At 64.6% G+C, this 57,223-nt stretch carries 52 protein-coding genes and 1 pseudogene (1 of these 53 cut by a window edge); 21 read left to right on the top strand and 32 right to left on the bottom strand.

Annotated elements, in window-relative coordinates; translation table 11 throughout:
* A pseudogene (locus ACOOHP_RS21340) lies at positions 1-291 on the top strand (putative toxin-antitoxin system toxin component, PIN family) (it extends 122 nt beyond the left edge of the window).
* 253 nt (positions 292-544) lie between these two features.
* On the opposite strand, the gene ACOOHP_RS21335 reads toward ACOOHP_RS21340, so the two are convergent.
* Entirely contained in the window at positions 545-1,621 is a 1,077-nt protein-coding gene (locus ACOOHP_RS21335; RefSeq protein WP_420468482.1) for a glycosyltransferase family 61 protein, read from the bottom strand.
* 144 nt (positions 1,622-1,765) lie between these two features.
* On the opposite strand from ACOOHP_RS21335, the gene ACOOHP_RS21330 reads away from it, so the two are divergent.
* Entirely contained in the window at positions 1,766-2,665 is a 900-nt protein-coding gene (locus ACOOHP_RS21330) for a beta-1,6-N-acetylglucosaminyltransferase (protein WP_420468481.1), read from the top strand.
* On the opposite strand, the gene ACOOHP_RS21325 is transcribed toward ACOOHP_RS21330, so the two are convergent.
* On the bottom strand, positions 2,621-4,834 hold the full coding sequence (locus tag ACOOHP_RS21325) for a glycosyltransferase (protein ID WP_420468480.1): 2,214 nt from the start codon (positions 4,832-4,834) through the stop codon (positions 2,621-2,623). The genes ACOOHP_RS21330 and ACOOHP_RS21325 overlap by 45 nt on opposite strands.
* A gap of 220 nt (positions 4,835-5,054) precedes the next feature.
* A complete protein-coding gene (locus ACOOHP_RS21320; RefSeq protein WP_420468479.1) occupies positions 5,055-6,521 on the bottom strand; it encodes a glycosyltransferase family 2 protein in 1,467 nt (488 codons plus the stop codon).
* Positions 6,522-6,822: 301 nt separating this feature from the next.
* On the opposite strand from ACOOHP_RS21320, the gene ACOOHP_RS21315 reads away from it, so the two are divergent.
* Positions 6,823-8,553, top strand: coding sequence for a hypothetical protein (locus tag ACOOHP_RS21315; RefSeq protein WP_420468478.1), 1,731 nt, complete (start codon positions 6,823-6,825; stop codon positions 8,551-8,553).
* Positions 8,554-8,864: 311 nt separating this feature from the next.
* Positions 8,865-11,594 (top strand): bifunctional [glutamate--ammonia ligase]-adenylyl-L-tyrosine phosphorylase/[glutamate--ammonia-ligase] adenylyltransferase, encoded by a 2,730-nt coding sequence (gene glnE / locus ACOOHP_RS21310; protein WP_420468477.1) that lies wholly within the window; start codon positions 8,865-8,867, stop codon positions 11,592-11,594.
* Between the two features lie 72 nt (positions 11,595-11,666).
* On the opposite strand, the gene ACOOHP_RS21305 is transcribed toward glnE, so the two are convergent.
* The 8 genes from ACOOHP_RS21305 to ACOOHP_RS21270 all read right to left on the bottom strand — a co-directional run bounded on the left by ACOOHP_RS21305 (position 11,667) and on the right by ACOOHP_RS21270 (position 19,839).
* A complete protein-coding gene (locus ACOOHP_RS21305) occupies positions 11,667-12,878 on the bottom strand; it encodes an outer membrane beta-barrel protein (RefSeq protein WP_420468476.1) in 1,212 nt (403 codons plus the stop codon).
* Between the two features lie 88 nt (positions 12,879-12,966).
* Complete coding sequence (locus ACOOHP_RS21300; RefSeq protein WP_420468475.1) at positions 12,967-14,355, bottom strand: undecaprenyl-phosphate glucose phosphotransferase; 1,389 nt, start codon at positions 14,353-14,355, stop codon at positions 12,967-12,969.
* A gap of 269 nt (positions 14,356-14,624) precedes the next feature.
* Positions 14,625-15,230 (bottom strand): peptide-methionine (S)-S-oxide reductase MsrA, encoded by a 606-nt coding sequence (msrA, locus tag ACOOHP_RS21295; RefSeq protein WP_420468474.1) that lies wholly within the window; start codon positions 15,228-15,230, stop codon positions 14,625-14,627.
* Positions 15,227-15,727 (bottom strand): peptide-methionine (R)-S-oxide reductase MsrB, encoded by a 501-nt coding sequence (msrB, locus tag ACOOHP_RS21290; RefSeq protein ID WP_420468768.1) that lies wholly within the window; start codon positions 15,725-15,727, stop codon positions 15,227-15,229. The genes msrA and msrB overlap by 4 nt, the downstream gene beginning before the upstream one ends.
* 57 nt (positions 15,728-15,784) lie before the next feature.
* Positions 15,785-17,674, bottom strand: a complete 1,890-nt coding sequence (locus tag ACOOHP_RS21285) for an ATP-binding cassette domain-containing protein (RefSeq protein ID WP_420468473.1) — start codon at positions 17,672-17,674, stop codon at positions 15,785-15,787.
* A 4-nt stretch (positions 17,675-17,678) separates the two neighbouring features.
* Entirely contained in the window at positions 17,679-18,059 is a 381-nt protein-coding gene (locus tag ACOOHP_RS21280) for an OsmC family protein (RefSeq protein WP_420468472.1), read from the bottom strand.
* Between the two features lie 149 nt (positions 18,060-18,208).
* Positions 18,209-18,886 carry an N-acetylmuramate alpha-1-phosphate uridylyltransferase MurU gene (gene murU / locus ACOOHP_RS21275; RefSeq protein ID WP_420468471.1) on the bottom strand — a complete coding sequence of 226 codons (678 nt, stop codon included), beginning with the start codon at positions 18,884-18,886 and terminating at the stop codon, positions 18,209-18,211.
* The gene (locus ACOOHP_RS21270; protein WP_420468470.1) at positions 18,883-19,839 is read right to left on the bottom strand and encodes an aminoglycoside phosphotransferase family protein; all 957 of its coding nucleotides are present in this window, start codon (positions 19,837-19,839) and stop codon (positions 18,883-18,885) included. Before ACOOHP_RS21270 ends, murU begins: the two co-directional genes overlap by 4 nt.
* Before the next feature lie 277 nt (positions 19,840-20,116).
* Between ACOOHP_RS21270 and ACOOHP_RS21265 the strand changes: the two genes are divergently transcribed.
* The 4 genes from ACOOHP_RS21265 to rsmA all read left to right on the top strand — a co-directional run bounded on the left by ACOOHP_RS21265 (position 20,117) and on the right by rsmA (position 25,507).
* Positions 20,117-22,258 carry an LPS-assembly protein LptD gene (locus tag ACOOHP_RS21265; protein WP_420468469.1) on the top strand — a complete coding sequence of 714 codons (2,142 nt, stop codon included), beginning with the start codon at positions 20,117-20,119 and terminating at the stop codon, positions 22,256-22,258.
* Positions 22,259-22,357: 99 nt separating this feature from the next.
* Positions 22,358-23,701: a peptidylprolyl isomerase gene (locus tag ACOOHP_RS21260; protein ID WP_420468468.1), complete on the top strand. Its 1,344-nt coding sequence runs from the start codon at positions 22,358-22,360 to the stop codon at positions 23,699-23,701.
* 10 nt (positions 23,702-23,711) lie between these two features.
* Positions 23,712-24,698 (top strand): 4-hydroxythreonine-4-phosphate dehydrogenase PdxA, encoded by a 987-nt coding sequence (pdxA, locus tag ACOOHP_RS21255; RefSeq protein ID WP_420468467.1) that lies wholly within the window; start codon positions 23,712-23,714, stop codon positions 24,696-24,698.
* Positions 24,695-25,507 (top strand): 16S rRNA (adenine(1518)-N(6)/adenine(1519)-N(6))-dimethyltransferase RsmA, encoded by an 813-nt coding sequence (gene rsmA / locus ACOOHP_RS21250; protein WP_420468466.1) that lies wholly within the window; start codon positions 24,695-24,697, stop codon positions 25,505-25,507. The genes pdxA and rsmA overlap by 4 nt, the downstream gene beginning before the upstream one ends.
* A 158-nt stretch (positions 25,508-25,665) precedes the next feature.
* On the opposite strand, the gene ACOOHP_RS21245 is transcribed toward rsmA, so the two are convergent.
* From ACOOHP_RS21245 to mobA, 7 genes are all read right to left on the bottom strand, one after another.
* Positions 25,666-26,586 carry a DMT family transporter gene (locus ACOOHP_RS21245; protein ID WP_420468465.1) on the bottom strand — a complete coding sequence of 307 codons (921 nt, stop codon included), beginning with the start codon at positions 26,584-26,586 and terminating at the stop codon, positions 25,666-25,668.
* 20 nt (positions 26,587-26,606) lie between these two features.
* Positions 26,607-27,818: a molybdopterin molybdotransferase MoeA gene (locus tag ACOOHP_RS21240; protein ID WP_420468464.1), complete on the bottom strand. Its 1,212-nt coding sequence runs from the start codon at positions 27,816-27,818 to the stop codon at positions 26,607-26,609.
* A complete protein-coding gene (gene moaCB, locus ACOOHP_RS21235) occupies positions 27,815-28,741 on the bottom strand; it encodes a bifunctional molybdenum cofactor biosynthesis protein MoaC/MoaB (protein ID WP_420468463.1) in 927 nt (308 codons plus the stop codon). Before moaCB ends, ACOOHP_RS21240 begins: the two co-directional genes overlap by 4 nt.
* Positions 28,734-29,219 carry a molybdenum cofactor biosynthesis protein MoaE gene (locus ACOOHP_RS21230; RefSeq protein WP_420468462.1) on the bottom strand — a complete coding sequence of 162 codons (486 nt, stop codon included), beginning with the start codon at positions 29,217-29,219 and terminating at the stop codon, positions 28,734-28,736. Before ACOOHP_RS21230 ends, moaCB begins: the two co-directional genes overlap by 8 nt.
* 12 nt (positions 29,220-29,231) lie before the next feature.
* Complete coding sequence (locus ACOOHP_RS21225; RefSeq protein ID WP_420468461.1) at positions 29,232-29,462, bottom strand: MoaD/ThiS family protein; 231 nt, start codon at positions 29,460-29,462, stop codon at positions 29,232-29,234.
* A gap of 272 nt (positions 29,463-29,734) precedes the next feature.
* A complete protein-coding gene (moaA, locus tag ACOOHP_RS21220) occupies positions 29,735-30,739 on the bottom strand; it encodes a GTP 3',8-cyclase MoaA (RefSeq protein ID WP_420468460.1) in 1,005 nt (334 codons plus the stop codon).
* A gap of 10 nt (positions 30,740-30,749) precedes the next feature.
* A complete protein-coding gene (gene mobA / locus ACOOHP_RS21215) occupies positions 30,750-31,343 on the bottom strand; it encodes a molybdenum cofactor guanylyltransferase MobA (RefSeq protein WP_420468459.1) in 594 nt (197 codons plus the stop codon).
* A gap of 134 nt (positions 31,344-31,477) precedes the next feature.
* Between mobA and opgC the strand changes: the two genes are divergently transcribed.
* Positions 31,478-32,581 carry an OpgC domain-containing protein gene (gene opgC / locus ACOOHP_RS21210; RefSeq protein WP_420468458.1) on the top strand — a complete coding sequence of 368 codons (1,104 nt, stop codon included), beginning with the start codon at positions 31,478-31,480 and terminating at the stop codon, positions 32,579-32,581.
* A 259-nt stretch (positions 32,582-32,840) separates the two neighbouring features.
* On the opposite strand, the gene ACOOHP_RS21205 is transcribed toward opgC, so the two are convergent.
* Positions 32,841-33,305, bottom strand: a complete 465-nt coding sequence (locus ACOOHP_RS21205) for an HIT family protein (protein ID WP_420468457.1) — start codon at positions 33,303-33,305, stop codon at positions 32,841-32,843.
* A gap of 176 nt (positions 33,306-33,481) precedes the next feature.
* Here ACOOHP_RS21205 and ACOOHP_RS21200 point away from each other — a divergent pair, with 176 nt between their 5' ends.
* Positions 33,482-34,762, top strand: a complete 1,281-nt coding sequence (locus ACOOHP_RS21200) for a Yip1 family protein (protein WP_420468456.1) — start codon at positions 33,482-33,484, stop codon at positions 34,760-34,762.
* 10 nt (positions 34,763-34,772) lie between these two features.
* On the opposite strand, the gene ACOOHP_RS21195 is transcribed toward ACOOHP_RS21200, so the two are convergent.
* The gene (locus ACOOHP_RS21195) at positions 34,773-35,708 is read right to left on the bottom strand and encodes an oxidoreductase (RefSeq protein WP_420468455.1); all 936 of its coding nucleotides are present in this window, start codon (positions 35,706-35,708) and stop codon (positions 34,773-34,775) included.
* A gap of 156 nt (positions 35,709-35,864) precedes the next feature.
* Here ACOOHP_RS21195 and ACOOHP_RS21190 point away from each other — a divergent pair, with 156 nt between their 5' ends.
* The 6 genes from ACOOHP_RS21190 to ACOOHP_RS21165 all read left to right on the top strand — a co-directional run bounded on the left by ACOOHP_RS21190 (position 35,865) and on the right by ACOOHP_RS21165 (position 41,601).
* Positions 35,865-36,764: an SMP-30/gluconolactonase/LRE family protein gene (locus tag ACOOHP_RS21190; RefSeq protein WP_420468767.1), complete on the top strand. Its 900-nt coding sequence runs from the start codon at positions 35,865-35,867 to the stop codon at positions 36,762-36,764.
* Between the two features lie 88 nt (positions 36,765-36,852).
* Complete coding sequence (hmgA, locus tag ACOOHP_RS21185) at positions 36,853-38,151, top strand: homogentisate 1,2-dioxygenase (RefSeq protein WP_420468454.1); 1,299 nt, start codon at positions 36,853-36,855, stop codon at positions 38,149-38,151.
* Positions 38,152-39,477 carry a fumarylacetoacetase gene (fahA, locus tag ACOOHP_RS21180; RefSeq protein WP_420468453.1) on the top strand — a complete coding sequence of 442 codons (1,326 nt, stop codon included), beginning with the start codon at positions 38,152-38,154 and terminating at the stop codon, positions 39,475-39,477. It abuts the gene before it with no gap.
* Entirely contained in the window at positions 39,474-40,817 is a 1,344-nt protein-coding gene (locus tag ACOOHP_RS21175) for a cytochrome P450 (protein ID WP_420468452.1), read from the top strand. The genes fahA and ACOOHP_RS21175 overlap by 4 nt, the downstream gene beginning before the upstream one ends.
* A 52-nt stretch (positions 40,818-40,869) precedes the next feature.
* Positions 40,870-40,992: a hypothetical protein gene (locus ACOOHP_RS21170; protein ID WP_420468451.1), complete on the top strand. Its 123-nt coding sequence runs from the start codon at positions 40,870-40,872 to the stop codon at positions 40,990-40,992.
* Positions 40,993-41,601, top strand: coding sequence for an alpha/beta fold hydrolase (locus ACOOHP_RS21165; RefSeq protein ID WP_420468450.1), 609 nt, complete (start codon positions 40,993-40,995; stop codon positions 41,599-41,601).
* Between the two features lie 54 nt (positions 41,602-41,655).
* Here ACOOHP_RS21165 and ACOOHP_RS21160 read toward each other — a convergent pair whose 3' ends face one another.
* The 7 genes from ACOOHP_RS21160 to ACOOHP_RS21130 form a co-directional block, all read right to left on the bottom strand.
* Positions 41,656-42,198, bottom strand: a complete 543-nt coding sequence (locus tag ACOOHP_RS21160; RefSeq protein ID WP_420468449.1) for a hypothetical protein — start codon at positions 42,196-42,198, stop codon at positions 41,656-41,658.
* Between the two features lie 195 nt (positions 42,199-42,393).
* Positions 42,394-42,864 (bottom strand): DUF805 domain-containing protein, encoded by a 471-nt coding sequence (locus ACOOHP_RS21155; protein ID WP_420468448.1) that lies wholly within the window; start codon positions 42,862-42,864, stop codon positions 42,394-42,396.
* A 30-nt stretch (positions 42,865-42,894) separates the two neighbouring features.
* The gene (locus ACOOHP_RS21150) at positions 42,895-43,281 is read right to left on the bottom strand and encodes a lysozyme inhibitor LprI family protein (RefSeq protein WP_420468447.1); all 387 of its coding nucleotides are present in this window, start codon (positions 43,279-43,281) and stop codon (positions 42,895-42,897) included.
* 272 nt (positions 43,282-43,553) lie between these two features.
* A complete protein-coding gene (locus ACOOHP_RS21145) occupies positions 43,554-45,272 on the bottom strand; it encodes an N-acyl-D-amino-acid deacylase family protein (protein WP_420468446.1) in 1,719 nt (572 codons plus the stop codon).
* Positions 45,273-45,421: 149 nt separating this feature from the next.
* Positions 45,422-46,474: a class I SAM-dependent methyltransferase gene (locus tag ACOOHP_RS21140; protein WP_420468445.1), complete on the bottom strand. Its 1,053-nt coding sequence runs from the start codon at positions 46,472-46,474 to the stop codon at positions 45,422-45,424.
* Between the two features lie 162 nt (positions 46,475-46,636).
* Positions 46,637-47,329, bottom strand: coding sequence for an SET domain-containing protein (locus tag ACOOHP_RS21135; protein ID WP_420468444.1), 693 nt, complete (start codon positions 47,327-47,329; stop codon positions 46,637-46,639).
* A 130-nt stretch (positions 47,330-47,459) separates the two neighbouring features.
* Complete coding sequence (locus ACOOHP_RS21130; RefSeq protein WP_420468443.1) at positions 47,460-48,548, bottom strand: TPM domain-containing protein; 1,089 nt, start codon at positions 48,546-48,548, stop codon at positions 47,460-47,462.
* A 263-nt stretch (positions 48,549-48,811) separates the two neighbouring features.
* Between ACOOHP_RS21130 and ACOOHP_RS21125 the strand changes: the two genes are divergently transcribed.
* Positions 48,812-49,195, top strand: a complete 384-nt coding sequence (locus ACOOHP_RS21125) for a limonene-1,2-epoxide hydrolase family protein (RefSeq protein WP_420468442.1) — start codon at positions 48,812-48,814, stop codon at positions 49,193-49,195.
* Between the two features lie 67 nt (positions 49,196-49,262).
* On the opposite strand, the gene ACOOHP_RS21120 is transcribed toward ACOOHP_RS21125, so the two are convergent.
* From ACOOHP_RS21120 to ACOOHP_RS21110, 3 genes are read right to left on the bottom strand one after another with little or no spacing between them, the layout of a single operon-like run.
* Positions 49,263-49,784: a hypothetical protein gene (locus tag ACOOHP_RS21120; protein ID WP_420468441.1), complete on the bottom strand. Its 522-nt coding sequence runs from the start codon at positions 49,782-49,784 to the stop codon at positions 49,263-49,265.
* Positions 49,785-49,795: 11 nt separating this feature from the next.
* The gene (locus ACOOHP_RS21115; RefSeq protein ID WP_420468440.1) at positions 49,796-50,143 is read right to left on the bottom strand and encodes a hypothetical protein; all 348 of its coding nucleotides are present in this window, start codon (positions 50,141-50,143) and stop codon (positions 49,796-49,798) included.
* A gap of 45 nt (positions 50,144-50,188) precedes the next feature.
* A complete protein-coding gene (locus ACOOHP_RS21110; RefSeq protein WP_420468439.1) occupies positions 50,189-51,205 on the bottom strand; it encodes a helix-turn-helix domain-containing protein in 1,017 nt (338 codons plus the stop codon).
* Positions 51,206-51,313: 108 nt separating this feature from the next.
* Here ACOOHP_RS21110 and ACOOHP_RS21105 point away from each other — a divergent pair, with 108 nt between their 5' ends.
* On the top strand, positions 51,314-52,558 hold the full coding sequence (locus ACOOHP_RS21105; protein WP_420468438.1) for an acyl-CoA dehydrogenase family protein: 1,245 nt from the start codon (positions 51,314-51,316) through the stop codon (positions 52,556-52,558).
* A gap of 81 nt (positions 52,559-52,639) precedes the next feature.
* The gene (locus tag ACOOHP_RS21100) at positions 52,640-53,353 is read left to right on the top strand and encodes an SDR family NAD(P)-dependent oxidoreductase (RefSeq protein ID WP_420468437.1); all 714 of its coding nucleotides are present in this window, start codon (positions 52,640-52,642) and stop codon (positions 53,351-53,353) included.
* A gap of 522 nt (positions 53,354-53,875) precedes the next feature.
* Here the strand turns inward: ACOOHP_RS21100 and ACOOHP_RS21095 are convergent.
* Positions 53,876-54,736 (bottom strand): bile acid:sodium symporter family protein, encoded by an 861-nt coding sequence (locus tag ACOOHP_RS21095; protein WP_420468436.1) that lies wholly within the window; start codon positions 54,734-54,736, stop codon positions 53,876-53,878.
* Positions 54,737-54,951: 215 nt separating this feature from the next.
* Between ACOOHP_RS21095 and ACOOHP_RS21090 the strand changes: the two genes are divergently transcribed.
* Complete coding sequence (locus ACOOHP_RS21090; RefSeq protein ID WP_420468435.1) at positions 54,952-55,314, top strand: hypothetical protein; 363 nt, start codon at positions 54,952-54,954, stop codon at positions 55,312-55,314.
* Positions 55,311-56,138: a 3'(2'),5'-bisphosphate nucleotidase CysQ gene (gene cysQ, locus ACOOHP_RS21085; protein ID WP_420468434.1), complete on the top strand. Its 828-nt coding sequence runs from the start codon at positions 55,311-55,313 to the stop codon at positions 56,136-56,138. Before ACOOHP_RS21090 ends, cysQ begins: the two co-directional genes overlap by 4 nt.
* On the opposite strand, the gene ACOOHP_RS21080 is transcribed toward cysQ, so the two are convergent.
* Positions 56,135-57,049 (bottom strand): helix-turn-helix domain-containing protein, encoded by a 915-nt coding sequence (locus ACOOHP_RS21080; RefSeq protein WP_420468433.1) that lies wholly within the window; start codon positions 57,047-57,049, stop codon positions 56,135-56,137. The genes cysQ and ACOOHP_RS21080 overlap by 4 nt on opposite strands.
* Positions 57,050-57,223 lie beyond the last annotated feature (174 nt).

Below are 57,223 nucleotides of genomic sequence, written 5' to 3'. Positions count from 1 at the left end.
CGCTTCATCCCCGACGAGATGGTCAGGGTGCTGCCACGCTTGCCGCAGATACAGATGACCTCTGCAGAAATCCGCGACCTGGCCGACAGCTTCCTGTTCCTGTCCGAGGTCATCGAGCCACGGGGAGCGCCAGACGCGGACCTTCGCGACCCGGCCGACCAGCCCGTACTGCTCACGTTGACCGCCGCAAAGGCCGATTACCTGATCACTGGCGACAAGGACCTGCTAGCGCTTGCGAAGCGGTTTCGCATCGTCACCCCGGTCCAGTTCTGGACGCGGCATGGGGGCTGACGGGGAAGCTCCCCTCGGGTCCCTTGGCCTGGCAGCGTGGAGTCAGGATTCGGCCGGGTTACGCAATCAGCAGCGCGAAGCGCAGACGGCGCTGGCGACAAGAAGAAGATCGAGGCGCGCATCACCGAGACCCGCACCCAGGCGGCATGATTGCCGACGACCGCAGCATGATCGTGGCGCCTACGGGCGCCCTGATTTTTGATAGGTCAACGCTTGGAAACGCGCATACATCCGAATCACAAGTTCCAGCCGATCACATTAGCTGGTCGAGGCACCTCATCGCCTCGTTCACCGGGGCAATCCATTCCGCGTGCTGATTTCTGGTTTTCACCTGATCTCCAATCAGTAGCACATGCGGAAGCTCGAGTGAGTTCATCAAATTGGAATGAGCAAAAATCCATGTCTTGCTGGCCTCGATATCCAGGACCAGTTTCGCATTCAGCGCGAAAACGAGATTGAAAAGACCCGACCCACCTGGGCAGACGATAACCTCCGCATCCCGTATTACCCGGATACGATCAGTTAGAGTCAGTGCCTCTGGCTGGATGATATCGAAACCCTTCGACCGCAGCCCGCCTTCTAGATCAGCCTCGTTTAACATCGGCCTTATCTTCTGGGCTCTCCGGGACAGGTAGACCCGCCTCATGTCGGATTTTCGCGGCACGGACTCGGCATGGCGGCGGTAGAAAGCACGTGTCTGATCATCGAGTAGCACACCTCGATTACGCATCGTTGGGATAAGCGCATCAGAAAGGCTGTAATTGAATCTCGGATACTGACCGAGGAACCGACGCCTTGGCGCAAAATAGTCAAGGAGCTCTCTCTGCCACCGCGAATGGGCATAGAGAAACAGCGCACGATCATCAACGAGCACGGATGCCAACTTGGGAATAATCCTGTAAATCCATGATCCGTAATTCGACGGTTCGGCCGAACATAGGGAAAGAACCGGCTCAGTAATCCTCTTGTTTACGACCAGATCGGGCAACTCCACTTTTTCGCCCGACCATCTGGCATCGAAATCCTCGAATCGGTCGCGGGCCGCAAATCGCGTGGCAAATGAAGCCCTACTCCACCCTGGATCATTCGTTTCGTCAAGAAAGAATTGATTCTGTTCGTTGGTGTACGCTCGAAACCCACGCAGATCTACCGGACCGGGGGCTAGAATTGAAAAATACGTAGTCCGCCTCCTCGCGCCGCCGGCGATCTGTCCTAGACAACTTGGAACATTCAGCACAATCTGCGCGGAATCGGCATTCCGCCGCGTGTACGTGCAAGGTTCCACAAATAACGACTGAATATTATTTGCGATCAGGTATTGTCTAAACATGACGACATCATCACTGTTATTTGTTCAACTTTATATTTTCGAACTTTGATCCAATCCAAACAGGCATACACCACGCGATAATCAGTCAACCTACGCCGTCCCTGATCGAAGGGGCTGATACTACGGGGATACTGCAACGTTCTTATGCAACCTGCCCATAAAAAACTCGCACTCCTAATTCTGGCACACGAACATCCCAGCCAGTTCGGAAAATTGCTGGAAGCGATAGCGCCCCTCAACGGGCACTGCTTTGTTCACGTTGACGCCAAGGTCGACATCACGCCGTTCCGCCAATTGTCGAAGCGCATTCCCAACGTCCTTCTGTGCGAACACAGGGTTTCAATAAATTGGGCCGGATACAGTATGGTTCAGGCCACGCTTAATCTGATAAATGAAGCGCGCACCTCAGGAGTTTTCGACCGCTATGTCCTGCTTTCTGGAACATGCCTTCCGTGCCAATCAATGCAGCGAATTCGCGAAACACTGGACACGGACCTCGAATACATCGATGCCCGGCTGATCGATCCTAAGGATCACAGCATCTATTTTCGAATAAATCGATACCACCTCATTGATCATACGATCTTGAACCCGAAAACCGATCCGCAGGTGGCGGGTACCTTGGGGGCGAGTTTACGAAGCTATCTGGCGAACTTTCGGTCCGCGATTCCTGCGCCGAACCCATTCCCGCTCCGGTACTACTATGGAAGTCAGTTCTGGGCACTGACGGCAAGAGCCATAGATGCCATACTCGATTACTCTGGAAACCCCGATAATCGCTTCGTCATTGATCGCTTCCGCTTTTCGTTTTGCCCGGACGAAGCGTTCTTTCAGACCATTCTACTCAACAGCATGCCGCACCTATCACGCCGAAACGGATTGCACTATGTGGATTGGAGTGACGATAGCAAAGCCCGGGGGAAGTTCCTGCGAATGGAACACCTGCCGGCCATTCTGTCGAGCGGCAAGCTCTTCGCCCGAAAATTCCACCCGGTGGACTCACGGGAACTCCAAGGCTTGCTTCACGACCACGTCACCGGATGAGTTGAACTGGTCGTAGCCCCACCGGGCCAATTCGTTCGCGTACTTTTTGAACAGGTTCCTGTCCTCGTCCTCAGCGTCCTCGCACCATCTTCCTACGCTTGCAGTGGCCGACGCTGAGGTGGAATGGTCTGCCGTATCGGCATCCACCTCCTGCGACTGCGTCCAGATTGCGGAAACCAACTCGTCGCCGAAAGGAACTCCAAGCCAGGATAGAAGCCTGGCCAGCGCCGCCTCGCTTCGGATGAGGTCTTCGTAGCGCACGATGTGAACCCGGTCCGTGTGGCAACGCTGCAGCTTCTCGGAGAGCTTGATAAACGTGACCAGACTCCGAAACAGCGCATCGTCACCGGAATCGGCACCGAACCCTTTCGAGTACGACGCCTTCTTGTTGAACGCCCGTATCGAGCAGAACACATCTCTCGGATCCCTCAGCAAGACGATTGCCCGCGCGCCGTGATCCGCGGCGAGTATCTCGTCGGTCATCTGCAAACCCACCGCCTTCTCCACGATCCATTCGACCGCCCGCTTGCCCTGCTCATCGGCTACCGCTTCGTAGTAGGCGCGTGCAAGGCCGTAATAATCCAGCAAATCTGCATTATCACGGGACTTCTCTGCCCAGGCCTTGGCGATGCGGTCTGCCGCCATGGGAATGGCGTAGCGCACGCCACGGAATGATTCGAGTTCATTTTCCAGCGCCGGGCGTTCATTGAACTTCGCCGCGAGCAGATACTGGATAATCCGCGTTTCGTAGGGATATTGATCGCGCATCACGATGCTTTTGTGCGCGTTGAGACATTTCGCCAGCAGCGTGCTACCTGCTCGGCCAGTGGAGCATATGAACGCGAAATTCGATAACGGAGCCTTGCTCACAGACACGGCGTCCTTCTCGACCGATGGAGCGTCCGCACTGCTCAGCAGAGAATGGTAGAGTCGGACAAACGGGCCTGCCTCAGCTTGCCCTTGATACTTCGACACCAAGCGCTGAGCCATATCTACGCCGAGCGCCGGATTTGCAATCACGCGCTCAAACGCGTGCATGAGGCTGGTGGAGCTTCCTGCTCGATAATGAACACCGTCAAGACCGTCCGTTACCTTTTCCGCCATCCCGCCAATATCTCCGCATATAACGGGCCGGCCAGCCGAAAATGCCTCTTGTATCGTCAGCGGTGAATTTTCCCACCACCTGGACGGAACGACGACCCAATCCACCGCACGCATCAATTCCGAAACGTTGGACGGTTCGTACGGTCCACAAAACTGGATTCGGTGGTCCGCACGCCCAGATAGCTCGACGATTTTCTGTCGGAAGTCGTCGCCGAATCGCTCGTGTCCACCTCCGTGTATTTCGAGTTCGGCGTACTGCCTGATTTCCTGCGGCAAGCGATTGAAGGCATCCACCAGGATCTCCACACCCTTGTAGGGAGTGATCTGGCCGAAATACCCAAAACGAACACGCCTGGCCTGACTAGATCCGGGCGCGTCGCGCGCGGCTTTGGACGCCCGCGCTCTGGCACCGGACGACCTGAGCGGATTTTCCAGCACCGTGACGCGCGCGGAAGGAAGTCCCCATTCAATATAACGGTCGCGCAGGAACCGGCTTGGCGCGATAAAGCAGTCCACCAGTTTCATGAAGGACTGGATATACAGTTTTCGCATGAAAAAATCCTGCGGGCTGTACTGGGGCATACATAGCGCGCATTCCGCCGGAGTTTCGCGATGACAGAGGCGACCGTCGGACTTAACCATCTGACCGTCTCGGGCGCAGATGGCAAGGAACTCATGCAGCGTTACCACGATCGGACAGGCCGGCAGGGCATTTCTGACTACCCTGATCAGTTCCACGCCGAAATGAAGGTAGTGATGCAGGTGAACGACGCTCGGGTTCAATGCCCGCAGCCACGAACCCAGGTCAGCCGCCATCACCTCCGGCCGCAGGGCGGCGAAGGTGTAGGGGTCGCTACGCACATGAAATAACGTGTCAGTTCCGTTGGGCGCGATTCCCAGCGAGGTTCCAACATGACGTAGCGCGGCCTCGTTGCAGGCGGCTCCAAAGGTGGAACGCCAACCCGGCGCGTCGTTGACCAGGCTATGCAGGGTGTGGGCGGCGATCTCCGCGCCACCACGCGACAGGTCCGGGTGTGCGTGGGCCAGGGTGACCAAGTGATTCATCTGCGGCTTTCTAATGAGGTGAAACCGAGGGTCCTTGAATAACGCCCTTCATGTCCGCGTAGCGCCTGCCCTCGCCAGGCAGGGTTGGGCAGGCAGGTTTCGGTGCGGGCACGAACCGAAGACGGCGTCTGAGGGGCAGGGTTTCCGTTCCCCACTTGTAGCACGCGGGGACGAGCTTCGCGGGAATGACGGGAAACAAATTTGGTTGCGAACGTCCGATTCACGACACGAGCTGACCGTGGTGAGATGCGTAGTGCGTGGTAAACCGCCACGCGTTGACCATCGTGACCTTGGCTCGGAAGTTGGCGTCCCCGATCAAGCCTTGTGACAGGCGTTCAAGGTGGTAAAGGCCCAGCCACGGCAGCACGAAGCACCGTTGTCCCCGCTTCTTGACCAATGCGCACAGGGCGCTGTCCTCGAAATCGCCGTAGTGGAAGGCCTCGTCCATGCCCCCAACCTCGTAGAAATCGGCCTTCCGCATCGCCAGCACGGCGCCGGTGACGCTCTCGGATACCGCTGGCACCTGCAGATTGACCAGATCCGGAGATTGCCCCTTGCGCGGGTGCACGTTGATCAGCGCCCCTCCCCAACGGTCATGCGGTACCGACCGCATGCCCGCGAACTGAACCGAGCCATCCTCATACCGAAGCTCAGTGCCGACCACGCCGGCGTCGGGCAACGAATCAAACGCGGCGGCAAGGTGCCCAATCCACCCTGGTCGTGTCGGAAGGACATCCGAATTCACAAACAGCAGAAACTGGCCGTTGGCCACGCGCGCGCCCAGATTGTTGGCGCCGGCGTAGCCCAGATTGCGGCCACAGGTAACAATGCGGACGGGCGTTGACAGCAATTCGCACATGCCGCTGGCGATTTCGATGGCGGTCTCGTGGATCCGCGGGTCGTCAACCACATAGATGATCTCTGCACTGCTCAGGTCTGGATCACCAGAAAGCAGGGCCAGCTGATACCTCATGAAATCGGCCCGTCCGTACAGGGGGACGATCACGCTGACTACCGGCTTTGCCGGGAGCAGGCCAAAGCGCTCTTCAAGGACTTCGCATTCCGGAATGGTCTCTTTGGTATAGGCGGCTTCAAGCGCCGGTCCCACGTGGTCGGCGATGATCCGGCCCAACTGCGGGTGATTCATTGGATAGGATTCGTGCAACGCCCTGACGAACCAGCGGAAGGATTCAACCGGCCGCACCTGCGCTGACACCCGCATGCACGAGCCCATCTTTAGTTCTATGATGGCGTTCAGCTGACCCGATAACCCGGCGCCCCGCACCAGCGCAATGAAGCCAGCCGGATCGTGCGGCGCACTATGGTTGGGGTAGGCATTGACGACATCTTGCCGGTCCACCCGCGCCCACGATCCAGACAACGGCACGCGGGATCCGTCGGGCGCTTCGGTATACACAGACCCGATTTCTCTTGCCGGATCCAGGCACCAGCCGATCAGGAAGCACCCCAGGTCGCCGACCCTCCAGGCGTGATCTATGGTGAGCTTCGGCCATTCCGGAATCAGAGCTTGTCCAAGTTCGCTAGTATTGCCGTCTTTTTTTAGGTCTGGCGGCGCTAGCTGCGCTTCCTGGGCGGTCGCGTCGTCAGATGTATCGGCTTCGCCGGCTTTGGTGGCGACCAATCTGCGGACAACGTTGAGTACACGTGAGGACAATGGGCGTGTCATGGTCAAACAGTGATTGAACGCTTGTGGTTTTCCCTCTATTTCGAATGGCCCTGGCGCTCGCCGCGGCGGCGCGAGCAGTAATCTAGCCCAATTCCACAGAGAGGGAACGTTGTTTTTTGTACATTCGCAGCCCCATAGTACTGCGCCATCGCCATGAACAACGAGGACAGACAGGCCTCTGCGAATGACGTCTGAATTACAAGAGTTCGGGTCGCCAGCCGCCCCCCGAGGCAGAACAACATCAGTTGAGACGGCGTCGCGGAAGGAACCCGGCCTACCCGTTTCTTCCGCCCCCCCACAATTGCATGTCCATCTGGGCTTCCACAAGACGGCAACGACATTTCTGCAAGCCACGCTGCGGATTAACCTGATCGCGCTGAACGAAGCCGGGGTGGGTTATGCACCACTCTCATCCATACGGAAGAATCTTACGCGTCAGTTCGACCGGATGAGTGAATTTGATATCAGAACGGTTTTCACGGACCTCGCCGGCCCGGCTAATCGTCGACTGATCCTTTCCGACGAGAATCTTTGCGGCAGCTATGCGGCGATTCGCGCACCGACGCCCTATGGACAGTTAACGTCACGGCTCGCCCGGATCGTCCGCTCTTTCCCAGGCTTCGACGTCACCGCGTTCTTCGGCATTCGCCCGTTCTCGGATTTCATCCCCTCTGCATATAGCGAGTACCTGCGCCACCATTCCTTCATCAGCTTCGACGAATTCGTTTCCCCGATTAGGTTGGATCAAGTCAGTTGGTATCAGGTCTTGGCAGAAGCCATCAGGCAACATTCCCGTCTACGCTTCGTCCTTTACGATTTCACAGCTTTTCCGCAGATCCGCAGCGAGCTTCTGAGACACCTGAGCTTCGACGTGTTACGGGAAGGGTACGCGCAGGCTACGGCGTCGCGAGAGTCGTTTACCGACAAACAGATCGAGGTCTTGGCGCGCCGTCCCAATGACCGAGCTACCCTGGTGTCCGCGTTTACCAGAGGCGAGCATCGGCAAGGCGCCAAGTTCCGGCCTTTCCCGGCCGACATCACCAACTTCCTGCACTGCCGATATCGGGCGGACATGCATCTGCTGGCCTCCTGCCCAAACGTAAGCATTCTGGGAGCCGGGAATCTCGACCCGCCTCCCGATCCCCGATCTCCGCCAATTCACGCCAATATAGGTCGCCCCGTGAGCAGAACCTGTGTGGTGTTCCAGTGCCACAACTGGTCCCAAACCCTCGATGCGCGATACCGGCGTCTTGCGCGAGAAGTCGGGCCTGATTGCCGATGCCACGTCATGGTTGATGTCTCCAATGACGACAGCACCGAACGGTGGCGCCACACGATGGCCGCGTCGACAAACCCTGGCGAACTGTTCTGCTTTCGGGCCGATGAGCTGGAGCGCATGGCCGGCTACCGCTTTGTTACCAAGAACATCGTCCCGGGCAGCGCCCACTTCCCCGGACTGCTATTCAGCCGGCAAAGACCCGAGGACTATTTCTGGATGATCGAAGCTGACGTCGAGTGCCGCGGGAATTGGGGAGACATTTTGCGACGCTATGAGGAGCTGCAGGACGACCTGATCTGCGGACATCTCCAGCGCTACTGGCAGTGGCCAAACTGGCCCTGGTGGGTCTCCCTGAAGTCGCCGGCGAATCAGCCTGCGCCCGCAAAGAACACGCTGCTCAAGGGCTTTCTGACAGCTTATCGAATCTCGCTACGGGCTCTGCAACACATCGACGCCGTGCACTTGGCGGGTTGGCGGGGCCACGCGGAGGTGCTGGTGCCAAGCCTTCTGTCACAGAACGGTTACCGCGTCACCGACCTCAATCAAGGCGTGACGCCGTGCTATCTGGGCGACGATCAGAACCCCAACCCCAATCCTACTCGGCAATCGACGTTGCGCTGGCGCCCGGCTATCGCCCGCCAGGAGTTCTCCGAACGAGCGCCAGGAGAAGCCCTACTGTTCCATCCGGTCAAGGACTCTTGGTATTTCGACGGCGCCGAGATTACCGACGTCGCTCAAGTGGACAACGTTTGAGGACGGTAGCGGCGCTTGACACTTTGTTAAGGCTACTTTTCGCCGAAGGCCACGTGGAAGGGGCAACCGGCAAGGACTTCGAAAGTGCGCCGCGCCAGCCGACGTGCTGTGACGACCTGGGCGCATTCGACTCGCCCGCCTCCCGCAGTCAGGACACTCCCGGGAGCAGTCTGCCCGCTCTCCCGCGATCCGGCGAAGTGAAGTCCGCACCGATAGCTTTGAGCGTTTTGCCAGCCATCGCTGGCCCACCCAGATAATCTCTGCACCGGTAAGCTATCGCTGCCTATCAGCAGCACCGACAACATAAGGTTATGTTCCCGCCCCAACCGACGCCAGATGAATGGACTTGTGCCCGCAGAGCCAGTCGCTTCGTGGATGCGGTTCTGTGCCGCGGCCTTGTCCAGTCGGCGCTCACTCCGATAGATAGCAACGCGGCGCTGGCAGATCAGTCAAGCCGTTCGATCATCGCGAAACTCCGCGTGGAGCGCATGCGCTTCATGGCGGCCGTTGCAGCACGCGCGCTGACGTTGCAGGCGGCGGTCGAAGAGACCTTGGAATCAGTATCGGATCTGGCCGAGCATAGTTGCGTCACCGCGCTGTCATTCGCAGGGGATTCTCTCAATCAGAAGCACGGCCAACCTTGCGATGAAGCCGGCACTCCCGCCCACCCCATCATCCTCGCCATGGGCAAACTCGGTGGCCGCGAGCTCAATTTCTCCTCCGACATCGACTTGATCTTTCTGCACACGGCCGATGGCATGACCGACGGCCCGGAGCCGATCGAGAACGAGCGCTTCTTCGTCAAGCTCGCGCAGGGCGTCACCAAGCTGCTGTCCGAAATAACCGAGGACGGCTTCGTCTTCCGCGTTGACACCATGCTGCGTCCTTTCGGCTCGGCCGGACCGATGTCGATGAGCGTGGACGCGGCCGAGGAGTACTACCAGACCCACGGTCGTGAGTGGGAGCGCTACGCGATGATCAAGGCGCGGCCGATTGCGGGGGATATCGCCGCTGGCGAGGCTTTCCTGCAGCGGCTGCGGCCGTTTGTGTACCGGCGCTACCTGGACTTCAACGCGATCAGCAGCCTGCGGGATCTCAAGCGTCGTATTCACGGCGATGTGACGGCGCGCCGTGTGGTGGACGATGTGAAGCTCAGTCCGGGCGGGATTCGCGAGCTGGAGTTCATCGTGCAGTCGTTCCAGCTCGTGCGGGGCGGGCAGGATCCGAATCTGCGCAATCCTTCCTTGAGACCTACCCTCGCCTACCTCGGCGAATCGGGCCTGTTGCCGCCCGAAACAGCTGCAAAGCTGGATGAATGCTACGTGTTCCTGCGCAAGCTCGAGAACGCCATTCAGATGTACGAGGACAAGCAGACCCATCGCCTGCCGCAGGACCCGGACGCCCGCCAGGCTCTGTGCATCGGTCTGGACTTTCCCGACTGGCAGAGTCTGTGTGATCGCTACGGGGAGGTTACGCGCTACGTCAATGAGGAATTCCAGCGCGTGTTTGCGGAACCGGATCGCGAAAGCCAGGAGCCGCCCGCGATGGCGACGGTGCGCCTTGCGTTCGATCCGGGAGGGTCGCGGGCTGACTTGGCATCCGCGCTCGCTGCGCTGGGATTTGTGCCGGACCCGGACAGTCTGGCCCAGCGGCTGATTGACCTGGCGCGCGGTCGCCTGGCGCGCGGCTTGTCGGAGAACGCCGCGCAAACCATGCGCCGCATGCTGGGCTATGTGCTGCAGGAGTCGCTCCAGACCCAAATACCGGTGCGTACCGCCGAGCGTGTGATCGCGGTGGTTCAGGCGATCGCGGGTCGCTCCACTTATCTGACTCTGCTCGACGAGTCGGCCGTGGTACGCGCCCAGTTGGTGCGGCTGTGCGCGGCCAGCCAATGGGTCTCTGAGCAAATCTCGGCCTCGCCGGCAGTGCTGGACACCTTGCTCGATCCCCGCACGCTCTACGATCCGCCGAATCCGCAGACCATGCGCAGCGAGCTGGCCGCCCGGCTCGACGGCATCCCGGTGGAGGACGTGGAAAGCGGCATGGACACGCTGCGCCGGTATCGCAACGAGATCACCGTGCGCATCGCTGCGGCCGACGTCGGCGGAACCTTGCCCTTGGTCCGGGTCAGCGACCAGCTCACCTGGCTGGCCGAAGCGGTGCTGGGCGCAGCCCTGCAGCGGGCGAGGCAGGAACTGGAAGCGCAATACGGAACGGTGACGCTGGAGGACGGTGGGCCGGCGGCGCTGGGGGTGCTGGCCTACGGCAAGTTCGGCGGCATCGAACTGGGCTATGGCTCCGACCTCGACCTGGTGTTCGTCCACGACCCGGTTGCGCATGACAGCGAAAGTGTCGGCGGCGCCCGCGCCCTGCCCGCGGTGGCCTGGTTCGCGCGTCTGGGCCAGCGCGTGGTTCACTGGCTGTCCACGCTGACCCCGGCCGGACGCGCCTACGAGGTGGACCTGGAGCTGCGTCCCAGCGGCCAGTCCGGTGCGGTGGTGGTGAGCCTGCAGGCCTTTGCGAAGTATCAACGCGAGCAGGCCTGGACCTGGGAGCATCAGGCGCTGACACGCGCGCGCTACGTCGCAGGGCCGGCCAGCCTGGGGGAGCAGTTTTCCGCCATTCGCACCGATGTTCTGTGCCGTCCGCGGGACCCTGACAAGCTCGCCAAAGACATCGTGGAGATGCGCGAAAAAATGCGTAGTCATCTGGAAAAACGTCGCGACGGCAAGTGGGACATCAAGCAGGGACGCGGCGGCGTGATCGACTGCGAGTTCCTGACGCAGTACCTGATCCTTCGAGACGCTGCAGCGCATCCGGAGCTGATCCGCTGGTCCGACAACTGGCGGCAACTGGACGACCTGACCGCGGCTGGAAGCCTGTCTCCCGAAGATCGTGAACAGCTGATCGCCAGTTATCGCGCCTACCGCGCATTCGCCCACGCCAAGGCGTTGCAGAGTGAAGAGGCGATGGCGGTGGTCGGCGAACTGGCCGATTCCAGGGCCGCGGTCGAAGATGTCTGGAAGCGGGTTTTCGGCTGATTCCCACGGCCCACGGCGCACGGCGCCCGTCATGCCGATGCCGCGCACGTGCCCTGAAGGTGTGCCCGATCGCTACCGGGCCGGAAACTGAAGCTTGACCTCCAGGCCCGCCTGGTAAGCCTTGTAGCTGCCGCCGGGAATTTCTGCCGAACGGTCTTCCCATTCGTAATAGGGTTTCAGCACCAGCCATCGGCGCACGGTGTACTCGGCGGACACGCTCGCACTCTGCAGGTCGTCGCGACGCTCTCCACCGTTGTCTACCGCAATGGAGTCCTCGAACCGGTCATCCTGCAGCAGGAAATTGGCGTTGAACGACAGCCCCTCGACGGGCTTCCAGTTGCCGCCCACGTTCCAGCCGGTACTGACGACCGTGCTCTCGCCCTGCAGCTCGGAACTGCTGACGCTGCGATACACCCCGGTATACAGCGAAGTCTTTACCGACACCGTGCGGGAAACATTCAGATTGCCCACGAACGCGGAGTTGTCGCCCACATCGACTCCGCGGTTGTCGCGACGACTGGAGCCGGCGCCGAAGCTGAACGTGGTGATCGGGCTGGGCTGCCATGTGCCGACCAGCTGCAGGGTGAGCTGATCGTACTCTTCGATCACGCCAGGACCCGGAGTGCGCCGCAAATAATCGCCTTGACCGACGACGGCCTCCAGGCCGATGTCGCCACGCCCGGAACCCACATAGCTCAGTCCGAACTTGAGGGTTTCCTCGTCCAAATCCTGCTGCTGCGATGTGCTCAGGCTGTAGCGCGCGCGGCTGGCCTGCAGCCCCGGCCTGAATTCGTAGCGACTCAGCAAGCGCAGCTTGGCATCGGCGGCCACCGTGGTGTTGTCGCGGACCGCGCGGTCACCGACGGCGTCGGTGCGGCCGGCAAAATTCTCCAGCGCGCGGGCGTCGCGCAGGGTCACGCTGCCGTTGACGATGCTGCCGACCGCCCAGTTCAGCGAACCGGATACTTCGTGGCCTTCGAAATCCAGTTCGGTGAACCGGTTGTACTCGGTGCGATTGGCGGCAACACCCAGCTTGAGACTTTGCGCCCCCATCGAGTAGTCCGCGCCGACGCCGACGGAGTAGGTCTTGACTGCATCCTCCCGCCTGGGATCGCCGCGTTGCTGCAACGCCGTCGCGTTGTTGGGCAGTCGCAGCACGTTGTTGTCGTACTCCACCGAGCCCGACACGAACGGAACGATCGCCAGCGCCGCCTGCACCTGTCCCGAGGCCCCCAGCCCAAGACCCATGGCCATGCCGAGAATGTCGCCACGTCGAACGCTCATCGTCATCTCCCCCAGAACCTGCCGCCCCCGCCATCGCCCGGTGCTGCCCTCGCAACAGCCGCGGCCAGGCGATCTGGCGTTCACCCCCTCAATACGCGTTCCTGTCCCGGAAAATCATCGCCACCGTCATGAGCACGATCTTGAAGTCCAGCATCGGCGACCAGTTGCGGATGTAGTCCAGGTCGTAGCGGATGCGTTCTTCCATGCGCTCGAGTTGTGCGGTTTCGCCGCGCAGGCCGTGCACCTGAGCCCAGCCGGTCAGACCGGGCTTGACCTTGTGTCGGACCATGTAGCGCTTGACCGCCAGCCGGTAGTACTCGTTGTGTGCAACCGTATGCGGCCGCGGCCCCACCACGCTCATGTCGCCGCGCAGCACATTGAAGAATTGCGGCAGCTCGTCAATGGACGTGCGCCGGATGAAGCGGCCGATGGCGGTGATGCGCGGATCCTGGCGCGTCGCCTGCTGCATGTCCGGGTCGCGGTTGACCTCGCCCACGTGCATGGAGCGGAACTTGTAGATGTGAAAGCGCTGACCGTTGAGCCCGTACCGACGCTGCTTGAAGATCACCGGGCCGGGCGAGGTCAGCTTGATCAGGGCCGCCACCACGATCATCAGCGGTGCCAGCAGGATCAGCAGGGTGGCGGCAAAGACAAAATCGAACAGCTGCTTGAGGATGCCATCGGCCCCGTAGAACGGCGTTTCCGCGACTTCCAGCACCGTCACCCCTTCGATCTCGCGAATCTGCGCCTCGAACAGGTTGATGATCATGAAGTCCGGCACGTAGTAGACCGAGGCGGTGGTGTTGCCCAGGTCCTCCAGCAGGTTCAGCGCGCGCCTGGCGCCGTCGTCGGGCAGCACGATGAACACCACGTCGATCGCGTGATCGCGCACGTACTGTGCGGTATCGCGCGCCCGACCCAGATAGGACACACCTTCAAGCGGTCCGCCGATCCGCTCGATCTCGCGGTCCTCGAAGAAGCCCACCAACTCGAACGCCCGCGAATTCTGCAGGTTGCGCGACAGGCTGCGCGCAGAGTCGTTGACGAACACCACCACCGCGGTGCGGCGACGCACGATGTGCGGAAGAAAGCGCTGCGCCAGCGCCACCGCCAGCTTGTGCACGATCAGCAGCGCCACGGGCGTGCTGACAAACCACAGCAACAACACCCTGCGCGAAAAATGGATCGAGTACTGCGTCAGAAATCCAATCAGCAGCAGCACGCCCACCATCACCACCCACGCCCAATACAGCCGCGTGCCCACCGATCCCTGGCGCCCGGGCATCCAGGGCGTCAGCAGATCGTAGCGCCCCAGCACCACGAAGCCGGTGGCGGACATCAGCAAGGCCATCAGCTGATACTGGGTGTCGAAAGCCTGGCCCAGCAGCCGCGCGATCAGCCACAGGGTGCCGTAGATCACCAGGGCATACAGCGTGCCCTGGAACGCGGGCGCCCAGGACTGTCGAGCGCTACTCATGCGTATGTCCGGCAACCGCAACCGAGCCGGCTCTTCGGCAGGAGGTTCTGCAGCTTGCGCATCGCGATTTCAGGCCCCGTTTGCACTGGAGGCCCGACCCGCGGGCCCCTCTATTTATTCGACGGACCCGAGCGGCACTCAACCCCAACTCGCGCCCTGCAGTCCGGCCCTCGCCGGCAGCGAATCCTCGGCCGACGCTTGGACTGTAGCACCGCGATTTCCCGACGTGAGGGAGCGGTCAACTCGACACAGGCGCGTGGATTTCGAGCCTACGGCGTCCTTTCCGGCATCTGCGCGGATTCCCAGATCGTCTGGATGAGCGCATCGCGACCGCAGCCGTGACGGTAGTAGCGATAGCGCAGACTGTTTCTCTTGTAGTAGTCCTGGTGATAGTCCTCAGCCGGCCAGAACCGGGTCGCCGCCGTGATCTCCGTCACAATTTTGCGATCGAACAGCTTCTGCGTAGCCTCCCGGCTCGCCAGCGCCGCCTGCTTCTGCGCGTCGTCCAGGTAGAAAATGCCGGGCCGGTAATGCGCGCCGCGATCGCAGAACTGGCCTTCGCCGTTGAAGGGGTCATGCGTTCGCCAGAAATGCTCCAGCAGCTTTTCGTACGACACCTTGGCCGGGTCGAACACGATCTCCACTGCCTCGGTGTGCCCGGTACCGCCGATGCCGACCTGCTCGTAGGTGGGATTCTCCAGGTCGCCACCGGTGTATCCGGAGACCACCTCCACGACTCCCTCCAGCTTTTCGAAATCCGACTCCGTACACCAGAAGCAGCCGGTGGCGAAGATCGCCTTGGCTTGGTCGGCCTGTACCGGCGCGCTCAGCAGCAGCGCCAGCACCACGCCGATCACCGCACCTGCCGGCCTCACCGGCGCAGCTCCGGCAGTGCCCGGCCTTCAGGGACAAACTTGAGCGCCACACCGTTGTTGCAGTAACGCAGACCGGTGGGCTCGGGGCCATCTTCGAACACGTGCCCCTGATGCCCGCCGCAACGCGCGCAGTGATACTCGGTGCGGGGCCATACCAGCTTGAAGTCCTTCTTGGTACCCATGCTGCCGGGGATCGGCTCCCAGAAACTGGGCCAGCCAGTGCCGGACTCGTACTTGGTCTTGGCGTCGAACAGCGGCAGATAGCAGGCCGCACAGACAAAAGTACCGGCTCGCTTTTCCTGGTTGAGCGGGCTGGAGCCCGGATGTTCGGTGTCCTCTTCGAACAGCACCTCGTAGGCCGCGGGCTCCAGCAGCTTTTTCCACTCCTCCTTGGATTTCTTGATGGGCGTGAAGCCGGCGTCGGCGGCGCGGACGCTGCCCGCCGCTACGGTGCCCACGCTACCGAGCAGGCCGGAGAGAAAGTGACGACGGGTCATGGTCATGTGGCGTCCCAAAATCCAGCAAATTAAGCCGTGGCTACGGCGAAATGCCGACTATGGACGCGCCTTCATCGCTTCCAGTTCTTCCCAGCGCGCGTAAGCGGCACCCAGAGTCTGCGATAGCTCTGACAACCGTGTCTGGATCTGGATCGCCCGATCGCGGTTTTGGTCATACACGGCGGACGAACTGATCGCTTCGGCCAGTTGGGCCTGCTCGGCTTCCAGCTTTTCGATTCTGCGCGGCAGCTCGTCCAGTTCGCGACGCTCCTTGGATGAAAGGCTCACCGCCGCGCGTACGGGCTGCTGCACGGCCGGCGACGACGGCGCGGTAGCGCGTGAAGATTCCGACGCAGCACGGGAAACCGGCGCCGGACGTTGACGCAGCCAGTCGTCGTAGCCGCCGACGTAATCGCCGATGCGGCCCTGCCCTTCGAACACCAGGCAGCGGGTGACCACCGCATTCAGGAACGCGCGGTCATGGGAAACCAGCAACACGGTGCCGGCGTATTCGAGCAGCAGTTCTTCCAGCAGCTCGAGGGTTTCCAGGTCCAGATCGTTGGTGGGCTCGTCCAGCACCAGCAGGTTGGACGGCCGCGAGAATAACCGTGCCAGCAACAGGCGGTTGCGCTCGCCACCGGACAGCGACCGCACCGGGCTGCGCGCCCGATCCGGGGTGAACAGAAAGTCCTGCAGGTAGCCCATGACGTGCTTGCGCGTGCCACCCACTTCCACGAATTCCTTGCCCTCGCCGACGGCTTCGAACACGGGCTGATTTTCGTCCAGCCCCCCACGTAACTGGTCGAAGTAGGCGATCTGCAGGTTGCTGCCGATGCGCAATTCCCCGGCGTCCGGCTGCAACTGGCCCAGCAGCAGACGGATCAGCGTGGTCTTGCCCACGCCGTTGCGGCCAATCAATCCCACCCGATCACCGCGCAGGATGGTGGTGGAAAATTTCTGCACCAGGCTCAGATCACCGATGGCATAACTGAGCCCCCGCGCCTCGCACACGAGCTTGCCGGAGCGCTCGGCCTCCACGATCTCCATATTGGCCTTACCCGGCGCGTTGCGCCGCGCACCGAACTGGTCGCGCAACTCCATCAGGCGCTGGACCCGACCCATGTTGCGGGTGCGCCGCGCCTCGATGCCCTGGCGGATCCAGGCCTCTTCCTGCGCCAGGCGCTTGTCGAACAGGGCGCGCTCCTGCGCTTCGGCGTGCGCGCGTTCCTCCTTGCGACGCAGAAAATTGTCGTAGTCGCCCGGCCAGTCGGTGAGCTGACCGCGATCCAGCTCCACGATGCGGGTGGCCAGATTGCGCAGAAACGCGCGGTCATGGGTCACGAACAGCACCGCCCCGGAAAAACTTTTGAGAAAGCCTTCCAGCCAGGCGATGGAGTCGATGTCCAGGTGGTTGGTCGGCTCGTCCAGCAACAGCAAATCCGGGTCGCGTACCAGCGAACGCGCCAGCAGCACCCGGCGCTTCATGCCGCCGGACAGGGTCTCGAAGCGCGCGCCGACTTCGGCCTCCACCCTGGAGGCCATCTCGCGCACGCGTGCGTCCAGCGCCCAACCGCCGAGGTTCTCGATGCGCGCCTGCAGCCTGCCGAGTTCTTCCAGATGATCCGGCGCCTCGTCGATCAGGTGCTGATAGCGCGCCAGCACCTCGCCGGCCTCGCCGAGCCCGGTGGCGATAACGTCGAACACGGTGCCGGCCAAGTCCCGCGGCACGTCCTGCACCAGTCGCGCAATGCGCAGGCCCTGGGCCCGCACGATCTCGCCGCTGTCTAACGCAATCTCGCCTTCGATCAGGCGCAGCAGGGTGGACTTGCCCATGCCATTGCGGCCCAGCACGGCCACGCGCTCGCCGCGTGCCACGGTGAACGCAACGTCTTCGAGCAAAACGGTGGAACCGAGCCTCAAGCCGAGGCTGCGCAGGGTCAGCAACATGAATTCAGGCGAGTGTGGTGTCGATCTCGAAGCGGCCCATCAGGGTCTTGTGCACCGGACATTTGTTGGCGATGCCCAGCAGGTACTGGCGCTGCTCTTCGTTCAGATCGCCCACCAGTTCGATCTGGCGATGCATGCGGCAGACCCCTCCCCCTTCTTCGTGCGTGATCTGCACCACCACGTCGGTCAGCGCCATCTGCTTGCGCCGCGCCACCATGGTGACGGTCAGCGCCGTGCAGGCACCCAGCGCCGCATTGAGCAGCTCATGCGGGTCCGGACCGGCGTCGTCGCCGCCCAGCTCGGTGCTGACATCGGCTGACCATTGATGGCCGCGGACTTCCACGGTCTGCTTGAGCTTGCCGTCAGCGGCCTTGTGTACTTTCACCACGGGATCATCTCCAAAAAAATTACTTGATTCGCAACCAACCGCTGGCCGGCCGCATTGCGTACTACCCTCTCACGCAAGCCGGCCTAGCCCGGGTGCAACCTGGGGTTCCACGTGCAGGCGCAGGCAAACCCCGGGTTGCACACGGGCTACGGGGCCTGAGTAATCGCCGCCTGCAAATCCGCCAGCCGCTGCGGGGTGCCGACGTCCGACCAGCGCCCGTCATAGCGCTCGCCGGCCAACTGGCCACAGGCGGCGGCCTGTCGCAAGAGCGGGGCCAGCGGGAACCGGCCATCCTCGCACGCGCAGAACAATTCCGGGCGCAGCAAGGACAGGCCGCTGAATGTCAGGCGCGGATCGCCGTCGTTGAACACGCGCCGCGCCTTCAGCCCGAAATCGCCGTCGGCGCGGTGATCCGGATTGGGCACCAGCACCAGATGTCCGAGGTCGCGAGCCGAAAGAGCGGCGGCGACGAGCGCGGAGAAATCGAACTCCGAATAGACATCGGCATTGACCAGCAGGAAGGGCTCAGCGCCGAGCAGGGGCAACGCGCGAAAAACGCCTCCGCCGGTTTCCAGCGGCGGGTCGCCCTCGTCCGAATAGACGATGTCGACTCCCAGCCCGGCACCGTTACCCAGCGCTTCGCGTATCTGCGCGCCGCGATATCCCAGGTTGATCACCAGCTCGCGCACGCCGGCCTGCACCAGCCGCCGGATCGCATGCTCGATCAGGCGGTGCGATCCGAGCTGCAGCAGCGGCTTGGGTAGCGTGTCGGTCAGCGGCCGCATGCGCTCGCCGCGACCGGCGGCAAGAATCATGGCCTTCATGCGCCGAGGCCGAGCTGGTCGAACAAGCGTTGCAGTGGCGCCATCTCCGCGTACTGCGCTGCCACCGCGCCGACGTAACGCACGAAGCGGGGCGCATCCTGCAGGTAATGCGGCTTGCCGTCGCGATGACAGATGCGCGCAAAGATGCCCAGAACCTTGAGATGGCGATGCAGGCCCATCCAGTCCGCCGCGCGCCGGAAATCCTGCGGCAGAGGGATACCGGCCGTCTGCGCCAGGCGCCGATAGTCGTTCAGCCAGCCGTGCACGCGCGCCTCGGGCCAGGACAGAAAGGCATCCTTGAACAGGCACACGGCGTCGTAGGTCACCGGGCCACGCACGGCGTCCTGAAAGTCGAGAACGCCCGGATTGGGCGACGAGTGCATCAGGTTGCGCGGCATGTAGTCGCGGTGCACGAATACCTGCGGCTGCGCCAGTGCCGATTCCACCAGCACTTCGCACACCTGCTGCCAGTCCTGCGCCTGCGCAGACGTCCACTGGCGCTGCAGGTGGCGCTGCACGAACCATTGCGCAAATAGCTCCAGTTCGCGCAGCAGCAAGGCGCGGTCGTAGGCCGGCAGATTGTCGGAAGGTGCGGCGCGCTGCATCTGCACCAGGGCCCGCAAGGCGTCGCCGAACAGAGCGTCGGCGTTGTCGGCGTTGAGCACGCCCAGATAGGTCTGCCGGCCCAGATCGGTCAGCAGCAGAAAGCCGCGCTGCAGGTCTGCCTGCAGCACCGTCGGCACATGCAGGCCCGCCGCTTGCAGCAGGCCGGCAATGCGTACGAACGGTGCGCTGTTTTCGAGCCCTGGCGGCGCGTCCATGACGATCCAGCTCGACGCGCCGTCGTCGGCGAGCAGCCGGAAGTAGCGGCGAAAACTGGCATCGGCGGACGCCGGTGCGAACCCGGCGTCGGTCAGGTCGAGCGCCTGCTGCGCCCAGTTTCGGGCTTGCATTGCGCGAACATCCAGGGCGGAAAGATCGGCGTTCACATGGACATGCGTGATGGATTTCAAGCAGCGTAGCGATTGCGCCACGTGCCGGCAAAACCGGATACTCGTTGCCAAATTCGCGCGCCTAGACGCCTTAGCCCCTGTGCCTGACGGAATGTTTGGAACCCGCCTCCGTGCGCTAGCGCTGCTCGCGTGCGCGTCGCTGGCCGCAGGCGCGCAAGAGCCGGGCGGCGGGCCGGCGCCCGACCGCTTGCCGGATGCCGCGCCGACGGCAGCGGACGTGTCGCCCGCGGAAACCCCGGAACTGGTCGAAGAGCTGGGCTGCCCGCAGTTGCAGTTCACCCAGGAGATTCCCGAGGTGGTGCTGGACCAGCGGCTGATCCTGAACGCCGACAAGGTGTCGCTGCAACAGGGCGGGCTGTCGGAACTGCTGGGCAGCGTCACCCTGCGCCAGGGCGACCGTGTCTTCACCGCCGAGCAACTGGACTTCGACGAGGCCAGCCGCGTGGTCACGGTGCGCAGCGAGTCGCTGTTCAGGAATCCCGAAGTGGTGGTGCGCAGCCAGGAGTCGCGCTTCGATCTCAACGCCAACAGCGGCGTGTTTCTGGATACGGAGTTCTCGGTTCCCTCGCGCGCCGCCCGCGGCAAGGCGCGCGAACTGGAAGTGCAGGCCAGCGGTCGGATCGAACTGCGCGGCGCGTCCTACACCACCTGCGCACCCGAGTCCGGCGCCTGGTACGTGGAGGCCGGCGACATCCGTCTGGATCACGAAAAAGGTCTGGGATCGGCGCGGCACGCCCGTCTGCGCTTCATGGGCGTACCGATCATCTATGCGCCCTACTTCCAGTTTCCGATCGACGATCGTCGACGCACCGGCCTGCTTTATCCGACCCTGGGCCAGTCGAGCAGCTCCGGTATCGAGTTCCAGTGGCCGGTTTATCTGAATCTGGCAGCCAACTACGACGCTACCTTCACGCCGCGCTATCTGTCCGAGCGCGGCCTGCAATCGTCCCTGGACGCACGCTATCTGTTTACGCAGGGCGAAGGGTCAGCGCGCTACGAGTACCTTGACGATCGCAAGTTCGGCGAAGACCGCAGCCTGTTCCGCTTCAACCACAACGGCCTGATCAATCGCCGCCTGAGCCTGGAGGCGGTGTATGCCGAGACCTCGGACCGCAACTACTTCGAAGACCTCGGCGGTTCGCTGGCCAGCGCCTCGATCACCCACCTCGAGCAGGCCGCTTTGCTGACCTACCAGGCGCCGGCGTCCTACACCATCACCGCGATGATGCAGAACTTTCAGCCCATCGCCTCCAACCTCAGCGACATCGACGATCCTTACAAACGCCTGCCGCAGGTCCGCCTGCGCGCGCTCACCCCCGGCGCCTGGCTGGACACCCGCGCGGGTCTGGAGTCGGAATTCGTCAACTTTGCGCGCAACGATTCGATCGAGGGCGCGCGCCTGGTGCTGGCGCCCTACCTGCGATTCGACCGCACCCACGCCGCCTGGTACCTGCGCGGACAGGCCGACGTGCACCACACCCGCTACGAGCTCACCGGTGTTCCCGACACGCGCCAGGAGCAGCCCGACCGCACCCTGCCCGTGGTCAGCGCCGAGGCCGGCCTGCGCTTCGAGCGCTTCACCCGCCGCGGCCATCTGCAGACTCTGACCCCGCGCGGCTTCCTGCTATACGTGCCCTACGAAAATCAGGACGACCTGCCACTGTTCGACACCGGCGAGCCCGATTTCGACTTCGTGCAACTGCTGGCGCGCAACCGCTTCTCCGGCGAGGACCGCCTGTCCGACGCCCGTCATGTCGCCGGTGCCGCCACCCTGCGGGAGCTGGACCCGCTGACCGGGCTGGTCCGCTGGAGTGCTTCGATCGGCCAGCTTTTCCGTTTCGATTCGCCGCGCGTATCGCTGCCCGGCCTGATCGCGCCCGACCGCGGCGCCACCGAATTCATCGGACAGTTCGACTACGCGCTGTCGCGCCGGTGGACCGCGGTACTGGCCGGCCAGTGGTCGCCGGAAGAGGACAACTTCGAGCGCTCGCAACTGGGCGTGCGTTATCGCGAGCCCGACGGACAGCGCCTGCTGGAACTGGCCTACCGCTATCGGCGCGACACCCTGGAACAGGCCGACCTCAGCCTGCTGACGCCCCTGGGCGGCGGCTGGCGCGCCGCCCTGCGCTCGCGCTTTTCGCTGCGCGATCACGCGTCCCGCGACACCTATGCGGGACTGGAATACGGCACCTGCTGCTGGGCGGTGCGGGTGTCGTACCGCCAGTACATCGCCGATACCTCCGGGCGCATGGACGATGGCGTCTACGTGCAGCTGGTACTCAAGGGTCTGGCCAGCATCGGCAGCGGCGCCGACGGCCTGCTGCCCGAAGAGGAAATCGAAGGCGACCTGCCCGAATAGAAGCGCCGGATCGCGCCGTTGAACCCTGCGGCAGAGGCAAGGTCACAGCCGGGCTGCATGCTACCCTTCATCTCTTTCGACACGCCGGATCCGTATCCCATGCCGTTGCTACCGCTGATGTTTGCCCTGTCGACCCTGCTTCTTGCGCTGGCGTTTCCGCATCCGGCCCATGCCGAGGTGCTGGACCGTATCGTGGCGGTGGTCAACGACGGCATCGTGCTGCAAAGCGATCTGGAGCGGGAGATGAGCCACGCCGCGGTGCAGATTCGTGCACGCGGCATCGCCCCGCCGCCGGAAGACGCCCTGCGCGCCCAGGTACTGGAGAAGGTGATCCTCACCCGCGTGCAGACGCAACGCGCCGAGCAGGCCGGCATCCGTGTGGACGACCGCGAGCTCAACGAAGTCATCACCGGCATCGCCAAGCAGAACAACATGACGATGTCGCAGTTCGCCGACACCATTCGCGCCGAGGGCGGCGACTTCCTGGCCATCCGAGAACAGATCCGCGACGAGGTGCTGATCACCCGGCTGCGCCAGCGCGAGGTGGACAATCGCGTGCTGGTCACCGATCAGGACATCGACCTTTTCCTGGCCGGCCAGACCGAAGCGGACAACACCGAATACCGCCTTTCGCACCTCCTTGTCGCCATTCCGGACGGCGCCAGCTCCGAAGAGCGCGAGGCGGCGCGGGCCGAGGCTGAGGACCTGCGCAAACAGCTTGGCGAAGGGGCCGACTTTGCCAGCCTGGCGGTAGCCCACTCCGACGGCCAGCAGGCGCTGGAGGGCGGCGACCTCGACTGGCGCAATGCCGATTCGCTGCCCTTGGTGTTCCTTCAGGCCGCCCGTGCCCTGGAGCCCGGTGGGCTGAGCCCCCTGCTGGAAACCGCCGGCGGCTATCACCTGATCAAGCTGGTCGAGACCCGCGGCACCGGCGAGCGCAAGACGGTCGAGGAGATCAACGCCCGGCATATCCTGATTCAGGCCAACACGCTGCGCACCGAAGAGCAGGCGCAGGTGCAGGCGCGCGACCTCCACAACCGCCTGGTCGAGGGCGAAGATTTCGCCAAACTAGCCGAGGAGTTCTCCGACGATCCGGGCTCGCGCAACAACGGCGGCGATCTGGGCTGGCAGCCGCCCGGGGTGTTCGTGCCGGAGTTCCAGGCCACGCTCGACGCGCTGCAGCCCGACGAGTTGTCGCGTCCCTTCCGGACCCAGTTCGGCTGGCACATTGCCCAGGTGCTGGACCGCCGCACCCGCGACGTCACCGAGGAATCGCGCCGCGCACAGGTTCGCGGCACCATCCACCAGCGCAAGGCGGCCGAGGAATACGACACCTGGCTGCGCCGTCTGCGCGCCGAGGCCTACGTGGAGTTTCGCGGACCGGACGGCACCGCCGCCGGTGCCGACCCCGCGCCCGGCCAGGGCGCCGACCCGACGACCTGAGCCGTCGCACTTGCCGCCGCGCATCCTGATCACGCCGGGCGAGCCGGCCGGCATCGGTCCCGATCTGGTCTTGCGCCTGGCCCAGGAACCCTGGGCCGCCGAACTCATCGCCGTCTGCGATCCGCAGTTGCTGCGCGAGCGCGCCCTCGCCCTGGGCCTGCCGATCGCGCTGGAAGAGGTGTCGCTGGACGCCGAACCGGAAACCCATGAGCCCGGCTTTCTCAGCGTGCTGCCGGTGGCGATGGCAGTCCCCGCGCAACCCGGTAGGCTCGATCCCGCCAACGGTCAGTACGTGCTCGACACTCTGAGCACGGCAGTCAAGGCCTGCATGGACAAGCGCGCCCAGGCCATGGTCACCGGCCCGGTGCAGAAAAGCCTGATCAACGACGCCGGCCACGTCTTCAGCGGACACACCGAATTCATCGCCGATCTCACTCACACCCGCACGCCGGTGATGATGCTGGTGGCGGATCGCTTGCGCGTCGCCCTGGTCACCACGCACCTGCCCCTGCGCGCCGTGCCAGCGGCCATCACCAAGCGCGCCGTGGAGCGCTGCATGCGCGTGCTCTACGCCGATCTGCGCAGCCGCTTCGGTATCGCGTCGCCACGCATCCTGGTGTGCGGACTCAACCCCCACGCCGGCGAAAGTGGTCATCTGGGCCGTGAGGAGATCGACGCCATCATCCCCGCGCTGGACGACTGCCGCGACGCCGGGATTGATGCGATCGGGCCGTTGCCCGCCGATACCTTGTTCACTGCTGCGCGCCTGGCCGACGCCGACGCGGTACTGGCGATGTACCACGACCAGGGTCTGCCAGTGCTCAAGTACGCCGGCTTCGGCGACGCCGTCAACGTCACCCTGGGCCTGCCCATCATCCGCACCTCGGTCGACCACGGCACCGCGCTGGATCTGGCCGGCAGCGGCCGTGCCGATGCCGGCAGCCTGCACGCCGCGGTGGACATGGCGATCTGCATGGCGCAGGAAGCCAGCGCTTGAGCGCGTTGGCGAAGAAGCGCTTCGGCCAGCACTTCCTGCATGACGGTCGCGTCATCGCGCGCATTTTGCAGGCGCTGAACCCACAGCCGGGTCAGCGTATCGTCGAGATCGGTCCCGGTCGCGGCGCGCTGACCGCGCCGCTGCTGCAGCGCATCGGCGAACTGCAGGTGGTGGAGATCGACCGCGACGTCATCGCACCCCTGCAGCGAGCCTGTGGCGACGCGCCGGGTCTGCACCTCCACATGGCCGACGCGCTCAAGTTCGACTTCGCGCAACTCGCAGCGCCCGGCCAACCGCTGCGGCTGGTCGGCAACCTGCCGTACAACATCTCCACGCCGCTGTTGTTTCACCTGCTCGACCAGGCTCACGCGGTGCAGGACATGCTGTTCATGCTGCAAAAGGAAATGGTGGACCGCATGGCCGCGCTGCCTGGCGAACCCGACTACGGGCGCCTGAGCGTGGCGCTGGCCGCGCGCGCCGAGGTGAGCTGGCTGTTTCATGTCGGCCCGGGATCATTCTCGCCGCCACCACAGGTCGACTCGGCGGTCGTGCGCGTGGTACCGCGCGCGCCCGATTTCGAGATTCACGATTGGCCGACCTTCGACCGCGTGGTGATGCAGGCTTTCGGCCAGCGCCGCAAACAGCTCGGCAACAGCCTGCGCCAGATCGCCCACGCCGATGATTTCCGCAGCGCCAGCATCGATCCCGAGCTTCGCGCCGAGCGGCTGTCTGCCGCCGAATTCGCGCGGCTGGCGAACCAGATTCACGCCGAGCAGAGTCGCCGCGACGGATCCCAGCCATCCCGGTAGGGCGGTGGGATTGGTGCGTGACCCGACCTTCCACGGCGGGCGCGGTCCGCCCTACAACGGGCAAACCGCGTGGCGGTTCGGCGCAACCCGCAGTAGGGCGGCCCGCGGCCGCCGCGGTGGGGAATGGAATCGATCTCCGCTGCTCGCCGTTTTTAGGTTTACGGCCCCACCGGCTGCACCACCGCGCGTCGGCGCACCGTCAGCATCACGATGCCGGACATCACCAGTCCGGTACCCGCCAACTGCAGGCTGGTGATCGGCTCGGCCAGCCACCACCAGGCCAGAAACAGCGTCGATACCGGCCCCACCATGCCGGCCTGGGCAGCCGGTCCGGCGCCGGCTCGCGCCACGCCGAACATGATCAGGAATACCGGCAGCACGGTGCACAGGCCGGCGTTGAGCAGGGACAACTGCCACACCGTGGCGCTCTGTTCGAACAAGGTCGGCAGCGGCCGCAACAGCGCGTACTGCAGCACGCAGGCCACGCAGGACACGCTCATCGCCAGCGACACCAACCGCAAAGTGCCGACGCGCTGCAACAGCTCGCCGGAATACAACAGGTAGATCGCGTACAGCAGCGCCGCGCCGAACACACAGCCGGCGCCCAGCACCACACGATCACCGCCCAGCGACACGTCATGCCATAACACCAGCGCGATGCCGGCGTAGGCCAGCGCCAGCGACATCCACTGCTGGCGACTGACCCTGCGGCGGTACAACAGCAAGCCGAGCAGCAACACGAAACTGGGCGCCAGGAACAGGATCAGCCGCTCCAGCCCAGCGGTGATGTACTGCAGGCCGACGAAGTCGAGCATGCTGGAGCCGTAATAGCCGACCAGGCCCAGCGCCACGATACGCAGCAGATCAGCGCGTGATAGCCGCGGGGCCTGGCGCCAGGTCCACATCGCGACCGCCAAGAACACCGGTGCCGACAGCAACATGCGCAAGGCGATCAGGGTGACGGCGTCGATGCCGTGGCGGTACAACAGCTTGGCTACCACCGCCTTGGCCGACACCAGAATCGCGCCGAGCGCGGCAAGCGCCAGTCCGCTGAGATAGGCCGTCCGCAGGGACGACATCGCCGTCTGATCCACGCGCTTCAAAGACCGAGGTCGATCCAGGGCACCACCGCACCGGCCGGCAGCGGCGCCGACGCCGCGGCGATCCATGCCAGCGCATCGGCCGCAGCGAGGTTGCTGAGCATGTGCGAAGCCTGCTGACCCTGCGGGTGCAGGCGCATCACACCGTGGTCGTCGAGTTCGGTGCGCACGCGCAGCCAGGTGTCGCGTTCGGCGTCGCAGCGCACCGACGCTGCGAGCACGCCGCGGTGCTGCAGCGGACCGGCCGGATCCACACCTTCCAGACGGTCCAGCGCGCGGCGCACGAAACTGGCCAGGTTCACCAGCACCGACGCCGGATTGCCGGGCAAGCCCATCAGCAGGCAGGCCTGATGCCTGGCCACGTACAACGGCTTGCCCGGCTTTTGCGCGACCTTCCAGAACAGCCGCTGTGCGCCCAGCGCCTCGGCCTGCGGCAGGATCAGATCGCGATCGCCCACCGAAACCCCGCCGCTGGTGAGCACCAGATCGGACTCGGCAAAAGCACGTTGCAGCCCGGCGCGCACATCGGCTTCGGTATCGGCCAGCGCCGCCACCCGCGGCGGCGCATAGCCGGCCCGGGCCAGCCACGCCGCCATCAGCGGCCCGTTGGCGTTGTAGACCTCGCCCGGTCGCAACTCGCGGCCAGCATCCACCACCTCGTCGCCGCTGACCAGCACGGTGATGCGCGGCTCGGCGCGCACATCCAGTTCGGCGACACCCGCCATCGCCAGCATGGCGACATGGCCGGCGTTGAGACGACGCCCGGCCGGCATCAGGACGGTGCTGGCGCTGAGTTCCTCGCCGCGTCGCCGCAGGTCCTGACCCACCGGTGTGGCGCGCAGGATCAGCACCTGGTCGCCGTCGCGCGTCGTCCACTCCTGGCGCACCACCGTGTCCGCGCCCTGCGGAATCAGGCCGCCGGTGTAAATGCGACAGGCATGGCCGGCGGGCAGCACTGGCAACGCGTCGTGCGGGCCCGCGGCGACGGTTGCTGCCAGTGGAAAGCGCGCGGGCAAGACCTGCACCTCGGCGGCGCGCAACGCGTAGCCGTCCATGCTGCTCTGATCGAACGGTGGCAAGTCGCAGGCGGCAACGACGGCGCCGGCCGTAACCCGATGCAATGCCTGGCCGATCGACACCCGCTGCGGCGGCAGTACCGTCACCGCCGCGTCGATGCGCGCCAGTGCGTCGCGGATACTGAGCAGGCTCACGTATAGCCGCCTTCGTGCGGCCGCAGGGTGCGACACACCTCCAGCAGGTGGATCAGGCCCGGCAACACCGCGGCCAGGGTTTCCTCGGCGCCGCGACGCGAGCCCGGAAACGTGGCGACGAAGCTGCTGCCGGCCAGCCCGGCCACGCCGCGCGACAGCATCGCGTAGGGCGTGCGCGACTGCCCGAACGCGCGGGCAGCCTCCATGAAGCCAGGCAGCGGCGTTGTGATCAGCGGCTCGACCACGTCCACCGTGCAGTCGCGCGGGCCCAGGCCGGTGCCGCCAACGGTGATGATGCAGTCGATCTTGTCGGCAACCAGTTGTTGCACGCGCGCACCGATCTGCGCGGGCTCGTCGGGCAACACTTCGAAACTGGCGATGTCGAAGCCGGCTTCGGCCAGCCGGTCGCGCACGGAAGCGCCCGCGGTGTCGGGCTTCTTTTTTGCAGCGACGGTATCGGACAACACCACGATGGCGGCACGCATGCCGCGCGCCTGGCGGGCGTATTGCGACTTGCCGCCCTTCTTCTGCACCAGATGGATCTCGCCGATACGCATCTGGTCGGCGCGTGCGTGCGCCTTGAGCATGTCGTAGACAGTGAGCGCGGCCACCGACACCGCGGTCAGGGCTTCCATCTCCACGCCGGTGGCAGAGACGGTCTCCACCTCCGCGATCAGCGCGATGCCGTCGTCCTGCACGGTGGCGGTGACTTCGGCGCGCAGCACGCCGATGGGATGGCAGTGCGGCAGCAGGTCGGGGGTGCGCTTGACCGCCATCAGCCCCGCCAGCCGCGCGGCCTCGCGCACATCACCCTTCTGTACGCTGCCCTCCACCACCCGTGCCAGCGCCTCCGGTGGCAACTTGATGAAGCCCGCCGCGCGCGCGGTGCGCAGGGTGGTCGGCTTGAGGCTGATGTCACGCATTCGGGCTGCGGTCCTGAGCTTGATCTTCCTCCGGCGCAATGCAGCAGCCCTCGACGAAACTGCTGCTGCCGTCGGGATAGAACTCCTCTTTCCAGATCGGCGCGCGGTGCTTGGTGGCGTCCACCGCGTAACGCAGCGCGGCAAAGGCCTCGGCGCGATGCGGCGAACGCACCACCGCGACGATGGCGGTCTCACCGATGCCCAAGCGACCGACGCGGTGCTGCACCCGGCACACCGGCACGCCGAATTTCTCGCGGGTTTCGATCTCGATCTCTTCGATGATCTTTTCCGCCAGCGGTACGTGCGAGGTGTATTCCAGCCCGGTCACCGCGCGGCCCTGATGATGATTGCGCACGGTGCCGGCGAAGACCGACAACGCGCCGCAGTCCGGGCGTTCGGTATCGGCCAGCAGCAGGTCCAGCGACAGCGGCGTTGATTGCACGCGCGCTGCGATCAGTTCGCTAGCAGGTCCACCCATATCGACTCTCCTTTAGCCGCCGCTGACAGGCGGCAGCACTGCCACCACGTCACCGTCATTCAATGCTTTTGCGGGCGGCACCAGTTGCGTGCCGACGGCGAACGCGCAGCGCTCCAACTCAGCCGCCAGCGCGGCGTGAACCGGTAAAGCCTGCAAGGCCGCAAGTACGGTGCTGGATTCAGGAACCTGCACCTCGCAGCGATCTGTTCCGGCGAGGCGTCGGGTCACGCCCCAGAATTCCACATGAATTTTCATCTGGTGATTGTACGGCCTGACTTTAGTCAGGCGTCGACGCGGCGCCGGGAACGAAAATGAAGTCGGTCCAGCGATAGGCCGAGCCCCGGCCTGTATCGACGGCGCAGCACCTCGATACGCCGCTGCGCGGCTACCCGGTGTGAACGGGTTTCAAACGAAGGTGCGCCCACAACGCGCCACCTCGTCCCGCCCCCCGGCTTGCGCCGTGGGCGTTCGTTGGCGCAGCGAGTGCCACTGGCACTCGCCCACAACGCGCCACCTCACCCACCCAAGTGATGCATGGTGATGGGGCGCTCGGCGTAACCCTTGCGCTCGGCGTAACCCGCTTCCTTGTGCCAGACGTGGCCGCGGATCGCGTGGGCAAGTTCGGCGTCGTCGGCGCCGCTGCGCAGCGGCGTCTTGAGATCGCGAAACTGCTCGGAGAACAGACAGGAATACAGTTCTCCCGTTGCCGACAGCCGCACGCGATCGCAGGTCGAGCAGAACGGCCGCGAGATGGTCGGGATGATGCCCAGACGATAGCGGCCGTTGAGCAGGAAGTATTCCGCCGGCTCGGAAGTGCGCGGCAGGCGTTGCACTGCGAATTCTTGTTGCACCTGCTCCAGCACCTGGGCTTCGGTGATGACTTTGTCCTGCGTCCACAGGCCGCGCCCGTCCAGCGGCATGAACTCGATGAAGCGCAGCGACAGTTGCTCGCCATAAGCCCAGCGCACCAGCGGCAGCACTTCGTCTTCGTTGTAGCCGCGGATCACCACGCTGTTGAGTTTCACCGCCAGCCCGGCGTGGCGCGCAGCGTCGATGCCGGCCAGCACCGGCGTCACGTCGCCGCGGGTCATGGCACGGAAACGGTCCGGGGTGATGCTGTCGATGCTGATGTTGATGTCGTCCAGCCCGGCGTCCTTGAGCGCCCTGGCCACCGGCGCCAGACGCAGCGCGTTGCTGGTCATGGCAATGCGATCCAGGCCCAGCGGCCGCAGCGCATTCAACTCCGCGGTGATCTCCACCGCATCGCGCCGCAGCAACGGCTCGCCACCGGTCAGGCGGATCTCGCGCACACCCAACTCGGTGACGAACAGACGCACCAGACGCACCAGCTCGTCGCGGCGCAGGATCTGCTCGCGCGGCAGCCACTTGGGATGCTCGGGCATGCAGTACAAGCACTGCAGGTTGCAGCGGTCGGTCAGCGACACCCGCAGCTTGCGCTTGCTGCGGCCACGCGCGTCGCGCAGCGGTCCGTTCGCAGGGATGAGCAGAGGAGCGTTCACGACCGCCACTCTAATCCACTGCCCCCGCGGGGGCATTGAGGTTGACCGGGGCTGCGCCGCACAGGCGCGCCAGCCGGTGGCCTGCAAACCAGCGTCGAGGCGCGCGCTCGCCGGCATCGAAGGCGGCACGGGCGTCGGCGGCCAGCGCGGTGCGGATCAGGCAGAAGGTGGGATGAAGTCCGTGCGCGTCGGCCAGCACCGCGATGTCGGCGGCATCGCGCTGCACACAGGCCCGCATCTGTGCGGCGAGATCGGTCGGCAGCGTTGGCGTATCGCAGGGCACGCACAGCAGCCAGGGCCGGCGCGCGGATTCCAGCAGGCGAACCATGCCGACAAAGGGGCCCTGCCCCGGCGCGGCACCGTCATCGACCACGACCTCGGCGTCCAGGCGGGCATAGCGATCCAGATTTCGATTGGCCGAAATCCACACCTCCGCGACCTGCGGCCGCAAGGCCTGCAGCACCCATTGGATCAGCGGCCGGCCGTCATGCAGGACCCAGCCCTTGTCGACGCCGCCCATGCGCAGCCCGAGTCCGCCGGCCAGGATGCCGCCGCTGATGTCGGAATTGGGCGATGCCGGCCCGGAGGCGTGCGCTGCGTTCATGCAGGCAAAGGGTAAGCAGGTCCGGCGCAGGCGTCATCCCGCTGGCCAGCGAACGGATCGGCCGATGCCGGTTCAGCGGACCGCGCTACCCGCGCACTACACTGCGCGCAGTCCCTTTCCTCGCAGCCTTACGCATGACCCGCAACCCTGCCCTGGACGTGCTGCGCGGCATGCTGCTGGTGATGATGACGCTCACCCACCTGCCCACGGTCTGGCAGGGCGCGCTGGTGGAGCCGCTGGGTTATGTATCGGCCGCCGAGGGTTTCGTGTTCCTGTCGGCCTTTCTGGCTGGCCGCCTCTATCTGGGTCTGCATCAGAACCAAAGTCCGCGGGCCGCGCGGCAATGGACCTGGGGTCGTGCCCGCCAGCTGTACCTGATTCATCTGGTGCTGCTGGCGGTGGCCTTCACCCTGGTGGCGTGGATCGCCGACAGCTACGGCCGACCCGCCGCCCGCAATCTGCTCGGCTTCTATTTCGACGCACCGCTGCCGGCGATCATCGGCGGTGCCGCGCTGATCTACCAGCCGCCGCTGCTGGATATCCTGCCGCTGTACATCCTGCTGATGGCCGGCACGCCGCTGGCGATGGGGATCGCTCTGAGCTGGAGCTGGGGCCGCGTGCTGGCGATCAGCTTCGCGATCTGGCTGGCCGCGCAACTGGGATTGCGCGAAGCCTGGTTCACCCTGCTGGCCGGACCGGAGAATCTGCGCCTGGCCTTGCAACTGCTGGGCTCGTTCGACCTGTTCGCGTGGCAGTTTCTATGGGTGCTGGGTCTGTGGTTCGGCGCGGATGGGCTGCGCTGGTTGCAAGCCGATCCGGTGCGCTTGCGGGGTTTTTTGAACGTCTCGCTGGCAGTGGCGGCGGTCATGTTCGCGTGGCGCCACCTCGGCGGCCAGCACGGCTGGATGGACGCCGCACAGCGATCAATCTGGATCGACAAATGGTCGCTGTCGCCGCTGCGGCTGGTGAATCTGGCGGCGTTGATCGGTGCGCTGATGGCGGTCGGGCCCGCCTTGATCGACAGACTGCGACTCACCCCGTTCGAGCAACTGGGACGCTCTTCGCTGTGGGTGTTCGTGGCGCACCTGGCCTCGCTACTGCTGCTGCTCTGCGTGGTGGGACCGGACGATCAGCTACTGCGCGGTGCGGTCGGCCTGGCCACGCTGGCTACCGGGTTCGCGGCACTGTTCTTCGCCGCCTATCTGCACCGTCGCTATCAGGCGGCGGCCAGGGCCTGAGATTGGCCTGGACAGGGTTTCGCAGGTCGGCCTTTGGGCCGAAATCCGACCTGGTTTGTCGGGTTGAAACCCGACCTACGTCAGCGCTGCTGGCCTGATCTGCATAGCGCTTTTCCGAATCCCGACTGCAAGGATTACGTCATCGCCGCAGCGCAGACGGCGGCCGCGGGCCGCCCTACAGATAACGTTCCGCGCCCGCTCGTACTTCGTTGAGTCGGCTCCCCTGAACAACCTGCTTCGCTTGCCTGGATTCATTGGGCTACGTCATCGCCGCGGCAATGGCCTCGGCTTGTGCTTTGAGTCGGGCCAGCCGTTCGGGTGTCATCTTCGGCAGGCGGCCGAGCAACGCGATGTGCGCGGTCATCTTGGCCAGGGTGCGCCAGCGGTCGTGCGCGTAGCGCGGGACCACGTGCAGATGAACATGCGGCACGGTCTGACTGGCGGCGCGACCGTCATTAAGCAGGAAGTGTTGCGCGGCGCTGCCCAGGCCACGCTGCTGTGCCTGCCCGATGCGGCGCCCGAGCAGCAGCAGGTGGCTGCAGACCTCGGCCGGCAGTTCGGCCAGGGTCGCCACCGACAGGCGCGGCACCACCAGCACGTGTCCGGGCGAAATCGGGTTGATGTCCATGAAGGCGACGCAGATGTCGTCGCGGTGAACGAAATTGGCCGGCAGATCGCCGGCAATGATGTGATCGAAAATGCTCATGCGGTCGAAAAGCTTCATGAACTCACTCGCGCTGGAGCATACCGACCCTGCTGCCAGCCGGCAGTGGCGCACTTCAAACCGGGCCACCGGCGCGACGCGCTTCACACTGCAGACATGGCGTCGACGCAGGCGAGGGCTAGACTGTTCGGAGTCGCGGACACAGCGGCGCCAACATTGTCCACCGGGGAAACACCATGACCAAGCTCAACCTCGTAGACCGGGTCAAGAACATTCTGCTGGTTCCGCGCCAGGAGTGGCCGGTGATCGGCCAGGAGCAGGACAGCATTGCCGGGCTCTACACGCGCTACATCCTGCTGCTCTCCGCGCTGCCTGCAGTGGCTGGCTTCATCAAGTTCAGCCTGATCGGCACCAGCATTCCGCTCACCGGGGTGACGGTGCGGGTCGGCGTGTTCTCCGGCCTGTTCAGCATGCTGGTGCAGTACGGCCTGGGGCTGCTCGCGGTGTACCTGCTGGCGATGATCGTGGAGGCGCTGGCACCGACCTTCGGCGGGCAGAAGAACCGGGTGCAGGCGCTCAAAGTGGTGGCCTACGCCTACACCGCGAGCTGGGTCGCCTCGGTGGCGGTGATCCTGCCGTGGATCGGCTGGCTGCTGTCGCTGGCCGGCGGCGTGTACGCCATCTACCTGCTGTACCTGGGCCTGCCGTCCACCATGCACAACCCGCCGGAGCGTTCGCTGGCCTACACCGTGGTGACGGTGGTCTGCGCAATCGTGCTGGGTGTGGTGATGGCGCTGATCCTGAGCGTGTTCGGCGGCAGCCCGGACCTGGGTTCGCGCACGTCGGATCGTGGTGACGACATTCAGATCAGCACGCGCGACGGCAGCGTCAGCATCGATTCCGACAGCGCCCTGGGGCACCTCGGCAAGATGGCGCAGCAGATGGGCGCCGCCGGCAAGAAGCTGGAGGCCGCACAACAATCCGGTGATACCGCCGCGCAACAACAGGCGCTCGGCGAAGCGCTGGGCTCGATGTTCGGCGGCGACGGCAACGTCAAGGCCCTGGAGCCGGCGCAGATCAAGGCGTTTGTGCCCGAATCGCTGGAGGGCCTCACCCGCACCAAATATCAGGCCGAGCGCAATACCGTGATGGGGCTGCAGGTCGCCAGCGCCAGCGGCGATTACAGCAACGACGAGGGCAACGCGACTCTGCGCCTGGAGATTACCGATCTCGGCGGCGCCAGCGGCCTGGCGATGCTGGCCGGCTGGGCGCTGGTGGAAACCGAGAGCGAATCCGACAGCGGCTACGAGCGTGTGCGTGAGCAGGACGGCATGCGCGTCCGTGAGCGCTGGGACGGCAGCAGCCGCAGCGGCGAATACGACCTGATCGTCGCCGAACGTTTCATGATCAAGCTGCGCGGACAGGACCTGGACATGGCGCAGTTGCACGCCGCCGCCGAGCAACTCGATCTTTCCGGCCTGCGCGAACTCAAGACCGCGGGCGCTGCGGCGGAATAAGTCTGCGCGCCTACAACAGCTTGGCGCCAACCAGGGATTCCGACAGCGTCCACAGCCGTTGCGCGGTGGGCGCATGCCGCGCGGCGCGACGGCAACCCACCTTCGTCGGATAGCCGCGCAACTGCTGAAAACCATCGGGGCCGATGTAGTCGCCGCCCGCCACGTCCGGCGCGGTGGCGGCATACAGCGTCGGCAGCGCACCCATCGACGCCGGTTGGCCGATCAGATTGTTGCCCAAGCTCATTGCCAGACGGCCGATGGCGGAATTTTCCATCTGCGGTCCCACCATCTGCAGATTGGTGGCGGCATAGCCGGGATGTGCCGCGGCGACTTTGATCGACAAGCCGGCCTGGCGCAGGCGGCTGTCCAGTTCGAAGGTGAACAGCAGGTTGGCCAGCTTGCTCTTGCCGTAGGCGTCCCACTTCAGATAGCGCTTGCGCTCCCAGTTGAGATCGTCCAGGTCCATGCCGCGGGTCCAGCGATGCGCCAGGCTGGCGACGTTGACCACGCGGGCGTCGCCGCTGAGGGTCAGACGTTCGATCAGCAAGGCGGTGAGCGCGAAGTGGCCGAGATGATTGGTGCCGATCTGCATCTCGAAGCCGTCGGCGGTGCGCTGCAGCGGCAAGGCCATGACCCCGGCGTTGTTGATCAACAGGTCCAGGCGCGACTCGCTGGCGAGAAATTCGGCTGCAAACGTGCGCACCGATGCCAGATCCGCCAAGTCGAGTGTCATGCAGCGTGCGTCCGCTGCCGACGCCTGCTCCTGCACGCGCGCCAGCGCGGCATCGGCCCGTGCAGGATTGCGGCAGGCCAGGATCACCCGCGCGCCGGCCGCGGCCAGCGCCGTCGCGGTCTCCAGCCCCAGGCCGCTGCTGGCGCCGGTGACGATCGCGGTCTTGCCTTGCTGCGACGGCATCTGCGCCGCGGTCCATCTGTGCTGGCTCATCGGTTCTCTTGAGTCGAATGTACGTAAACGTGTGTGATGGGTGCGCCACCCCTGCGGGACGGCCCGCATGGCATCGCGGCGTGTATTCAGGCTGAATTCGGTCACGCCCGATAGCGCCGTTGCGACACGCCCGCGCGCGCCACGGCCACCGACCCGATCACGGAGCTCAGCATGCAGACCGTCGCCCAAGGATTCACCTATCTCGAATGCCCGCGCTGGCACGACGGCCGACTGTGGGTATCCGATTTCTACACCCACCAGGTCGTCGCGGTCGATGCCAACGGCCGCGTCGAATGCGTGGCGCAGGTGCCGCAACAGCCTTCCGGGCTGGGCTTTCTGCCCGACGGCCGCGCCCTGATCGTGTCCATGCGCGACCGTCGCATACTGCGTCGCGAACCCTCCGGCGAGCTGGTCACGCATGCCGACCTGATGGCGCACGCACCCTGGCATCTCAACGACATGCTGGTCGATTCCCAGGGGCGTGCCTATGTCGGCAACTTCGGTTTCGACATCATGACGGGCGCTGCCGAGGCCACCACCTGCATCCTGCGCGTGGACCCCGACGGCAGCGTGGCGGTGGCGGCCGACGGCTTGATGTTTCCCAATGGCACGGCCATCACCCCGGACGGCCGCACCCTGATCGTGTCGGAATCCTTTGCCGGCTGCCTGACCGCGTTCGATGTCGCTGCCGACGGCGGTCTGAGCAATCGCCGCGTGTGGGCCGAACTCGGCCTACCCTACCGCGCGATGCACGAGCAGGGCGCCGAACTCGAAAAGGTCGCGGTACCTGACGGGCTGTGTCTGGACGCCGAGGGCGCCGTCTGGGTGGCCGACGCCGTGCGCCACTGTGTGCTGCGCATCGCCGAGGGCGGGCGCGAACTGCAGCGCATCTCCACCGGCGATCTCGGCGTGTACGCCTGCATGCTCGGCGGTGACGACGGCCGCACCCTGTACCTGTGCGCCGCGCCGTCGTTCGATGAAGCCGAGCGCAAGGCCACCCGCGACGGCAAACTGCTGGCCACCCGAGTGGACGTGCCGCACGCGGGGCTGCCGTAACGCGCGGCCGGTTCTACTGCGACAACCCCAGCCGGGGTTGAAATCATCACCCTTCGACAAATCCGGCCTTCATGGGCACCGTGCAGAGATGACTCCGGAATTGCGCTACCTCGGCGGCTTCGCGCAGGAACTGTCCAGCGAGGCGCTGCCCGGCGCGCTGCCGGTGGGTTGCAACTCGCCGCAGCGCTGTCCTTACGGGCTCTACGCGGAGCAGATTTCCGGCACCGCCTTTACCGCACCACGCCACGCCAACCGCCGCAGTTGGCTGTACCGCATCCGGCCCAGCGTGCTGCAGGGGCGCTTTGTTGCGCTTGAACAACCGGGCCTGGTCACGGAGTACGACCGCGCGGTGGCGCCCAACCCGCTGCGCTGGGACCCGATGCCCTGGCCCGACGCCCCCACGGATTTTATCGACGGACTCAGGGCCTGGGGCGGCAATGGCGCGCCGGACACCCACAGCGGATGCGCCATTCACTTGTACGCCGCCAACCGCTCGATGCAGCGGCGCTACGTTTACGACGCGGACGGCGAGCTGCTGATCGTGCCGCAGACCGGACGCATGCGGCTGGCGACCGAGTTCGGTTTGATCGATGTGTCGCCGCAGGAGATCGCGCTGATTCCGCGGGGAGTACGCTTTCGGGTGGAACTGCTGGACGAGCAGGCGCGCGGATACGTCTGCGAAAACTTCGGCGCACCCCTGCGCCTGCCCGAGCTCGGTCCCATCGGCGCCAATGGACTGGCCAACGCGCGCGATTTTCTGACCCCGGTCGCGAACTACGAAGACCTCTCGATTGCCGGGGAACTGGTCTGCAAATTTCTGGGACAGTTCTGGCGCGCGCCCATCGCCCACTCGCCGCTGGACGTGGTGGCCTGGCACGGGAATCACACGCCCTGCAAATACGACCTGCGCCGTTTCAACGCGATGGGCTCGGTGTCCTATGACCACCCCGATCCTTCCATCTTCCTCGTGCTGCAGTCGCCCAGCGACACGCCCGGTGTGGGCGCGCTGGACTTCGTGGTGTTTCCGCCGCGCTGGGTGACGGCGGAGCAGACCTTTCGCCCGCCCTGGTTTCATCGCAACGTCGCCAGCGAGTTCATGGGCCTGATCCATGGCCGCTACGACGCCAAGGCCGACGGCTTCGTGCCGGGCGGTGCGTCACTGCACAACGCAATGGTCGCGCACGGCCCGGACAGCGCCACCTACGACAAGGCCTTGCGCGCCGACACCTCCGTGCCGGCCCGGATCGAAGACAGCATGGCCTTCATGTTCGAAAGCCGCATGGTCATCCAACCCACCCGACAAGCGCTGCAAAGCCCGCAGTTGCAGGCCGGTTACGCGGATTGCTGGCAAGACCTGCGTGCTCACTTCACCCCGGATTCACGCTGAATGAACCGACTCAATGAAACCCACGACCCCGCGCTTAGCAGTTGGATCGAATCGGCCAACGCGCCGGGCTGCGACTTTCCCATCCAGAACCTGCCGTTCGGCGTGTTTTGTCGCCGCGGCACCACGGAGCCGCCGCGCGGCGGCGTGGCGATTGGCGATCAGATTCTGGACCTCGCCGCGGCCGCACAAACCGGGGTGTTCTCCGACACCGCGCTGATCGCGCTGCAGGCCGCCTCCGCACCCGCGCTCAACGCGCTGATGGCACTGGGCGCGTCTGCGTGGTCGGCCTTGCGTCTTGCGCTGTCGCGAGCGCTGCGTGCGAACTCCGCGGCACAGACGAGCCTGGCCGCCTGCCTGGTCGCCCAGACCGACGCCGAGCTGCTGCTGCCGGCGTTGATCGGCGACTACACCGACTTCTACGCCTCCATCCATCACGCCACCCGCGTCGGCCGCCTGCTGCGTCCGGACCAGCCGCTGCTGCCCAACTACAAGTGGATTCCCACCGGCTATCACGGCCGCAGTTCATCCATCGGGGTGTCGCCGCAGGACTTCCCGCGCCCGCACGGACAGACCCTGCCATCCGGCCTGACCACGCCCCTGTTCGGCCCCAGCAAGCGGCTCGATTACGAACTGGAGCTGGGCGCCTTCATCGGCCCCGGCAATGCGCTGGGCAGCGCGCTGACGATGGCGCAGGCCGAGGCGCAGATCTTCGGCCTGTGCCTGCTCAACGACTGGTCGGCGCGCGACATCCAGGGCTGGGAATACCAGCCGCTCGGCCCATTTCTGGGCAAGAGCTTCGCCACCACGATCTCGCCGTGGATCGTGACCCTGGAGGCACTAGCGCCGTATCGCCTGCCGTTCACGCGCCCCGCCGACGATCCTGCGCCACTGTCCTACCTGAGCTCAGCGGACAACGCAGCGCACGGCGCCATCGACATCCAGCTTGAAGCGGCGCTGCAGACCGCCGCGATGCGCGAACGTGGCGAACGCGCCGCCACGGTTTCGCACAGCAGCTTTCGCCATTCGTACTGGACCTTGGCGCAGCTGGTGACCCATCACAGCATCAACGGCTGCAATCTGCGCCCGGGAGATCTTCTGGGCAGCGGCACGCAGTCGGGTCCGACGCCCGCCGAGTCCGGCTCCCTGCTGGAACTCAGCGAAGCCGGCCGCAAAGCCCTGCGCATCGGCAGCGGTTCGGAGGAGCGCAGGTTTCTGGAAGACGGCGACCGCGTGGTCCTGCGCGCCTGGTGCGAACAGGCCGGCGGGCCGCGCATCGGTTTCGGCGCGGCCGTGGGCACCGTGTTGCCGGCACGCAACGCCGCGTGACGACCCCGCCGCCCGCCGCCGCGGATACCGATCGCATCTTCGATGCCTCGACCTACGTCGCCGGCGTGCCGTTCGAGGTTCTGACCCGCCTGCGCGAACAGCAGGCGGTGGTGTGGGTGGACGAACCCGCGCTGCTCGGCTGGCCCGCCGGGCCCGGCTTCTGGCTGGTGCTGCGCCATGCCGAGGTCGAGGCGGTAATGACCCAGCCGCAACGCTATTCGTCCGCGCTCGGCGGCACCCAGATCCGCGATCCGGCCACAGCGGACGCGCTGCGCTTCGTGCGCCGCATGATGCTCAACATGGACCCGCCCGAGCACACCCGCCTGCGCAGGCTGCTGGCCCGTTCCTTCACCTCGCGCGCGCTCGCCCAGCTCGAAGCCCGCATCCGCGACCACGCGCGCGACATCGTCACCCGCGTGGTCGGCAACGCTAGTCACGGCCGCTGCGACTTTGCCAAGGACATCGGCGCCGACCTGCCGCTGCTCGCGCTGGCCGAGATTCTGGGCGTGCCCCCGCAGGACCGCATGCTGATGTTCGACTGGTCGAACCGCGTGATCGGCTACCAGGACCCGGACTACGCATCGTCGTCGTCATTCGATCTGGACGCCGGAACCGCCATGGCCCGCAAGGCGATGCGCCTGCGGCCGCAGCCCGGGCCGGACGGCCTGATGCCCGACCCGCGCACCCGCGAGGGCATGCCCGACCTGTACGCCTACGCGCATCTGCTGGCCGAGGAAAAGCGCCGCAACCCGGGTGACGACGTGATGTCGCTGCTGCTCGCGCAGGTGGACGACGACGGCGGGCAGGTCTCGATTGAAGAATTCGAGAACATGTTCTGGCTGTTCGCGGTCGCCGGCAACGAAACCCTGCGCAACGGCCTGCCCGGCGCCTGCATCGCGCTGATGGAAAACCCCGACGCGCAGGACGAGCTGCGCACCGACCCCTCGCTGCTGCCGCGGGCGGTGGAAGAATTGCTGCGCTGGTGGACCCCGGTGATGACCTTTCGCCGCACCGCTGCCGAAGACTGCGTGTTGGGCGACACCGCGATCCGTACCGGCGACAAGGTGGTGGTCTCCTTCATTTCCGCCAACCGTGACGAGCGAGTATTCCACGAGCCCGACCGCCTCGACATCCGCCGTCACCCCAATCCGCACATGGTGTTCGGGCAAGGACCGCACTTCTGCCTGGGCGCGCAGCTTGCGCGCGTGCAGATGCGCGCCCTGTTCGGCGAAGTGCTGAGCCGCATGGGACGGCTGCAGACCGACGGCGACCCCGCCTATCTGCGCTCCAACTTCCAGCGCGGCGTCAAGCGCCTGCCGATCCGCTGGTCGGTGGCATGACCGGTGTCCTGATCAGTGCCCTGATCAATATCCGGATACGGGAACCCCGCACATGACCCCGACGCTGCACATCCGTACCCTGGGCAGTGGCGATGCGGTCCTCCTGCTGTTGCACGGCCCCGGGGCTACCGGCGAGGTCCGGGCCGGACTGACACAGCATTTGCAGGCGCAGTAATTGCAAGACCGCGCGATCGTCCCGGACCTGCCGGGGCATGGCCGCTCCGCGCCCCTGTCGCCGCACTACTCGTTCGTGAATCTCGCCGCGTCAGTTGCGCAGATCATCCCGCCAGCGTCGCGCGTGGTGGTGCTCGGCCACTCCCTCGGCGGCGCGATCGCACTCACCCTGGTCATCGGCGGGTCCGGAGTCCGGGTCGACGCCGCGTGCGGGCTCGGCATCAAGTTCCAGTGGAGCGCCGACGAACACGCAAGCGCCAAAGCACTGTCGACCAAACCGAACCCCGTGTTCGCCAGTCGTCAGGAAGCCGCCGAGCGGCACCTCAAGCTCGCTGGACTCACCGGCCTGCTCGCAGCCGCCATAGCCACCATCGTGCCCGCCACCGGCGAGCACGACCCCAAGTGCCCGGCCGATGCGCCACGTGCGCTCAGCCTCCACGCAATCGTGCTGCCGCGGTCCTGGGCTACAACGCGCACATGGGACGTCCCGATGCGCTGTTCGATGCGCTGTGGCCGTTGTTGGAACGACTGGGGTGTAAATCAGAACCCGCCCTTCGCAGGACGCGTAGAGCAGTCTAAGCGGAACCGCCATTCCAGATTCCTCATTTAAGCGTCGATGCGCATAAAAGTCAGGCTTTCTTCTCCCTTCAGATCCCTATTGGTTTTAAAGTTTTGTCACGTTCACTACCGATAATATTGAACCGTCCTTGATGTGCCCGGAGACGATGCACATGTCATCGGCTTGGCATTCTTCGAATATTGAATTTGCCATCTCGGATTGCGTTGGAAACGTATACTCCGATCCGTCATCGGATATGACGCTCGATAACAAAGTGCCAGAATTGATCGTGCCGATTATTACGGTCGTCTCCGAGGAATTCGGAGTAGATATTGATGATGCCTGACCCTTAGAAGCAGCACGGCTTGCCCTTATCGCCTCAACGAAGCTATTTGACGCTCCTAAGAAATGACCACGCGGAATTCCGGCCACGAACACAATGTGTTGATTATTGTCATCAAGTTGAGATTCGTAGCTAATCGGCAGTTCATAGCGCTGTCCCACAACTAACTTGCCCTCGCAACTTATCTTTTTTATTCCCTTGTCTTCCGCGGTAGCTCTCGGAAGCTGGACAACTAAATTGTCATCTATTTCAGATTGCGAGGTTTCTTCACTCCCGACAAATTTTTCAACGAAGATCTGTTTCACCAGATCGATAGTCTCCGCGTCGGAGCACTTGGGCGGGCCACTGCTGCACCCAGATGTAATGAGCATTAAAGTTGCGATGATCAAGGCAGGGAAAAAATATTGGCTCACTCACATCCCCCCGTCGTGTCGCACATCTTGTCGTAACCGAAGTTCTTCCGCCTCGAAGCGAAAGCCCGGATCAGTTGTAAGCCCATTTTAAATGACAGCGGCCTTAGGATTGGGCCCATAAGAATTGTCTCCAGAAGTACTGTCTTGTACTGCGAAGACAATCAAAACAATAGCGCCAATTAGTGGAATAATTCCGATCAGCAGCCACCAACCACTACGATTGGTATCGTGAAGCCGGCGGACGCTAACCGCTAAGGAAGGCAGAAAAACGACGAGAAAAAAAAGACCACCCAGCAGGCCTACGCCCGCTTCCGTGTCGAAGGAGCCTGTGATGCCATCAATAATTGACAGGCCAATAAAGATAAGAATAAAAAAAAGAAAGAAGTACCAATACTCAGCGCGCCGAGCGCGCCCGGAGAACGTAGCGTACTTTTTTAGAGCCCCAATAAACCAGTTCATAATTACCCCCAATAATTGCTGCAAATAATTCGACAGCAGACGTACCCGTACAAGTGCTGGATGTCTAAATTCGCTTCCTCCCGTAACGCTGTATCGCACAAGTCGGGTGCAGTGCGACTTTTTTGCTGACTACTCAAGAAATCTTTCAAGCTCTTTGGCCCGCGATGCAGTGGCTTGCAGTACACAATCGCTGCCGCTCACTGCGGCCATAGTTCCGCCCTCCGGATCAGCATAGAAACCACAATTCGCATCACGAAATTGAATCCAAATGCGCTGCGTAGCCAGAAGTTGCGCTTTCCTTGCATCGGAAAGCTGACCACGCAATTTTCGGTAGGCGCTGTTCAGCCTTGCATCTTGGATCGCAGTTTCTGTCGTGACGCAGTCGAGCATAGCTGCTGTCACGCCCCCAGAGTTATCCATGCACAGCGAGAACTGTTTGGTTAGCAGCGAATTGTCCGCGACCGCATTTGTGGATATTGCGAGTATCAAGAACACGGCTGTAAGACCTTGTTTCATGTTCGCGTAGAAGGTTGTGCGGAGAGAATGCTTCGAATCAACTTAACTTCGTTTATGAAACAGACCGTACCCCTTAAAGCTCGTCCAAGTCAAAGGATTCTTGGACCCTCCGGGCCCCCGCGTCAGAATAGTTGCCGCCTTGATAGGACCATATATGGGGGCGTCAATGAAGGTAGAACGTGGCTCGATACGGACAAGGATTCAAGGTCCGGGTGGTAGCAAGCGTAATTCGCGGAAGGCGGATTACGCGATGAAGCTGTTAGTCCGCCCCACTAGGTAGCCCCGCTCCGCACCAGCCTCCCCGGCAACGCCCCCGTCGCGACGCCCTCGCGATAGATCATCTCTCCCGCCACGAACGTCGCGGCAATTCCCTCGCAGTCCTGGATGAAGCGCGCGCCGCCGCCGGGCAGGTCCTCGACCTTGCGCGGGGTCTTGAGCATCAGCTTGTCGAGGTCGAGCAGGTTCACGTCGGCCTTGCAGCCGGGCGCGAGGCGGCCGCGGTCGTTGAGCGAGAAGAAGCTCGCGGGATCGTGCGTGATGCGGCGGATGCCTTGCGCAAGGCTCAGCAGCTTTTCGTCGCGCACCCACTTCGTGATCAGGAACAGGTTCGCGCTGCTGTCGCAGATGGAGCCGACGTGCGCGCCGCCGTCGCCGAGCGCGCTGATGGTGTGCGGGTGCTGCATCAGCGCGCCGATCACCGTGCCGTTCTTGCTTGTGGCGGGGATGTAGATGAGGTTCTTCGCGTCGTTGCCCAGAAGGAAATCGTAGAGCCATTCCATCGGGTCACGGCCGTCACGCTGCGCGCGCGCGGCGACCGAGTCGCTGTTGGCGGGCAGGTAGTTGATGGGTTCTTCCATCGGGTACATCTGGTCGAAGGCGCGCTCCAGCAGCTGCACGAAGATGTGCGGACGGTCGTTCTGCTCGGACAGAATCTGCGCCTTGATGGCCGGGTCGCGCAGCTTCGCGAGCTTCTCGGCGGCGGGCAGCACTTCCAGCGCGAGGAAGGTGGGGCGGCGGTAGAACGGGCTCATGCTCGCGGGGTGCCCCATCAGCACGCCGATGGGGCGCGAGATCACCTGGCCACGGATGTCGAGGCCCTCAGCCTGCGCGGCATCGATGCGCTTGAGGTGTTCGCGCCAAAGGTCGGGATTCGGATTGGAGCCCGGCGGTGGCTTGTCGAACGCGGCCAGGGTGAACGTGCCCTTCGCGCCGGTGGCCTTGCTGACGTCGCGCAGGATGCCGAACTCCGCGTCTTCATCCACCCAGTCGGAGATGAATTGGAGGACGTGACCTTTGTCGCCGGACAGGCAAGACCCGAGTGCCTTCATTTCGGTCACGGCGGCGCCCATGGTCGGCACCGATTCACCGGTACTGCTGAGATGAAGCAGGGTGCGTGAACTGGAGAATCCGATGGCGCCGGCGTCCATCGCCTCGCGCACCAGCTTCTGCATGGCGGCGATGTCGTCCGCGGTCGCGGCCTCGCGATCCACGCCGCGCTGGCCCATCACGTACACGCGCAGCGGTGCGTGCGGCAGGAAGGCGGCGACGTCGATGTCGCGCGGTTTGGCTTCCAGCGCGTCGAGGTAGTCGGGGAAGCTCTCCCAGTTCCACTGGATGCCGGCTGCGAGCGCGGAACCCGGAATCTCCTCCACGCCTTCCATCAACTGCACCAGCACCTCGCGGTCGGTCTTGCGGCAGGGCGCAAAGCCTACGCCGCAGTTACCGAGCACGACCGTGGTGGTGCCGAGATTGGACGAGGGATTCATGTGCGAGTCCCAGGTGGCCTGGCCGTCGTAGTGCGTGTGCACGTCGACGAAGCCGGGCGTGACGGCCTTTCCCGTGGCGTCGATCTCGCGCGTGGCGCTGCCCGAAATGCGCGGCGCGATGTGCGCGATGCGGCCAGCCTTGATGGCGAGGTCGGCGACGTAGGGCTCAGCGCCGGTGCCGTCGATGATCTGGCCGTTGCGAATCAGGATGTCGAATGGCTCCATGACGCATCTCCTTTACGACCCGCTATTCGTGGATCGCTGATGGGGTCTGCGGACAGGATAGGCCGGTTCGGCGGATCCTTCGCCTGGGGCGCGCCCGGGGTACGGGCATCCAGGGCCGCAAGTGCGGCCCTCAACTCGGCTTGCTGCCGCTACGGCCGCGCTTCCAGCACCAGGTTGAAAGGCGTTTCCGTGGCCCGCCGGAACCGCGTGAACCCACCGCCGTCCACCACGACCTCGCGTAGTCGCGCCTCACCCGCCTGCGCGCCCAGTGCCGGACCCTTGCGCGCCAGCGACACCGGCACGCAGATCTGCGAAGAGGCGCCATACATCACACGGCCGACCGGGTTGAGATTGTCCTGCACACGGTCATTGGCGAAAGGCTCGACGATCATCGCGATGCCATCGGACTTGAGCGCCGCCCGCGCGTGACGCGACACGCCGACCGGATCGCCCATGTCGTGCAAGCAGTCGAAGAACGCGATGAGGTCGAAATCCTTTTCCGGGTAGCCATCGGCGTCGGCCACCTCGAATGTTGCGTTGTTCAGACCAGCGGCGGCGGCGTGTTCGCGCGCCACGCGTATCGATTCGGCGTGATAGTCGTAGCCGATGAAGCTTGATGAGGGGTAGGTCCGGGCCATGAGCAAGGTGCTGGCGCCATGGCCGCAGCCGACATCCGCCACCCTGGCGCCGGACTGGAGCCGCGCGACCGCCCCGTCCAGTGCCGGCAGCCATGAGGCAATCAGGTTGGCGTTGTAGCTGGCGCGGAAGAAACGCTCGGTGCCATGGAACAGGCAGGGATGATGATCGCCCCACTCCATACCCTGGCCGCTCTCGAAATTTTCCAGCGTGCGGTGCAGCGCATGAAAGGTCGCCTGGACGATGTTGTACGCACCCGGCATGTCGACCGGTCCATTCGGGTCGGCGAGGCACAGCGCCTGTTCCGGACTCAGAAACCACTTATTGGCAGCAGCGTCGTAGGTCACGTAGCCGCCCGCGCCCTGATTGCCCAGCCACTCGCGCACGTAACGCTCATGCGTCTCCGTGCGCTGCGCCAGTTCGGCCGAGGTCAGCGGGCCCTTGGCCAGTTCCCGATAAAGGCCGAGCCGGTCGCCCACCAGAACCAGGGCAGCGCTCATCGCGGCGCCAAGATCGCCAACTGCCTTGCCCAGAAACTCGTTGAGCTTGCCTTCGTCGACGGCCATGGCGCTTCCCCGGTTGGTGATGTGAGCAACTGCTGAAGAGAGACTACGCCGCGCCGACCGCGCCGCACAGCGCCACTCGTCTGCCGGGATCCGATTCGGCCGTGCCTTCCGAATGCCGTGCATCCCGGGAGCTGAGCCTGGCCGCGGAGCGCCGTAACGCACCTATCCCGAAGGTCGCTGGAAGTACGCGGCCAGCGCGGTCCTGGACAGGCCGGCGACGTGCGCCGGTCGCTCGGATTCGCAGCGGGGACATCGGCACAGGAACTGGAAGTCGCGGTGCAGACGCTGGTTGCGTTCAAACCAGTCCAGGGTCAGAAAGGCGGTGTCTGCCTGGTAGTTCCAGCAGATCGCGGTGTCCTTCGAAATGGGGCGCGTCGCCAGCAGCAGCTCCGCCAGTGGCGATTGCGGGGCGCCGCGCAGCTCGGCATTGGGGTCGCAGGAATGATTCGAGCGACTCAGCGTGGGCCAGATGCCGTAGCCGGTCACGCCGGCCTGGCGATAGCGGATGTTGTTGGTCGCCACCCGGTGATAGAGCTGCGCCAGCTTCTTCGGGTTGCGCCGGTACTTGCGCGCGATGTGATCCAGGGTCGCCTCGTCCTCCGGCGCGAGCGGCCACTTGGTCAGCCGCAAGTCCTGCGCGCTGACCTGCTCGAACATCTCAGCGGAGGACAGGATGGTCTCCAGCAGCAGCCACGACCCGACGTCGTCCTCGCCCTCGTGGGTTTGCGCGAAAGCGATGGGGTACTCCGCCACCAGCAGCGCGCCCGGTTCGGCGTCTGCAGATGCCACGAGCTGGCGTTCGCCACCCCAGCCGGCGATGCGGGCCAGAGGCGCATGGACACTGGGGAAGGTCATGCCGATTGCACGGGACGGACATAGCGCATGGAACGATCAGCTCTTGAGTGAACGCGTGAGCCGAAAGCTTAGCGCCCCGCCCTGTCCACGCGCTGCACCTGCGCCAGCGGCGGACTCGCGCATCGGACCTTCACCATCGGGAACTGGCACCGCCGCCGCCGGAACTGCCGCCACCCGAGGATGAGGAGTAGCTGCTGCCGCCGGATGAGGATGACGAGGACGCCCGGCTGGCGTGATACGCGGGGGTGTAGCTGAACCTTCCGGGTGCGGTTTCCTCCAGGTGGCCCTTGCCGATCAGGTCGGCCCGCTGTTTAGCGATGTTGTCCAGAAACCGGCGGTAACGTTCGGGCGAGCCGTACTTGCGTCCGGACAGATAGGCCACCAGCGCGACCACCAGCAGCGGGATGGCCAGCGAGAGATAGAAGATGATCGGCTGCATCGCCGACAGGAAGAATACGAACACGCCGGGGTTGATCGACAGAAACGCCAGCACGCCCCAGTTCAGTCCCCACCGGCCGGTGTGGTTGGGTGTCCTGACGACCTGCTCGTCGCCCAGCGCCAGCGCCGGTTGCGCACCCAGCAGCGTGTCGCGGCGGTAGGCGACCCAGGCGTTGCGGATCGGCACACACAGCCACAATGGCAGCAGGAACACGCCCCAGGCGATCAGGCCGCGCTTCCACACCATGTCGTCGTCCGCGGTGGACGGGTGTTCGAGTTCGCGCAGCGCGTCAGGATCCTGCGCGCCCAGGCGCGACAGAAAACCGAAGGCGTCCGCGATTGCCGCGGCGACATCGCCTTCGCGCATCTTCGGCGCCAGGTAGGCATCCAGCGCCCGCAGCGCGGCGACGTCGGTGATCGTGCCTTCGAGCCCGTAGCCGACTTCGAAGCGCGACTCGCGATCATTCATCGCCAGCACCAGCAGCAGGCCGTTGTCCGCATCGGCCTCGCCGAGTTGCCATTGTTCGAACGCTTCCACCGCAACGTTCTCGATGGGCTCGCCCTCTAGCGCTTCGAGAATGAACACCGCACCCCAGATGCGGCTTTCCTCGCGAATGCGCTGTAGTTCAAGGTTGACGCGCTGGTTGGCGGCGGCGTCGAGATACCCGCCGGGGTCGACGACGTTGGGCGTGAACGGCGGGATCGTGAGCCGGGCGGCTGCGCCGGGCGCAGACAGTGCGAGCGTCAACGACGTGACGGCGAGAATCCACAGGATGCGCATCGGCAACTCTCTGGCTGCGGCACCAAAAAAAACGCGGCTCCGCGGGCGCGGAGGAAAGGCGCCTAGCGTAGACCACCCTCAACGATTCGGAACGCCCGCAGCGTGCGCTATTTCTCATCCGGATTAGGGCCGAATCCCACCTCATCGCCCCAATCGGGTCAGCCCCGCACACACCTCCGGGGGAGTCGCTGGCGCCACCTGGAGGATTGCCAGGCGCACCGCGCTCGCCCACTGTGGATCACCCTGGAACGAAGAGACCTCACATGGCCATGAGTCCGCTGGAAACCGTCAACGCCTTTTGCGCCGCCTGGCAGCGCGGCGACATTGAAGAGCTGATGAGCTACTTCGCCGAGGACGCGATCTACCACAACGTGCCGGTGGCACCGATCCAGGGCAAGGAGGCGATCAAGCAGGGGTTCCTGGCCTTCGCGAGCCTGATGGAGGGCATCGAGCTGATCATGGTGCGCACCGCGGCGACCGGGTCGGTGGTGTTCAACGAGCGCATCGACCGCTTCACCTGGAAAGGCCGGCAACTCGACCTGCCGGTGGCCGGCGTGTTCGAGGTTCACAATGGCAAGATCACCCTGCACCGCGACTACTTCAACTATCCGACCTGGCTCGACGCCACTGGAATTCCGCTTGGCTGAGCCTGCGCCCGTACCGGACCGACGCCCCGCGCGACGCCAGTCCGCGAGGGCCCGATTCCCGAGGGCTTCAGGTGTGGCGCAGATGCCGCCAGGCGCCGTACAGGGCCAGCCCGAGCAGGATGTGTACGGCGATCACCGGCGGCCAGCCGAACAGGTAGATAACGTCGTTGGCGAGCCCGCCCTTGAACGGTGCCCCGCCAAACGATAACCCGCGCGTGCCGTACAGGGCGTTGAAGATCGGCGGAATGGTGAACATCCAGGCGTTGATTAGCGCAGACCAGAAGAACCACTTGAACTGCACGGCGCTGAGGCGGATGAAGCGCCCGCCGGCGGCCCAGGCCATCAGCAGCAGACCGTGGGTGATGCCCTCCATGTGCGCCATGCGCCAGGCGCGGCCGTCGTCTGGAATCGACACCGGAATGTTGATCGGAATGGGCCACAGCTCGATGCGGCCCAGCAAGGCGAAGAACCAGATCCAGCCGATGGAAATGGCGAGGATCAGCAGACCCACGCCATTGAGGAACAGCAGGGTGCGCATGCGCTCGGACATGTGGGTGCCGGTGTCAGCGGCAACGGGTTCTGCGCTCATGAGACTCCAGGTCAGGAAAGCGGAATGGGATCAGCGGCATCAAGACGCTTCGTGTCGAAGCGCAACGGAGAATGGTCGCGTGCGAAGAGCTGCGCGCAAACCCGCGCTACAGCCTGCTCGCGTAGCTGTCGGGGGTTGTCGCCGGGCAACGTAATGCGCAGCCCCCTCGGTGTGAGCCTGCGGAAGATGCGCGAGAACTCGGGCTTTCGCGGATTCCACTGCGCCGCCATGTCCGCTGGGCAGGCGAACTCCACCTGACGAACCGTCATGCGGGCGTCAGCCTCGGAGATTCTGGTCGCGGACATGGTCTCCCCCTTGTCCCCGGTCATCGGCGAATCGCGGGACCGGATGCCGATCATCGTTCGATCGGCCGTGGCCCTGTCAAGCCACTGCGGGCGCGTCCGTCACTGCGCGGAGGATGAATGCACTGCAGTGTCGACCACGACGGTCGTCTCGCCCGCGTCGACGACGGCTTCCGCCCGCGCGACGCGCCACTGTCCGGGGCTGCAACCGAACCGCCGGCGAAACATGCGGGTGAAGTGCGGAATATCGCCAAAGCCCCAGCGCGCAGCGATGGCGGCGATCGGCCGATGCTCCAGCGGATTCGACAGATCCTGCGCGCAGCGTGCCAGGCGCGTCTCGCGGATCGTGGCGGCCACCGAGTGCCCCTGCGCTGCGCAGACCTTGTGCAGGTAGCGGATGGACACGCCCAGGCGTGCCGCCAGCACCGGCACCGAGAGGTCCGGGTCTTCGAGGGAGCGGCCGATTTCGCGATGAACCGAGCGGACCAGCAGCTCCCTCGCCCGCTGTGTGCCGGAGGCGTTGGTGCCGATGCTGCCTCGCGCCGCCTCGCCGATCCATTCGCACAACTGGTCGATCAGCGTTTCGCAGCTTGGCTCCGGCACCACGTCGGCGCCTTCGATGAGGGACTGCATGAAGCCGGCCGCGATGCGGCCCACGCCCGTGCGGCCGTTGATCGTGCGGGCCCGCAGTGCCGCAGGGTTGCTCACGCAGCCGAGCAGCCGGTCACGCGGCAGACGAAACGACAGCACTTCGAAATCGCCGTCGAACTGCAGCTGGTAGGGCCGCGCGGTATCCACCACGCTGAAGTCCCCGGCCTGCATGATGGCGACGCCCTGGTCCTGCAATACGCGGCCGGTTCCGGAGACCTGCAGGTTGACGAACAGTCGATCCTGCGGATCCAGGCGGATCTCGCGCGGCCCGCGAACCACGACCTGCGGGCAGGACGCGATCCTGGCGGCATGGGCCGAACCCAGGGCCGCCAGCGACACCCGGCTCGGGAAGGCGGCGCGCGCGACGGCGGGGCGCGGGTCCAGCGTCGCAAACGCCTCGCAGATCACCTCGCGCCAGAAGCCGAAGTGCGCACTGGCGGGCAGCGAGTCGGTGGACCATTCCTGCATGGCGCATTGCCGCATCCGGGGCGCGAAAGCGCAAGGGTTCGTGCACAAAAGCACAAGTCCGCCGCACGGGCTGCGGACAAACTGCCATGCCCGCTCTGGAGACCCGCGATGCCTATCGACTTCACGCTGTCGGACCCACAACGGCGCCTTCGGGATTCGGCGCGTTGCTTCGCCAACGACGTCCTCTCCGGAGTTCGCGACGCCTCGCGCAACCTGCCGACGGCGACCGAACGCTTCGCCGCCACGCGGCCGTTCTACGAACAGGCCATCGGCGCGGGATTCCTGCGCCGACTCATTCCGCAGCCGTTTGGTGGCGAGGGTGCGGGTTACATCGATATGGCGATCGTGGCCGAGGAGTTCTACGCGGTCGACGTCAACGTCTCGCTGACGCTGTTCGCCAACCTTCTGGGCTTGATGCCACTGTTCCTGGCCGGCAGCGCCGACCAGCACGCGCGCTTCGTGGCGCCGTTCCTGGCCGGCGTCGGCGCCCCACTGGCGGCGTTCGCGAGCAGCGAGCCCGGCGGCAGCGCCAACTACGCCGCGCCGGCACCGGCAGAAGGCGTGCGCACCACGGCGCGCCGTGACGGCAACACCTGGGTGCTCGACGGCACCAAGCAATGGATCTCCAGCGCCACCGGTTGGGACGCCGGCGGCGCGGACCTGCTCTGCGTGGTGTGCCGGACCGATAGCGACGCTCCGCCGGAGCGGGGCATCTCGGTGATCGCCGTGCCCAGACCGGAACGCGGGCTCACGCTGATTCGCGCGCCCGAGACCCTCGGGCACCGCGCCCATCTCGTCCCGCGCTTCCGGCTCGCCCAGGTGCGGGTACCGCTGGATCACCTCATTGGCGCGCCGGGCCAGGGCAAGGCCATCGTCGATGCGAGCTTCGGCGCCACCGCGGCGCTGGTCGGCCTGATGGGAGTGGGGCTGATGCGTGCAGCTTTCGGCTTCGCCCTCGAATTCGCCCGGACCCAGCGGCGTGGCGGTGCACGGCCGATCATCGAGCATCAGGCGGTCGGCTATGCGATGGCCGATGCCAAGACCGCCATCGAAGCGGCGCGCTACCTGGGCTGGAAAGCCTGCCATGCGATGGACGCGCAAGCGCCGGGCGCACCGGAGATGGCCGTGCACTCGAAGATTCTGGGTTCCGAGAGTGCGGTCCGCGTCATCACTGCGCTGATGAGCGTCGTCGGCATCGATAGCTATGACCACGAGCTGCCGCTGGCCGGACTGCTGCAGGACGCCCTGGTATTGCCACTGTTCGACGGCGGAAACATGGGCGTGCGGCGCCGCCAGCTGCACGAACTACTGGCCGGACCGGACTACGACCCGATGGCCGCCGCCGATGCCTAAGCCGAGCAGCCCCGCGGGTAATGCCGCACAAACCGCGCGGCCCCAGGCCGCTCGCCAGGAATGCATGGCAAGGAGCAGGACATGAGCGACACCCGCAAAGTGGTGGTGGTGACCGGCGCATCGCAAGGGATCGGTGCCGGCCTCGTTGCGGGCTTTCGCCGGCTCGGTTACGCGGTGGTGGCGAACTCCCGCAACATCAAGCCGTCCGGACAGGACGACGTCGCAACCGTCGCCGGAGATATCTCGCAACGCGAGGTCGCCCAGGCGATCGTCGCGACCGCAATCGACCGCTACGGCCGGATCGATACGGTGGTCAACAACGCCGGCGTTTTCATCGGCAAACCCTTCCTCGAATACTCGCAGGAGGACTTCGAGCGAGCGTTCGCGACCAACGTGTCCGGATTCTTTCACCTGACCCAGCTGGCCATCGGCCGGATGGTCGAGCAGGGCACCGGGCACGTCGTCCAGATCACCACGACGCTGGTCGACCAGGCCATTGCCCAGGTGCCGGCGGCGATGGCCGCACTTTCCAAGGGCGGGCTCGATGCCGTGACCCGCTCCCTGGCCGTGGAATTTGCGAAGTCCGGCGTCCGTGTCAATGCGGTGGCGCCGGGCATCGTCAAGACACCGATGTTGCCGCCGGAGGCCTACGGATTTCTGGAGACACTGCAGCCCCTGGGGCGACTCGGCGAGATCCGCGATGTGGTGGAGGCCGTCCTGTATCTCGAGACCGCCCGGCACGTCACCGGCGTCACCCTCAACGTGGACGGCGGCCAGGTTGCCGGCCGGTGGTAATCGTCCAGCGGTGACGCGGTATCGCGCCGACGAAGCGGCGAGTGAACTCGGAAAGTCTTGTCGGTGTGCTTCTTCTTTCGGTGACCCGTGCAATTCGCCGGAATATCTCGGCGAAGCGGAGAGAAAAAAGTAGCGCGCCGGGAAGGGCAAAAGCGCGAACTCCTGGAGCGCCGTTGTCAAATTGACGACAAGAATATAACTATTTGTTTATGTCGTATAAACAATAGATCATCCGGGATCATCGTTACCGAGCTGTGGCCGCCTAATTGCTCTTTTCGACTGAAACTCGCCGCAGCTGATCGCGTCGCTTCCGCCACGCCGCCGCCAATCATTGGTTGATTCGGGGGTGTCGTGACGGCTGCGAAAATTCCGAGAGGCGGTCAGCCGCGACGAATTCCAAAGACGCCAGCTCGACGGCCGTGATTAGCCCAAAAACGCCGTCCGGACTCCGGGATTCGATTCCGCAAAGCGGCCAGCGGCGATTGACCGATGCGACTAAAGCCACGCATTGAATCGTGTTGGTCACGCTGGACGGCTCGTGCGGTTTACCAGTAAGCCAAATCCAACCGCGGTCACGACCATGGTGAGCCCGTAAATCATCGGTGGAATCGCCATCGTGGGATTGGCAAGCAGGAACGGCGACAGCGCGATGGTAATCGCGAGAGCGGCGTTGTGGATGCCCACCTCGAACGCAATCGCGATGGCCTGCGGCTTGCCCAGTTTCGCCACCCTCGAAATGGTGTACCCCACCACCAGACTCAAGACATTGAAGATCAGGACGACCACGCCGACGGTCGTGAGATGGGTCGTCAAGGCCTCGCGTGCCGAGACGAACACCAGCGCAAACATCAACGCCAGAACCAGTACCGATAACAGGCGAACGGGGCGATCCATCCGCGCTGCGACCGCTGGCCAGTGTCGGCGAACCACCATTCCGACGATCACCGGGATCAGAACGAGCGCGAAGACCTGAAGAATCTTCGCTGGCTGCAGCGGTACATCGCGACCCTCGCCCATGAAATACGCCAGCGAGAGATTCACCACGATCGGCAGGGTGAGCAGGGACAGCAAGGAATTCACGGCGGTCAGCGTGATATTCAGCGCCACATCGCCGTTGGACAGGTGGGAAAAGATGTTGGCGATGGACCCGCCCGGCGAGGCCGCGAGCAACATCAGGCCCACCGCGAGTTCGGGAATCAATCCGAACCCGATGGCCAGACCGAAGCAGACCGCGGGCAACAGCAGGACCTGGCAGACCAGGGCCACCACCACACTGCGTGGCTGTTCGAGCACGCGCCGGAAATCAGCCGCCGTGAGCGACAGGCCGAGCCCGAGCATGATGATGGCCAGGGCAATCGGAAGCAGTGAGTTGAGGGCGGACATCGGCCGATTGTCCGGGTAAGCGCCGAGACCCGCCACTTGAACGATTTGAAACGTCACGCAGCGAACGAAACTGATAGGCCGCGACCCGGACCCGCATGACAATCCTCGAGGGTGGCCGGTGGCAGGCGCTTAGAATCAGGCGTCGCGACCTGCGCAGCCAATGCCGACAATCAGCGGGCGCTGGTCCTCAGCGCTCAAGCAACAGGAGAAACCCCGTGGTCCGATCCCTATTTCTGGTGCTGTCCGATTCCACTTCGCCGGAGACCGACGCGGAGTTCAACCGCTGGTACTCCGAGAAACACATTCAGGATGTGGCCCGCGTGCCGGGCGTGGTGTCGGCGACGCGCTACCGCATCGAGAAGGGCGTAACCGTGCTACCCGGCGTCAATGCAGATCAACACGCGTACGTCGCGATCTACGAAATTGAAGCCAAGACGACCGAGGAATTGGAGACGTTCGCGGCGGCGCTGCGCAATGGAATCGACTCTGGCGCCGTGGACATTACCCCGACGCTCGATTTCAAGGGCGTCACCGGGAGCCTGTGCGTGCCGATCACGCCACGCGTCACCAAGGCATGAGCTCCGCTTCTGCGCGCAGCGAATTGATCGAGCCCTTGGTTGAAATCGCCCTGGCCGCCGGCCGGGCGATTCTCGAGGTGTACGCGCGCGTCGATGAGCACAGCGCCAGGATCAAGGGAGACGGCTCGCCGGTCACCGACGCCGATGCACGTGCGGAGGACATCATCCTGGCCGGGCTCGCCAAGGTCTCGCCGGGCATTCCCGTTGTCGCGGAAGAAGCCGTGGCCGCTGGACGGACACCCGAAACACGGGGCCAGCCGTTTTACCTGGTGGATCCACTCGATGGCACCAAGGAATTCCTGAGTCGTAACGGCGACTTCACCGTCAACATCGGATTGATCGAGAAAGGTCAGCCCGTAGTCGGCGTGGTCTACGCGCCCGCGATCGGCGAGCTGTATGTCGGGATCGTGGGCCACGGCGCGCGCAAAGCGAGCGTTGAGGCTGGCGTCGTTGGAGCCTGGCAGCCGATCCGGGCACGCGCGGCGGATCGGTCCGCGGTGAGCGTCATCGCCAGCCGCTCGCACCTGACGCCGGAAACCAGTGCCTTCATCGAGCGCTTTCAATGCGCAGAATTCGTGTCGGCAGGCTCATCGCTGAAATTCTGCCGAGTCGCGTGCGGCCAGGCGGATCTGTATCCGCGGCTCGCGCGCACCATGGAATGGGACACGGCCGCAGCCGATGCGGTCCTGCGCGCGGCGGGCGGCTCCGTCATCACCCTGGATGGTCAGCCGCTCGGATATGGAAAGCGTGAGCAGGCGCACGACAGCGACTTTGCGAACCCCAACTTCATCGCCTCGGGGGCGTGGGATCCGCTCAAAAGTTAGCCTTCGATGCGGGCGATCACTTCGCGGGGCGTTTCGCCGTTGATTGCCTTATAGGCCGTCGAGAAATGCGACTGGCTGCTGAAGCCGAGCTCGTAGGCGATGTCGGTCACGCGCAGGCGGCCCTCATGCAACATGGCGCGCGCCTTTTCCATGCGCCGGATCATGATGTAGCGATGCGGGGGGCAGCCGAATCGGCGAGCGAATTGCTGCGCGAACGTGGTACGCCCGATGCCGGCACGATCGGCCAGTTCATCGAGGGTCATTTTCTCTGCGAGGTTCGCGTCGATCCACGCGATCACGGCGTCGAAATTGGCACCCGCGGTCACCGACGAAGGCGCTGCGATCAAAGCCGGCAGGCGTACCGTTTCAGCGTTGCCGTCCTCGACGACGCGCGCCAGATGCCAGGTCAGGGAATCGAGGAGCTTGGCGAAGTAGCGCTGGTCATCCGGCGATGAGGTGCTTTTTGCGCGTATCAGGGTCTGCACCGTCGCCACGACGTACTCGTCGCGCAGGGCAAACAGACAATGCGGCAGGTTCAGCAACCCGGTGCCAATGCGGTCGCGCGCAACGCACGCCGACTGCGCCGGGAAATGCACCGTGGCGAAATCGACCCGGCCGTCAGTGCGGTAATGGATGGACTGCCCGCGCGGGATGAGCGTGATGTCGCCGGGGCGCGAGAACGTCTGACTCAGACCGGACTCGGTGTACACGCGAACCCGGCGCGCGCCGCCGAGGTGCACAGACAGCGTCAGCTCCTGCGTCTCGGGGATATGGACTTCCCGCGTGGTGGGCATTTGCCAGCCGTACAGACCCACACCGTCGCGGGACCGGCCCCGGCGCTCGAGCTGCGGCGTCGTATGACAGGCGTTCGCGTAGGCCTCGACGCCGCTGAGTACCGCTTCGTTTGCCATTGCTGTGTTCCTCCACCGCGGACGGAGTCTTCGCTCCGTGTGCCGCTTCAACCACCCGGTGGCGCTGCGCTCTGAACGATTCTGAACGGCGCCGGGCTGAACGGAAATGATAGTAGGCAACCATACCACCCGTGGAGACTTCTGCTGCGCCGCTCATCAGGAACGGCCACAGAG

It is taken from the genome of Panacagrimonas sp. (assembly GCF_965216805.1).
GTDB lineage: Bacteria > Pseudomonadota > Gammaproteobacteria > Nevskiales > Nevskiaceae > Panacagrimonas.
This window is presented reverse-complemented; position numbering and strand designations above follow the sequence as displayed.

Coding starts and splice junctions, on each gene's coding strand:
- ACOOHP_RS21115 (WP_420468440.1), bottom strand. CDS start 50,143: ATGATCGGCATCCGGTCCCGCGATTCGCCGATGACCGGGGACAAGGGG.
- ACOOHP_RS21230 (WP_420468462.1), bottom strand. CDS start 29,219: ATGGGTGGACCTGCTAGCGAACTGATCGCAGCGCGCGTGCAATCAACG.
- ACOOHP_RS21270 (WP_420468470.1), bottom strand. CDS start 19,839: ATGCAAGCCCGAAACTGGGCGCAGCAGGCGCTCGACCTGACCGACGCC.
- ACOOHP_RS21330 (WP_420468481.1), top strand. CDS start 1,766: ATGCAACCTGCCCATAAAAAACTCGCACTCCTAATTCTGGCACACGAA.
- ACOOHP_RS21140 (WP_420468445.1), bottom strand. CDS start 46,474: ATGGCCGTCGACGAAGGCAAGCTCAACGAGTTTCTGGGCAAGGCAGTT.
- mobA (WP_420468459.1), bottom strand. CDS start 31,343: ATGAACGCAGCGCACGCCTCCGGGCCGGCATCGCCCAATTCCGACATC.
- murU (WP_420468471.1), bottom strand. CDS start 18,886: ATGAAGGCCATGATTCTTGCCGCCGGTCGCGGCGAGCGCATGCGGCCG.
- cysQ (WP_420468434.1), top strand. CDS start 55,311: ATGAGCTCCGCTTCTGCGCGCAGCGAATTGATCGAGCCCTTGGTTGAA.
- ACOOHP_RS21320 (WP_420468479.1), bottom strand. CDS start 6,521: ATGACACGCCCATTGTCCTCACGTGTACTCAACGTTGTCCGCAGATTG.
- ACOOHP_RS21095 (WP_420468436.1), bottom strand. CDS start 54,736: ATGTCCGCCCTCAACTCACTGCTTCCGATTGCCCTGGCCATCATCATG.
- fahA (WP_420468453.1), top strand. CDS start 38,152: ATGAACCGACTCAATGAAACCCACGACCCCGCGCTTAGCAGTTGGATC.
- opgC (WP_420468458.1), top strand. CDS start 31,478: ATGACCCGCAACCCTGCCCTGGACGTGCTGCGCGGCATGCTGCTGGTG.
- ACOOHP_RS21110 (WP_420468439.1), bottom strand. CDS start 51,205: ATGCAGGAATGGTCCACCGACTCGCTGCCCGCCAGTGCGCACTTCGGC.
- glnE (WP_420468477.1), top strand. CDS start 8,865: ATGTTCCCGCCCCAACCGACGCCAGATGAATGGACTTGTGCCCGCAGA.
- ACOOHP_RS21285 (WP_420468473.1), bottom strand. CDS start 17,674: ATGTTGCTGACCCTGCGCAGCCTCGGCTTGAGGCTCGGTTCCACCGTT.
- ACOOHP_RS21120 (WP_420468441.1), bottom strand. CDS start 49,784: ATGAGCGCAGAACCCGTTGCCGCTGACACCGGCACCCACATGTCCGAG.
- ACOOHP_RS21150 (WP_420468447.1), bottom strand. CDS start 43,281: ATGAAACAAGGTCTTACAGCCGTGTTCTTGATACTCGCAATATCCACA.
- ACOOHP_RS21205 (WP_420468457.1), bottom strand. CDS start 33,305: ATGAAGCTTTTCGACCGCATGAGCATTTTCGATCACATCATTGCCGGC.
- ACOOHP_RS21200 (WP_420468456.1), top strand. CDS start 33,482: ATGACCAAGCTCAACCTCGTAGACCGGGTCAAGAACATTCTGCTGGTT.
- ACOOHP_RS21245 (WP_420468465.1), bottom strand. CDS start 26,586: ATGTCGTCCCTGCGGACGGCCTATCTCAGCGGACTGGCGCTTGCCGCG.
- ACOOHP_RS21080 (WP_420468433.1), bottom strand. CDS start 57,049: ATGGCAAACGAAGCGGTACTCAGCGGCGTCGAGGCCTACGCGAACGCC.
- ACOOHP_RS21305 (WP_420468476.1), bottom strand. CDS start 12,878: ATGAGCGTTCGACGTGGCGACATTCTCGGCATGGCCATGGGTCTTGGG.
- ACOOHP_RS21100 (WP_420468437.1), top strand. CDS start 52,640: ATGAGCGACACCCGCAAAGTGGTGGTGGTGACCGGCGCATCGCAAGGG.
- ACOOHP_RS21130 (WP_420468443.1), bottom strand. CDS start 48,548: ATGCGCATCCTGTGGATTCTCGCCGTCACGTCGTTGACGCTCGCACTG.
- ACOOHP_RS21300 (WP_420468475.1), bottom strand. CDS start 14,355: ATGAGTAGCGCTCGACAGTCCTGGGCGCCCGCGTTCCAGGGCACGCTG.
- ACOOHP_RS21195 (WP_420468455.1), bottom strand. CDS start 35,708: ATGAGCCAGCACAGATGGACCGCGGCGCAGATGCCGTCGCAGCAAGGC.
- hmgA (WP_420468454.1), top strand. CDS start 36,853: ATGACTCCGGAATTGCGCTACCTCGGCGGCTTCGCGCAGGAACTGTCC.
- moaCB (WP_420468463.1), bottom strand. CDS start 28,741: ATGCGTGACATCAGCCTCAAGCCGACCACCCTGCGCACCGCGCGCGCG.
- ACOOHP_RS21335 (WP_420468482.1), bottom strand. CDS start 1,621: ATGTTTAGACAATACCTGATCGCAAATAATATTCAGTCGTTATTTGTG.
- ACOOHP_RS21125 (WP_420468442.1), top strand. CDS start 48,812: ATGGCCATGAGTCCGCTGGAAACCGTCAACGCCTTTTGCGCCGCCTGG.
- ACOOHP_RS21145 (WP_420468446.1), bottom strand. CDS start 45,272: ATGGAGCCATTCGACATCCTGATTCGCAACGGCCAGATCATCGACGGC.
- ACOOHP_RS21170 (WP_420468451.1), top strand. CDS start 40,870: ATGACCCCGACGCTGCACATCCGTACCCTGGGCAGTGGCGATGCGGTC.
- ACOOHP_RS21135 (WP_420468444.1), bottom strand. CDS start 47,329: ATGACCTTCCCCAGTGTCCATGCGCCTCTGGCCCGCATCGCCGGCTGG.
- ACOOHP_RS21325 (WP_420468480.1), bottom strand. CDS start 4,834: ATGAATCACTTGGTCACCCTGGCCCACGCACACCCGGACCTGTCGCGT.
- ACOOHP_RS21105 (WP_420468438.1), top strand. CDS start 51,314: ATGCCTATCGACTTCACGCTGTCGGACCCACAACGGCGCCTTCGGGAT.
- msrB (WP_420468768.1), bottom strand. CDS start 15,727: ATGACCCGTCGTCACTTTCTCTCCGGCCTGCTCGGTAGCGTGGGCACC.
- ACOOHP_RS21260 (WP_420468468.1), top strand. CDS start 22,358: ATGCCGTTGCTACCGCTGATGTTTGCCCTGTCGACCCTGCTTCTTGCG.